The following is a 57,671-nucleotide window of genomic DNA, read 5'->3' as shown; positions in this document are numbered from 1 at the left end:
GAGCCTCATTTTAACTGGGGTTATGATCCGAAGAACTACAATGCTCCTGAAGGCTCCTATGCTACAGATCCTTATGTGCCCGGACTACGCATTCAAGAACTAAAAACAATGATTCAAGCGCTTCATGATCGTGGACTCCGCGTCATTATGGATGTTGTTTACAACCATGTGTACGACGGATATCGCGTGAATTTCACTAAACTGGTTCCTGGCTATTATTTGCGTTATAAACAAGACGGAAGCCTGTCGAATGGCTCAGGCTGTGGCAATGACGTGGCTACAGAACGCTTGATGATGTCCCGCTTCATTGTGGAGTCCGTGGTCTATTGGGCTAAAGAATACCATATCGACGGCTTCCGCTTTGATTTGATGGGCTTGATGGACGTCGATACGATGCGGGAAACCCGGCGGCGTCTGGATGGAATAGATCCGTCTATCATGACGATCGGTGAAGGCTGGATGATGGGGACTGAGCTACCGATGGAACGGCTCGCTCATCAGAAGAATGCCTCCCTTATGCCGGGAATCGGACATTTTAATGATGATTTCAGGGATGCTATTAAAGGAAATATCTTTTTGTACGATCAGCCGGGCTTCATCAGTGGAATGATGGGTCTGGAGCCTGCGATCAAGGCGGGGATTGCGGGAGGAATTGACTTCAGCCCAGGAATTAAGCAATTTGCCGAGGAGCCTCAGCAAAACGTTAATTATGTGGAGTGTCATGATAATCATACCTTATGGGATAAAATCGTATTGTCCACCGAGGGTGAGACGGTTACTCAGCGCCGTTCCATGCACAGACTAGCTTCTGCGATAGTGTTCATGAGTCAGGGGATTCCTTTTATCCATGCAGGGCAGGAGTTTATGCGAACGAAGGACGGGGTGGAGAACAGCTATAAATCTTCGGTCGAGATCAATCGTATGGACTGGGAATTGTGCGCCGCGCATCAGGAAGATGTGGCGTATATGAAACAGTTAATCGAACTGCGTAAAGCTCACCCGGCCTTCCGTATGCGAACAGCAACTGACATTCAGAACCATTTAGTTTTTGAAAAGGCACCGGCAAGTGCAGTAGCTTACACGCTACGTGGCCATGCTGGAGGAGATGCAGCGAAGCATATTTATGTTCTTTTTAATGCGAATGCTGAACAGACCACTGTGGTTCTGCCGCAGCTTGGAGCATGGAAGACCATCTTCGGGGCTGATCTTACGCAGGAGCTGACTGGAAATAAGCTAACTGTAAATGGGATTGGGACAGTAGTCCTGACGGCGAAATAATTAGTCTTTTACAAGATCATTATTGAAAAGCATGCGGAGTAACGTACTTTAATCAGGTACAGTACACTGTGTGCTTTTTTTTGTTTTTCCATTTTCTTAATTTGATTGTTTCATTTTACATAAAAAGGTGACATTACTCATTTTCGATGATGATATTGGATGTTAATATGAAGGCATTTACTTTGGCGCTTTAGAGTGCCATAGGCTTGGCAGCAGACAAACATAGCGCGTACTTTTCTTTTTTAACGGTTTAGGAAGTATATATCTGTGGGGATATTTAGAGAGGATGAGAGAGATGGGGAAAGCAACCGGATTTTTGGAATTTGAACGGCAGACGCCTTCGGAGTGTGAGGCGCTGGAGCGGATTAAGAATTGGGATGAATTCTCGATTCCTATGGATGAAGAGAATCTGCGCGAGCAAGGCGCACGTTGTATGGACTGTGGTACGCCATTTTGTCATGTAGGACGTCTGTTGTCTGGTATGGCTTCCGGCTGCCCTCTGCACAACTTGATTCCTGAATGGAATGATATGGTTTATCGTGGGAACTGGGAGGTTGCACTGAAACATCTGCATAAGACCAATAACTTCCCTGAATTTACTGGACGTGTGTGTCCGGCACCTTGTGAAGGTTCTTGTACAGTAGGGATGAACGGCAAGCCCGTAACGATAAAGTCGATTGAAAAGTCGATTGTAGATAGAGGTTTTGAAGAAGGTTGGATTGTTCCTGAGCCACCGCTTACTCGCACAGGTAAAAAGGTAGCTGTAGTGGGCTCGGGTCCAGCAGGTCTTGCCTGTGCAGCTCAGCTTAACAAGGCAGGGCATTCGGTGACCGTGTATGAACGGGCAGATCGGATTGGTGGTTTGTTGATGTATGGTATTCCGAACATGAAGCTGGATAAGAAGACGGTTCAGCGCCGAGTAGACCTGCTAGCGGATGAAGGCATTACATTCGTAACTCGTACAGAGATTGGGAGAGATATCTCGGCGTCACAACTCAAGGCGGAGCACGATGCTGTTATCTTGTGTGGCGGGTCTACGCAGGCACGAGAGCTTCCTATAGAGGGTCGTGAGCTGCGGGGCATTCATCAGGCGATGGAGTTTCTGACACTGAATACTAAGAGCTTACTGGATTCAGAGCTTGCTGATGGTGAATACTTGTCTGCGGCAGATAAGGATGTAGTTGTAATCGGTGGCGGGGATACTGGCACAGACTGTGTAGCTACGTCGATCCGCCACGGCTGTCGTAGTGTGATCCAGCTTGAGATTATGCCACAAGCTCCACTGACCCGTCAGCCTAGCAATCCGTGGCCAGAATGGCCAAAGGTTCTTAAGGTGGACTATGGCCAAAAAGAAGCGGTTTCACTGTATAAGGAAGATCCACGTCGTTATCTCGTTTCGACGAAACGTTTTGTTGGTGACGATGGTGGACATGTGCAGGAGCTGCATACCGTGCGCATTGAGTGGACTCGCAATGAACAGGGACGGATAGTTCCGGTTGAAGTACCAGGCAGTGAAGAAGTTCTAAAGGCACAGCTGGTACTACTCGCATTAGGATTCACAGGGCCCGAAGAGATTGTGCTAGGTGAGCTTGGGGTGGCACGTGATGAGCGCGGAAATGCCAAGGCGGAGTTCGGAGCACAAGCGACCAATGTAGAGGCGGTATTCACAGCAGGTGATATGCGCCGCGGACAAAGCCTTGTAGTTTGGGCCATTGATGAGGGGCGTCAGACAGCCCGCGAAGTGGACCGATTCTTGATGGGATCATCGAATTTGCCGTAAGAATAGAGGCATATAGGGCAGGGCGTTCCTTTTGGAGGAACGTCCGCTTTTGCGTTGTTTGCCTATTCAAGGTTAAAATTGAAACCTAAGCACAAGATCTATTTAAGTCGAAAAGGAGAATACATGATGAAGCTAATGTTTATTTCCGATATTCACGGTTCTTTATTCTGGTTAGAACGGGCTTTGGAAAAGGTAGAGGAAGAACAGCCAGACAGTCTTGTAATCGTAGGAGACTTTTTATATCACGGTCCCAGAAATCCACTGCCGAAGGGTTATGACCCGCAGGGAGTTGCTAATAAACTGAATGAATATAACAAAAAGAAGGCTATAACGGCAGTACGTGGTAACTGCGATGCTGAGGTAGACCAGATGCTGCTGCAGTTTCCGATGATGGGCGATTATGTGATGCTCCTGCATGAAGGCAGACGAATCTATGTTACACACGGTCATGGCTTTAGTATTGAGAATTTACCGGCACTATCTGAGAAGGATATCTTTATTCAGGGGCATACCCATCTTCCCGTTGCGGATGTAAAAGAGGGCGTATACGTGCTGAATCCCGGTTCGATATCGCTGCCTAAAGAGAATAATCCGAATTCCTATGGTATCCTTGAGGGTAGAGAATTCATCGTTAAGGATTTTGAGGGCGATGTGGTAAAAAGGATTACACTATAAGCTCAGTCAGATCACATGTGACCCGAATTTCTTCCAACATTATTAGTGTTCTAGGGAATTGAGCACTAGAACATATTATTGTATGATGAGGTAGGAGTTTTAGGGCAGGGCTGGCTCCAAATATAATAGTAAAGGTAGTTAACACATGAATCCTAAAGATTTGAACTATACAATGCCACCGGAATGGGGCAAGCATGAACGTACTTTTATCTCCTGGCCGGTGCAGGAATCTATGTGTTTCCCGGACAACCATGAGTCGGTATGCCAAGGTTATGCTGACATTATTACAGCTATTGCCGAGTTTGAACCGATTACGGTCATCGTTAACCCGGAGGACGTGGAAAAGGTAGAACGTCTGGTCAGCGGACCGAATGTAACGCTACTACCTATAAAGCATAGCGATGCTTGGCTGCGTGATAACGGGCCTACCTTTGTTGTTAATAAAGACGGCGTTCTAGCAGGCGTGAACTGGAAGTTTAATGCCTGGGGCGGTAAATATTCACCTTGGGATCTGGATGATGAGGTAGCTCCACAGATTCTCGAACACTCACAAGTGACACGCTTTGATGCGCCGCTTGTGATGGAAGGCGGCTCGATCCATACGGATGGAGAAGGCACCTTGATTACTACAGAAGAATGTCTGCTCAATACGAACCGCAACCCGGATCTGAAGCGCGAGAATATTGAAGAGTACGTGCGCAATTATACAGGTACAGAAACTATTATCTGGCTTAAGCGTGGTCTAAGTGGTGATGAAACCGATGGTCATGTGGATAATATTGCTTGCTTCGCTGCTCCAGGTAAAGTCATTATTCAGGTCTGTGAGGATCCGCAGGACGAGAATTTTGAGATTACACAGGAGAATCTTCGTATTTTGGAGAATGCCATAGATGCCAAAGGGCGTAAGCTGGAAATCATCAAGATTCAGCAACCACCACGGGTGGATCATGACGGCAGCCGTCTGACGCTCAGTTATTTGAACTTCTATTTCGTAAATGGTGGAATTATATTGCCTGTGTTTGGCGGTACGGCGGTGGAAACAGATAAACTTGCCGAGGAAGTACTGGCTGGTTTGTTCCCGGCACGTAAGATTCGTACAGTTAACGGTATGGCGGTCATCACCGAGGGCGGGAACGTTCACTGCACTACGCAACAAATGCCTGCTCAGCAATAATTGAAGGAAACTAAACGTCCAAAGGGACATTTATATATAAGGAGGACAGATTCTTGAGAAATGTAAAAGTAGCTGCGACGCAAATGAGCTGTTCCAGCAATATTGATGAGAATATCAGCAAAGCCGAAACATTGGTCAGAGAAGCGGCGGCACAGGGAGCACAAATTATTTTGCTGCAGGAGTTGTTCGAGACTCCGTATTTCTGCCAGAAAGAGAAGGCTGATTATTACGCATATGCAACAGAGCTTGAGCATAACAAAGCGATTAATCACTTCACAGCAATAGCCAAGGAACTGCAAGTGGTGCTGCCAATCAGTTTTTATGAGAAAAAGAACTACGCACGTTACAATTCACTAGCTGTAATCGACGCCGATGGAACGATACTGGGCAAATACCGCAAGAGCCATATTCCAGATGGCCCAGGGTATGAAGAGAAATTCTACTTCAATCCGGGGGATACTGGCTTTAAAGTATGGAACACTCGCTATGCCAAGATTGGTGTAGGGATTTGCTGGGATCAGTGGTACCCGGAAGCGGCTAGAGTGATGAGCCTGATGGGAGCAGAAATTCTGTTCTATCCAACCGCTATCGGATCAGAACCACAGGATGGATCGATCGACTCTAAGGATCATTGGCAGACTTGTATGCTTGGGCATGCAGCGGCTAACCTTATTCCAGTCGTTGCCTCCAACCGTATCGGTGAAGAAATTGATGAAGATTCTAGCATTAATTTCTACGGCTCTTCGTTCATTGCGGGACCGCAAGGCAATAAAATTGTTGAAGCAGGCCGAGACGAGCAAGCTGTAATAGTGAGCGAATTTGATCTGGATGCTTTGGAAGTCGGACGGATCGAGTGGGGCGTCTTCCGTGATCGCCGGCCGGAACTGTACAAAATGATTGGTTCTTATGATGGGGACATCATTCTTTAAAAGAATTCACAGTTAAATGTGCTAAAGGCATTGCTAGAGAGGATAGAATCTCTGGCAATGCTTTTTTTGGTGTTTCAACGAGAAGTGAGGGAATGACGATGATCGTTGTGACCCATGAAATGGGCTTTGAGCGTGAGGTTGGTGATCGTATGCTGTTCATGGAACAGGGCGAAATCGTGGAAGATGGCAGTCCGGAGCAATTGTTCGGAATTCCTGTGCAAGATCGGACACAATCTTTTCTATCAAAAGTACTGTAAAAGTCTGGAAAAGTAGAATATTGCTATTTTATCAGGTATATTAGAAGAGTAAACCGTGATTCAGGGATCTACTATGAAAATTCTGTCGGATACGTGGAGAGGAGGCTCTGGGATATCTTTTGTTATCATAATCTTGCAGTGATAGAAGGAGAAAACGATGAGCACATTTAAAAACTGGTTGAACACAACCAAAAACGGACTAACAGAACAAGTAAAGAAATTCAAAAATAAAGATTTCATGAATGCGGTAGTTGCGGGCTGCGCCTTGGTTGCTGCTGCCGACGGTAAAATAGAAGAAGCTGAAAAGAATAAAATGGCTGGTTACATGAATATGAGTAATGAGCTTAAGGTGTTTGACATGAGAGACGTCATTACCCAGTTCAACTTTTATGTAAGTAACTTTGAGTTCTCACCAGAAATCGGTAAGCAGGAAGCATTGAAAGCAATTGGTAAGTTTACCGGTAAACCAGATGTGGGACGTGTAATTGTGGGTGTATGCTCAGCTATTGGATCAGCTGATGGTGATTTTGATGACAATGAAAAAGCAGTTGTACGGCATATCTGCGGTGTCTTGGGATTAAACCCTAGTGAATTCAGTTTATAAATGATGTAATACCATATACATGAGTTCGGATGAAACGTATTTAGTTCTTTAGCGTATCACTCATATAACATCCAAAAGCTAGACTAATAGATGGTGATTCTTTTTAGAGAATGGAGGTACGTAAAGTTGGCTGGAATTAATCTGGTAAAAGGTCAGAAGATTGATCTCACAAAAGGTAATGCAGGCTTATCTAACGTAATTGTAGGTTTAGGTTGGGATCCGGCTGAGCCAGCTCGAGGATTCTTCGGTGTGAAGAAACAGGCCAACGTGGACTGTGACGCTTCAGCACTGATGCTGAACGAGAATGGTAAGCTAGTTAAGAAGGGTAACCTGGTGTGCTTCCATAACAAGCAAAGTCCTTGTAACTCTGTCATTCACTCCGGAGACAATCTCACGGGGGATGGTGACGGAGACGATGAGCAGATCATGGTTAACCTGAATGCCATTCCTTCCGATGTACACAAGGTTCTGGTAGTTGTGAATATTTATGATGCCACGAACCGTAAACAGGATTTCGGATTGATTAAATCAGCTTATATCCGTGTGATGAACGCTGTAGGCAACAATGAGCTAATCCGTTTCAACCTATCTGATAATTACAATGGCTATACGGCGCTTATTTGTGGGGAACTTTACCGTCAAGGTGGAGAGTGGAAGTTCGCCGCAATTGGTGAGGGTAGTCACGCGGCACATATCAATCAACTGGCAGAACGCTACGTATAATCCAAATAAAAGAAAAGAGGAATGTTATCATGGCAATTAATCTATCCAAAGGTCAAAAGATCGATTTAACAAAAACAAATCCAGGTCTATCCAAAATCACAGTAGGTCTTGGTTGGGACACTAATAAATATGACGGCGGTAAAGATTTCGACTTGGACGTTTCCGTATTCTTGACTAATGCGAACAGCAAAGTTGAAAAAGAAACCAACTTCATTTACTTCAATAATAAACAGAACGAGAACGCTTCTGTTGTTCATACAGGTGATAACCGTACGGGTGACGGCGATGGTGATGATGAGCAGATTCAAGTGGATCTTCTGAGTATCCCAGCGGATGTAGAAAAGGTAGCTTTTACTATTACAATTTATGAAGCTGAAACAAGAAGCCAAAACTTCGGTCAAGTTTCTCGTTCTTATGTACGTATCGTAAATGATTTGAACAATGAAGAACTAATCCGTTTTGATTTGGGTGAAGACTTCTCTATTGAAACTGGCGTTGTTGTCGGTGAATTGTACCGTCATGGTGCAGAGTGGAAGTTCAATGCAATCGGTAGCGGCTACAAAGACGGCTTGAGCGGTTTGACTCGCGATTACGGCTTGCAATAAATCTTGTAGTACACAGTGAACTGAATCTACTCATGAAAGAAGGTTATGTCAGTGACGATCAGTCTTTCCAAAGGACAGCGGATTGATCTTACCAAGACTAATCCAGGTCTGACAAAGGTAGTAGTTGGATTGGGCTGGGACACTAATAAGTATAGTGGAGGTCAAGATTTTGACCTCGATGCTTCAGCGTTTCTGCTTCATGAAGACGGCAAAGCTAAAGGTACAGATGATTTTGTATTCTATAACAACCCAAATGGTGGCGCAGGCTCTGTAGTCTACACGGGAGATAACCGTACAGGAGAAGGCGACGGAGATGACGAGCAAATTATCGTTGATTTTAGCAAAGTCCCTGCCCATATTCAGCGTATTGGTATTACCGTAACGATTTATGATTACGAAACTCGTGCACAGAACTTTGGACAAGTCTCCAATGCTTTCGTACGTGTTGTGGATGCTTCCACAGATCGTGAAGTACTCCGTTTCGACCTGGGTGAAGATTTCTCAACAGAGACGGCAGTTGTATTCTGCGAATTCTACCGCAATGGTGCGGATTGGAAATTCCAGGCAGTAGGTAGTGGTTTTGGCGGCGGCCTTAGCGCATTGTGTAAAAATTATGGGCTGGACGCGCAATAGCATCTTCCGGGCGGGGTCATCACCGATCCTGCCCTTTTTTTAATTCTTTATGGATTGCCTCACAAAGGAAATGGAATGGGTCTCGAAGTATAAACTCCACTTTGTGGGGTTATTTAAAAATATAAGAAAATATAAGTTTCACACGATACATTATGTCTTATATTTCTCGCTTAAACGCTTGCCGTCCTTATAAGGACGCCGAAGGTGTTTATGCTTGCTCCATTTATAAAGGTGGTGTAAGAATGGGTATTACAGTTGTCAAAGGACAAAAGGTTGATTTAACTAAAGGGAATCCTGGACTTGATTCTCTTATCGTAGAGATTGGCTGGCAATCGCCATCTTCACTTGAGATTGATACTTCTGCTTTTCTGCTTGGAGCGCAAGGTAAAGTAAGCAAAGATGAGGATTTGATATTTTATAATAATCCGTCTACACCTTATATCAGATATAAGGAGATGCCTACATCAAACAGCCTCAAGCAATTTGACGTGGAACTAAACAAAGTTCCTTCTGATGTGATGAAACTCGCGTTTACACTTACCATTTATGATGGCGAGAAGCGAGGTCAAAGCTTTAGGCAGGTAAATCAGGCCTATTTTCGGATTCTGAATCAAGTAACAGGTGCGGAGCTTCTCCGATGTGATCTTGAAAATCATTTCTCCGTGGAAACGGCTGTTGTGGTAGGAGAATTATATAGATATAACGGTGAATGGAAATTCAGCGCCATTGCCGCGGGTTTTGCTGGTGGTCTACAGGAACTGTGTAGGAACTTTGGGATAGAAGCGAACGATGAACCGGCACCGACACCAATACCAGTGCCTAAGCCTGCTGCTCCGCCGCAGCCAGAGCTTAAACGCCAATCAGCGCCGGTAGCGGAGCCTAAGATTCAGATTCCACCTCCTCCTGCAGCTGCGCCTTCACCTGTAACACCCCCTCCGGTCAATCTCAACCTGAAGAAGATCGAACTGAAGAAAAAAGGCGATTCGATCAACCTGAAGAAATCAGCTGGTGGTTTGGGCGAATTGCTAATTAACCTCAACTGGAATCAGAAGCAGGGTGGAGGGCTATTTAATCGTAAAAATGGTGTAGATTTAGATCTTGCTTGTCTATATGAGTTGAAGAATGGCAGTAAGGGAGTAGTTCAGGCGCTGGGCAATGCTTTTGGCTCATTGAACCAACCTCCTTATGTCATGCTTGATGGAGATGACCGGACAGGTTCTGTAACAACCGGTGAGAATCTGCGGATTAATGGCAGCAAAATTGCTGATATTGAACGGATTCTAATTTTTTCTTTTATTTATAAAGGTGTTACCAATTGGTCAGAAGCTGACGGTGTTGTCACGATTACCCAGAGTGGTGGCCCCGATATTATTGTCAATTTGGACGAGCATAACAACCGCAAAGGCATGTGTGCTATCGCGTTATTTCGGAATGTGAATAACGAGACATTCAGTGTTGAACGGCTGGTCCAATATTACAGTGGTCATCGGGAGATTGATGAGGCATATGGTTGGGGACTGCGCTGGGTTGCTGGCAGTAAATAGACGATTTTTTCGGAGGCGCAAGTGTAATGGATTGGTTCGCTGATTTTTTTAGGAATATTAGTGAGAACTACGGTCATTTTTTCTCATGGAGCGATGTGGTAGGTACGCTCTCAGACCCGGTTAGCTGGGGCATTATTGGTAGTTTAGTTCTGCTAGAGGGACTGCTCTCTGCAGATAATGCGCTTGTTCTCGCCGTCATGGTTAAGCATTTACCTAAAGAACAACAGAAGAAGGCGCTCTTTTACGGTATTATAGGAGCTTATGTATTCAGATTTTTGGCTATCGGTCTAGGGACATTTCTTATTAAATTCATGTTGGTTAAGGTTCTTGGTGCAGCCTATCTCTTTTATATCGCTTATGGCGGGTTATTTAAGGGCGGTGGCGATGAGAAGATCGAGAATAAGGGGTTCTCTTTTTGGAAGACGGTTCTCCTTGTTGAATTAATGGATATTGCTTTTAGTATTGATAGTGTTATTGCTGCATTTGGTGTTAGTAACCAGGTTTGGGTGCTCTTTATGGGCGGAATCATAGGCGTTCTGATGATGCGGGGAGTAGCGCAATTATTCTTGAAGCTTATTGATAAAATTCCGGAACTCGAGCGTGCCGCTTTTGCGCTTATTGCCATTATTGCTGGTAAAATGCTCGCGGGCGCTTTTGGGTACGAAATGCCACATGTATTATTCTTTTCAATCATTATTCTTGTATTCGGTGGTACGATCCTTTACAGCGTACTGCGTAAGAAAAAAGAAGCCCATAGAAATGCTTGATTTCAAAGCTAGTTGAACACTGCTGCTTTCAGGTAATCGTATATGTTTATAGCGTAGGCCTTCACTTATATATGAGAGAACCGGATAGGGTATAGCTGGTTCTGCCACTCTCTATAGGAGAGGCCTGCGCTTGTTTTGCTTGGCTTCGCAAAACTATAAGGGGGAACCATCTTGAGATACTTCGATTACCTGACGAAAGAACAAGAAATAGCCTTATTTTATAATCCGCCGATTTCATTTAACCATAATACTACGAGTAAAGATTTGCTGGCTCATGCTGTTGGAGCTGCCCTTTATATGCCAGCAACTCGTGCTAGTGTTCCCGAAGACATTTTGAAGCTTAAAAGTGCAGGACTTGTAACCGTTATTATTGATCTGGAGGATGCGATCGGAGATAACGAGGTTGACCATGCAGAGGAGTCTCTCATTCAGCATCTTATTTTTCTCGCCGCATATGAGGAGAACGAGCCAAGCGGGAGTGATAGTCTTCCGCTTCTCTTCATCCGAGTTCGTAACCCGGAGCAGCTACGGCAGCTGATTTTTCGGTTAGGGTCTTTGGTTACGATGTTAACAGGGTTTGTTTTCCCTAAGTTTTCGGTCGACAACGGAATCCAATATTTCGAGGCGATAGCCGATTACAATAGAACGCGCAGTTACTCAGACCCAGTGCTTTATGGCATGCCAATCCTGGAAAGTGCGCCTATTATTTACCGGGAGAGCCGGGTAGATAGTCTTTTATCTATTCGTAATTTGCTAGGCAACTACCGCGAATATGTGTTGAACGTTAGAATTGGAGCAACAGACTTCTCAAGTTTATTCGGACTGCGCCGTAGTCCTGATATTAGTATTTATGATCTTACCCCTATTCGAGACTGCATATCGGATATTATTAATATTTTTGGCAGAGTGGAAGAAGGGTATGTAATTTCCGGACCAGTCTGGGAATATTTTGCGAATAAAGGGCATCGGGTGCTCAGACCACAGCTACGGCAGACTCCGTTTGAGGACACCTATGGTAAAAACGGCCGCGACATGCGAAATAGTTACATTTCTAGCAGCATGGATGGGCTTATTCGTGAAGTGATTTTAGATAAAGAAAATGGGATCTTGGGCAAGACGATTATACATCCCTCACACCTCAGACCTGTTCAGGCCATGTACACGGTAATGCACGAGGAATATGTTGACGCCTGCAGTATCGTAGAGAGTAACGATGGCAGCCTAGGAGTCTTCAAGAGTCAATATTCTAATAAGATGAACGAGATTAAGCCACATTTGAACTGGGCAAAACGGATTTTACTACGATCACAAATATACGGGGTGTTACATGAACAACAGCATTTTGTCGGATTATTACCCGAAAACGAATTTACACACGTATAACATAGTCGAGAACCTGCAGGTTACGGTTACCGAAACATCTAATCCCTTTCATTTGCCTGTGGATACTTTATTCTCCATGGCAGCCCGGATTAATAAGAAACGCTCCTTTTTGTTCGTCAGCAAGGTACTTGGTAAACATATCCCTGTTAATCCGTACACCTCTCTGCTAAGTGGTGCTGCATTAGCGCTGCTGTTATATCAGGAGATGAACGGTAATTCTGCGGATAATGATAGGATGGAAGATTTATTAGATAAAGCTGTACACGGACTGATGCACCCTGAGTCTGCCAAGGAAGCCTATGAGCATTTATTAGCTGCAAGATTAGTTCTTCCTAGGCCTGTTGTCTTTATTGGTTTTGCTGAGACTGCAACTGCGCTGGGTCACAGTGTGTACAACATGTTTGCCGATGCAGCATCATATATTCATACTACCCGTGAACATATCATCGATTTGGAGTCCATTGTTAGCTTTGAAGAAGAGCATTCACATGCGGTTGACCATCTATGTTACGCCTTGAATACTAAGCTATTATCAGGGACTGAGCCGATTATTTTGGTGGATGATGAGATTACAACAGGGAATACAGCAATTAATACGATCCGTGATATTCAGTCCAAATTCCCTCGGGAGGAATACGTAGTCGTTTCTATTTTGGATTGGAGGAGCGGTAATAATCTTCATACCTATAGCGAATTAGAACAGGAACTGGGGATTCGGATTAAGTCCTTGTGTTTGCTTCAAGGAAGTATTGAAGTAAAAGGCACGCCTTTGCTAAATGCTAGGAATGACAAAGATTTGTTACCGTCTTCAGTGGAATCCGAAGTAGTGACCACTTATGTAGTGGACGGTTTAGAACGTCTGCAGGCAACATCCGTAGATTCATATGGTGACACCAACTCGTCTCCTTATGTGAAGTACAGCGGACGTTTCGGGCTGGAGTCGCTGAATAATGATGATCTTGATGTAGGAGTAACCCGGATAGCCGCTCAGCTAAGAGAACTACGAGGGGGAGATTCTAAGACTCTAGTGATGGGTGTAGGGGAATTTATGTACCTTCCTATGCGGATAGCTGCTGAGATGGGGGAAGGCATTTCATATCAGTCCTCTACTCGCAGTCCAATCCACCCTGAACGTCGACCAGATTACGGAGTGCATAGTGCTGCCGCATATCCTTCAGCTAGCGATCCGGAAATTACAAACTTTATTTATAATGTGGATTCTGATCAGTATGATGATATATTCGTGCTGATTGAGCGTGATGTACCGCATGAACGAATGAAACCCATGCTTGATATACTGAAGACACTTGCCCGCCATAAAGTGCATCTTATTGTACTGACTCCTGAAGGAAGAAGTGGAGGCCTCCAGTATGAAGGGAACAAGTAATCATAAAGTCATGGACAAAAAAATAGCAGAACCGGTTCTGCTAGGTAGCTATCCACCGTCAGATGTTACGTTTCTGCTCAAGGATCTTAGTGACGTTTCGCTGGAGCTTGCGACAGAGGAAAGGGAGGAAGCTATCCAATCGGGTGTCCATTATTCTGAGATGTTGCCCGTTGAATATCAGCCTACCGAGCAGTATATCGACTTGTTTCATGAGACGCTGCAGCAATCAGCTAAGAAGGTAGCTTTAGCTGTTGCCATTGTTTCTGAGATGATTGTCTCAAGAAGAGGACTAAGTACGGTGCTTGTCTCTTTAGCTAGAGCAGGAACACCCATTGGTATACTGATTAAGCGTTATATAGCTGAGAGATACAAGGTAGACTTGCCGCATTATAGTATTTCTATTATTCGAGGAAAAGGTATAGATGAGAATGCGATACTCTACATTCTGCAGAAGCATGGACTTGATGCTGATTTGCAGTTTGTGGATGGGTGGACAGGAAAAGGGGCTATCCGTGGGGTGCTGATTGATTCTTGCAACACCCTCTATGAGAAGTATGGTATTCGCTTAAATGATGATCTTGCCGTATTGGCTGACCCGGGAAACTGCGCAGGCATGTTTGGGACTAGAGAAGACTATCTCATTCCTAGCGCCTGCTTAAACTCTACCGTTTCAGGGCTGATGAGCCGAACGGTGTTACATGCTGATCTCATTGGTCCTGAGGAATTTCATGGTTCAAAGTTTTATAAGGAGTGGCTGGATGCGGACGAGTCCAATGTATTTATTGATACGATTTGCCCGTATTTTCCATCCGTAGTAGCAGAAGCGAAGAATATTGTTGGACAGATGCTGGTGCATCCGCCAGAAATCACTTGGCAGGGTCTTCGTGATATTCAGAGTATTCAGGAGACTTTCGGTATAGATAACATTAATCTGATAAAGCCGGGAGTCGGCGAAACAACCCGCGTATTACTGCGTAGAGTACCTTGGAAAATTCTTGTCGATACTATGGATAATCCGAATCTAAAGCATATTCTTCTCTTAGCGAAGGACCGGGGCGTTCCTGTTGAGATCTTTCCTGGGATGACGTACTCCTGCTGCGGAATAATTAAACCGCTGAAGGGGGAGACAGAATGATATATGCTAGTGATCTAGATCGTACCTTGATCTATTCTTTAGGTGCAATAGGTGTGCCGGAGAATACCCCAGGTCTAATTCCGGCGGAAATTATAGAGGGAAAGACGAGATCCTACATTTCGCAGCAAGCATTAAATCAGCTGATGGATCTGAACACGCGGATTATTTTCATCCCGGTTACTACGCGTACGATACAACAATATAAGCGCATTAATCTGTTTCAAGAAACGGTCATACCTGACTATGCGGTTACGAGCAATGGGGGGAATATCCTAATCGGTGGAGTTGTCGATAAGGAATGGAGAGAATCAATCGGTAGATTGGTAGCTCGTCACTCTGCTGGGGCTGAAGAGGTTAGATCATATATCAAGGCGGTCGTGTGTGAGGATTGGATCATTAGTGAGAATTATTGTGATGATCTATTCTATTCCTTCATGGTTTATCGGGATCAGTTGCCTTTAGATGAAATCACTAATCTATCAGATCGGCTCTATAATCTCGGCTGGAGAGTTTCTTTACAAGGCCGCAAGTTGTACGCTGTGCCGGCTGCCGTGAACAAAAGCGACGCTATACTCCATTTGCGGCGCACCGTTCGCTCTGAACCTATGGTGGCCTCCGGGGACTCACTGCTAGATAAGAGTCTGCTTGAGAGTGCCGACTATGCTATTGCCCCTTGCCATGGTGAAATATTTGCAGAGCAACAGAGTGGTCTTGTAAAATCAAGATATCCATTCACGAAAGAATCAGGTGTATTTGCTGGAGATGAGATTTTGCAGTATGTAAATATGATCTATAATAATCTAACTGCATTGGGAGTGGGGCCACTATGAAAAAGGTAAATATTTATTTCAATCGTTGGTTTTCCGTGGCTTACCATTATATGAATCTCCTCCGCAATAACGAGGATGGTATACCGGTTCAAATCTTTGCGACACACCCGGATATCCGCCATATGTCGCTACAAGGTGCTGACTTTGCTGAAACCGAGCCGGCGCTGAAGGGAATAGAATATGTTCAGTTTTGCGTTGATTTCTGTCGGCGTAATGAGATCGATGTTTTTATTCCACGGTTGCATATGCTTGATATTGCTCTCCATGCGGCAATGTTTGATGCGATTGGTACAAAGGTTCTGGTCTGTAGAGATCTTGATTTGCTGGAGTCCATTATGGACAAAGGTAAATTTTACGAGAATGTTAGTGAGCAGGGCATTATGAGTATCCCGGATTATCATGTAGTTAGTACAGCGGAGCAGTTTAAAGACGCTTACGAGGACCTTGTTGCCAAGGGACATCGTGTTTGCTTTAAGCCTACTGAAACAGAAGGCGGGTTAGGCTTCCGTATTATCGACAATACCCGCGATCCTCTTCAAGAGCTTTTTGGGTATGTAACTCCATTGATTACGTTTGATGATGCCTATCGTATTCTTGCAAGCAAAGAGACCTTCCCTGATTTGATGGTGATGGAATTACTGGAGGGTTACGAGTATAGTATAGATTGTCTGGCAGATGAGAACGGTAAGCTGTTAGTAGCTGTGCCACGTCGAAAAGTGGGCGGTCGTCTGCGATTGATGGAGCATATTCCTGAACTGGAGGAGATTGCAGCTAGAGTTGCAGAAGTTTACAAGATCCCCTTCAATTTCAATATTCAAATGAAATACAATGGAGATACTCCAAAGCTGTTGGAAATTAACCCACGAATGTCCGGTGGACTGCATATGTCATGTCTGTCAGGGATTAACTTTCCTTATTTAGCCGTCAAAAGCGCACTCGGTGGCGAGGTTCAGCCTATGAATTTTGAAGGTGATGTATTGGCTAGCCATCTGGAGCAACCGATGATTATGAAAATAAACGGCCAATCTGTCATTCCGGATGCCGTGAATTGAGCGTTCATAAAGTCGCTCACAAGAGGTGAGAACAATTCAGTTTAAATCGAAAGTATTGCTTTACGCCGGTATCGGCTACGTTGTTGCTGTATTAACGAGTTCTTTTCTTCCCGAATTCATCTCTCTGCTGTTGCCTTTAGCGGGTGCGGGGATAGGTGCTCTGGTAACGAGAAGTCCAAAAACCAATCTCCCAGCGGAGGTGTTGCCAGCAGGCCCTGTGACGACACCTATTGCTCCGACACCCGCTGCGAGTGCTCCTCAATTAAGCAACACGACAAATGATACTACATCAGGTAATCACAGCTATGACGGTAGAACTGAGAGCGCGGTGAAGATTGGACCGGAGTTCGCTCCGGTTGTGGAGTATCTTAGCATTCTGGAAGATATGATTATCTCAGAAGGGCAGAAGGATACGCTGGACAATGAAATTGTCGAGAAATCATTGGCACTCTTCGCGAGGCTTCAACGTGTAATTCCACTGCTGCAGGAGCTGAATAACGGCGAGATTAATCATACGGTCCGCAGATTGATTCTGAAGGATTTGAATGGTGTAATCAACCCGTTCTTACGCCTAGGCGGTGAAGCAAAGACGAAGAATCGGAGAATGCTGCTGAACGGTCTAAGAGATGTCGATTCCAAAATATCGGATATTGCGTCCACGATCGAACATAAAGACCTGATGGAACTTCAGACGAAGGCGGAACTGATTCATCAGCGGTACAGCAGTTCCGAATTATAGGAGGGAATCCCATGTCCACGCAGTTGATCCAATTAAAAAAAGAAGATGAACAAAAGGTAGTCGAGGAAGCGGCACAATTAATTGAGAAGGTATCCCAAACGGATACTGTTACACTGGATTCCTTGATGGATGATATCGGTAAGCTTGGGGTTAAGACGCAGGAAAAAGCAGGACAAACCTTGAAGCTGCTGGATCGCCCGGTGAATGACCTGATGTCTGGTAAACGCGTTGAAGTGCCTAACATGATTATGAAGCTGCGGAATGAGTGTGAGAATCTGCAGCAAAGTAAGAATGTGAGCTTCTTTGGCAAGATGCTACGCAAGAGTCCGATGAAGAACTATGTGTACAAATATCAGTCGGTCCGCACGAACATTGATGCCATTGTTACAGGGCTTCGCGATGGTAGAGATACCCTCGAAGAGAGCATTGTGAATATGCGTCAGCTGAAACGTACTTCTATGGAAGAGATCTATAACCTACAGACCAAAATTGCTTTCGGCACTAAGTTGAAAGAGTTGTTCGAGGTAGAGATCGCGAAGCCTGAGAATGAGTACCGTAAAGCTTATCTGGAGCGCGGTTTGCGTAAAGTGATGGTTCGAATTCAGTCGATGACAGAAATGATTCTGCTGTATAATCAAGCGATTGCTGCTACAGATATTATTAATGACAATAATGACAAGCTGATTGATTCCGTGAATAACGCCATTGATAAGACCTCTAATCTGATCACGGTGTCGGCAATGATTGCGATGTCTTTAGCGGATCAGGAGAACGTCATCAATGCTGTAGAAGCGACGAATAAGACGATTGAAGATCAATTTAAAGAAAATGCACGTCTGCTGCGTACCACTACAGAGAAAACCACCGAGTTGCTGTCTAAGCCTTCTATGTCTATGGAAGCTGTGAATCAAGCGATCGGTGATCTGCTTAGCGCATTAGACACTTCAGAACAGTCCAACCGTCGCATTATTGAGAGCTGCCAGGATTATACGTCTAAAATGACGGCAATCAATACTCAACTAGGCAATCGTTTAGGACTAAATGAGGCGGACAAGCCTCAGGCACTGAAGCAAGGAGAGGCTGAGAGTCAACTGAGCAGTTTCTTGAACTAAATTGTTTCTGACAATAATAAAAATACAGAGAATAGATTGAGAAGCCTGTTGAATTCATTCAACAGGCTTTTTTAAACGCCAATACTCAATCATAAAGCCCTATCTTCACACATAAGTTGTCACAAGACTACATGTGGAGGAAGTGAGGATAGGCATATGATCTTAGGGTGCTTGATACTCGTGCTTATCATCGTAGCCAGTAGTGAAAGAGCAGAAGCGATTGCGAAAATGAATGAGGACACTTAGGATTTTTACCATGATTTGGTTCAAGTAATTTCCAGCTGGTTATTGGGTATAATAACGCAAGATTGCACGATTAGCCCATAACTAGCTGGAAAACCCAAATTCCTAAGGAGGTCACATGGAGAACGAGGCGCTGCTACAGGTTGAACAATTAGCACTTAAGAAACAAAAGATCTATCGGCAAAGTATATTGCGCTATATTGCCAGAGCCATGCTGGCCAGTATGTTTATCGGGTTCGGCGTAATTGTAGCATTCAAGACAGGCAACTACTTCTATATGGAGCATTCACCATTTGCGTATCCAATGGCTGCGATTACTTTTGGAGCAGCGATCATCCTAATCTCATACGGTGGAGGGGATTTATTTACCGGAGATACTTTCTACTACACGTACACGGCTTTGAGACGCAAAATGAAATGGTCCGAGGTTGTACGCATGTGGATCATGAGTTATATAGGTAACATTCTTGGTGCTGCTGCATTTGCACTGTTGATTTTTTTAACAGGCCTGTTTTACAGTTCGGATGTAAATGGTTTTTTACTATATGTGGTTGAGCATAAAATGGAGGCTCCGGCAGGTCAGCTTTTTTTTCGTGCTATCCTCTGTAACTGGCTCGTTTGTATGGCTTTTTTCATCCCGATGAATATAAAGGGCGATGGGGCCAAAATGTTCGCAATGGTTTTATTCGTATTCTGTTTTTTCATCTCCGGTTATGAGCATAGTATTGCCAATATGTGTACCTTTGCAATTGCATTAGTCCTTGACCATCCCGGAACGGTTTCGTGGGGCGGTGTGGTACATAATCTTGTGCCCGTTACAATCGGAAATCTAATTGGCGGTGGAGTTCTGATGGGGGTTATGTATTATTATGTGAACAAACCTTTTCTTGACGACACGAAGGATTAAGAAGAAATAATGTGCATCCGCAACTTCGCTCTTTAAAAGAGCGGAGTTTTTTTTGTGCTGCAAGAAATTTATTTGCATTGGGATATTTTGATTTTTTAGGGTTCAAAAGGATTAGAGGGAAAGAAGTAGAATACATATTAGTATTACAAAATTGAAGATTCATACAGAATGGGGTAAGGCTTTGGAAAAGACAACAGGGGTACTGACGGATGAGACTATCATTAAGGCTTCCAATCAGCATTGCATGGATCAAGGAATAGACCCTGAGCAGCCTCCTATTTTTCCAAAATGTTATGCTGCAGATGAACTGGGGTCACAACTCCGTGTATATAGTGAAGTGATTGAGGTTATTGATTTTTTTGTGACTAAGTTTCTTTCTTCAGTAAAAGGTAATCCGATCCTTGTTACGATATCGGATGATGCAGGTTATCTATTGGCGTTCAAAGGGGATCCGACAATTATTGATCTCGTTGGGCAGGTTGGCATCAAAGAAGGTGTGCAACTAAATAAAGAAGTGGGTACAAATTCAATTGCGTTGTGTCTCGAACACCAGCGGCCTTTTCAGTTGAAGGGACAAGACCATTATCATCAAATTCTTCATCGTTTAGTATGCTGTACGGCTCCTTTTTATAAAGAGGATGGACGAGAAATATTGGGGACGATATCATTTATGGCGGATATAGATGTGGCGCATCCCCACTTATTGCCTTTACTCTGTACCATGGCTGACTCCATCGAACGCGAGATTTTGCTGCGTAGAGGGAATGCTGAGCTTCAGCTTTTAAATCGAATCCTATTGGATACCAATTATTTGGGTGTTATTATAACGGATGAACTCGGAACGATCGTCAATATAAATGAGAACTGCTTAAACATGCTTCATTTGGATGGTGAACATCAAGAATCTGTTATCGGTGCCAGTGTCTTCGAAATTCGAAATGTGGGCTCTTATTTTCAGCATGTCATTCTTCAGCAAGAGGCATGTGCTGGGCTGGAAGTGATTCAAGAGAGCAACGGTTTGTTTGAACATTATATGCTGGATGTGCTTCCGGTTTATGATTCGAATGCATGTTTAGCTCGTGTGATTGGGAGTCTTCGTAATATCACAGAGATGAAAAAAACGGAAGAAGTGCTGCGCAATACAGAGAAGCTAGTGGTTGCTGGACAACTAGCCATGAGTATCGCACATGAGATTCGCAATCCGCTAACTACAGTCAAAGGAATGCTTCAACTGGCCAATAAAGATTCGCAACTGCTACATTATGATCTTATTATGTCAGAAGTAGAAAGAATGAACCTCATTGTGAGTGAGTTCCTCATACTAGGTAAACCGCAGGCCGCGCTTTATAGGGTAGAACAATGTAGCACGATTCTGCAGGAAGTGCTCAGCATCTTTGCGATTCAAGTGGAGATGAATAATATATCATTGAACACGCAATTCCATTTTGATGCGAATATCTTGTGTGATCGCAATCATATCAAGCAGGTCTTCCTAAACATCCTAAGAAACTCAATGGAAGCCTTGCCCTTTGGCGGAAGCATTACAGTTGCCCTAGATGTGGAGAATGGCTTCCAGAAGATTACCTTCACAGACAACGGAGAGGGTATGAACCGGGAAGTACTCGATAAATTAGGCCAGCCTTTTCACACGACCAGAGGTGATGGTAATGGACTGGGAATCATGATTGTTAAAAAGATAGTATCTGCACATAGAGGACGAGTGACCATAGCGAGTGAAGTGGGCGTAGGTACGGCCGTTACGATTTATCTGCCAATAAAATAAAGGGCTTGTCATGACTATTTCTTCGTCATGCAAGCAGTAATTCATAATAAAAGACTCTTCCGCCCAAGCAGGCTGGAAGAGTCTTTTGTTTGGAGATAGTCTACCACTTGGATCCGCCTGATGAATTTCGGCCGGACTTCCCTCCGCCGCCCCAAGAAGATCCGCCGGAGGATTTGCCACCGCTGCTGCCGCCACCCCAGGAGGAGCCACCGGAGGAGCGTCCTCCACCGAATCCACCTGATGAAGGTGGGCCAGAGGACATTCGCTTGCGAGCCTGCGCGCGACGTTGCTGTTCTCTCATCATAGCTAATTGAGCTAATCGTTCTTCTTCTTCCTTCTGACGAACGAGTCGGTTCGCTTCATTCACAAAGGAAGTGATCTGTGAATCATAAGAACGGCCAAGGGACTCCAGTTCCTCAAGATTATAAGGCCGGGATGCCAGGCGATGATCCAGTACACTGTATTCCGGCAGTAAGGATAGCTCGAAGTGAATTCTAGAAGATAACCCTCTGCTATGCAGCATTCGTTGGGTCGTTTCCACCCGGCTTTGCCCTTCGGAAAAGAGGCGAGTGACCTTATCCAGTCTTTCATGAAGTGCATTTAGACTTTCTGAGACACCATCGAACTGCCTTGCAGCTTCATCTAGGAGGGACAGCAACTGTTCTAGCGCATTGTGGGCCTTATCATATTCGCCGCGCTCATCACTGGTCCAATTCTCAATCTGCGCCACTTCACTAGCACCTTCCCGAAGGCGTGTGCTCCACTCTGTAAGGATGTTCTCCACAGTTGACACATGCTGTTCTTCAAAATACATACGTGCTTCGGTAATCCGGCTTTGCAGTCCGTCTCGCCGCTGTTTTAATTGGCTCCATTCGGTGCGGAATGTCTCTAAATCTCTGCGGTTGTTCTGCCGAAGGAGTGCTTGTTGTTCTGTCATAGCAACAGCCTCATCCAGGAGAAGGTCAAGAGTGGCGCCAATCTTGCGCACCTCATCCATATCTCCAACACGCAGCGGCGCTTCAAGCGTCAGCGATTCTGCGCGGGCCTGCTCCAGACGGTCAAATGGTTTTACCTTCATGTTGTGGAGTGAATTCTGCTCGATGATGTTTGTGATTTTCGCACGGGCTGCAGCTAATACCGTAGGGAACTGGTTTAGCTTATCATCGTAGAGATCGACATCCTTCAGGTCTTGTTCAATCTTTTCTTGGCGATCTTGTGCATCCTCGGTAATTTCTTGTGCGGCGATAGGGTCAAAAAGCTCCAATTGATCTGCCTTAGAGGTCTCCTCGGCAAGCTCCTTGAGCTCTTCTACAATTTCTTGAAGTGCATAGCCAGTTTCTTTAACCGCACCTTGTAGCTGCTCTTCAAGCTCTGGTGCATCCTCTTTCAGCTCTGTAATTCGCTGTTTAACATTGCGATCAGCTTCACTGATGACAGCAATGTTCTTCTCTTCCTCCTCAAGCGCTGCGCGGAAGGAGTCCTCTGTCTGCTGTAATTGTTCCACGGCTGCCTTAAGGGCAGTCAAACGATAAAAGGGTGGCTGTACACCTTGCCCTTCATTTTGCAGTGAAGAGATTTCAACGAGCTTTGCAGAGAGTCGTTTTGAAATGCCTTCTACCAGTACCTCGGTTTTTCCCTGAACGATCCCTTGAAATGGCTTTAATGACTCCAGTGCTCGATTCGCCCGTACTAGCAAATCGGATAACTGCTCTTGTTGTACGTTTAGCTGTTTGCGTCGACGTAGACCTGTGATCACTATAAATAGCACAAGTAGTATTAGTACGATTCCGATTAGAATGGCGGCAATCGTAAACATGGAGCTACTGGAGCGGCTTCCTGTACTGACCGAGTTCCCTGGTTTACCGGAGGTTCCGTTCCCTGAACCGCTATTCGTACTGCCAACTGCGCTACCGCTTCCTGCACTTCCTCCAGCATTTCCGGTACTCTCCCCGATGGAATGAACCGCTTTAATTAAAGCCTTTGTCCCTCCAGCGAAGTCTCCTTCTCTGGCATAAGGGATGAAATAAGTATCAAGCAGCGCTGTAATGGCAGCACTTCCTGATTTCCCTCCCTGATTTTGGGACCAGGCATTTAACGAGGTTTGAAAGCCAGGATTGTTAAAATTAAGTTCAATGGACTGATCGCCAGCGGAGATCAGCAAGAGAATATCGCGAGTGGACAGTCCCCATGAGGTGTAAGTATCCTCGGCGTATTTATCGGCCGGAGTACCGTTTAAGGAATCTACGGTGAGTACATGCATAGTAACGAGATCTCCAGTGGCAGCAGCAGAAATGGACGTCGCTTCTGCGGAACTAAACATTCCAGCTTTATCGGTTACTAATCCCTGTTGAGCAGGGATTTCGGCGGCGTATGCAACGGGTATCCATAACACGCTGATCAATAAGAATAAAGCTAAATACTTTTTCAAGCTGACACGCTCCAATCTGAAGGACTTTGTATTCAATATATTATGCTGATAATTATACTATATCATTAACCCTCACGTGACGCGGGGATACTCCTATTCTTACATGGCTGCCAATCATACAAGCAAAAAAAGCCGCATTCCCTAAAGGAATGCGGCGAATATTCAGAAAGATTATCTTGTCGGCAGACAAAGAATGTATTGCAATCTGGATTTAATTTCTTTTTGCCATTTTAAATCTCCAACTTTAACGGCAAGATTGAGCAGATCCAGATAATCGTCAACCTGTAGTGTTGTTCGGGTAGAGGTAACGTTCATGGGTGATCAGTCTCCTTTTAACTTAAATATAGTAAAGTGAAATCAATAACTTATTTAATAATGATAATCATTATCAACTTGTATCATTATTGCTATTATCCACATTTTCCATCTAAAAAGCAATATAAAAATGTAGCATCCGTAATTTTATATAATTTACAAAGGGAAGGGTTCATTGATGGGATTTGCGTATATTATGTGACGAGGAAAGAAAAAGCAGGGGTATTGCCATATTTTGTCGAATAACATTTAGGATATTACTGTAAATTCAGTAAAAAGGGGGAATAAGCGATGAAGCAGTACAGACTGTTGCTTCTGATTAGCATTCTATTTATGCTCTTACCTCCTACTGCCATTCACGCCGAAAGAAAGGAGATCGAATATCAAGTAGAACTGGAATATCCACCTTATAAATATATAAAAGATGGGTACGTGACCGGTTTTGATATTGAATTGAGTAATATGATCTTTGAGAAGCAGGATTACGATGTCCACTATAGTACAGGGAAGTGGCCTGATGTATATAATCGGCTCGTTCAGGGAGATATCGAAACAGCGGGTCTAATGGCAGTAACGGAAGGACGACAACAAGAGTTGTTATTTTCGGAACCTGTTTTCAAAAGCTATATTTCAATCTACGCAAGGCGAGGGCTTAAGGGTGAGATCGATTTAAATAAGCTTGGAGGTTATAAGATAGGTCTAGGAAACGGGCAGTATTCTGAAACAGTACTGAACGGGAAACTGGGAATTAATGATTACGTAGAATATGCAACGATTCCTGAAGCCTTGGAGGCTTTAGAAAAAGGGGAGATTGACCTTCTATTTGAGAATCAGGAGGTGGTCGATTATCTGCTCGTTGAACAGGGGAAGACAGACAGTGTTATTAAGGAAATGAATGATCTTTATCCCAGGGATGTGGCTTTTGCAATCAATAAGTCTACACCGGAGTTAGTTTCTTATGTTAACGAGAGATTGGTGGAATTACAGCATTCGGGTGCTTTTGAAGAATTGTACCAGAACTATTTCTTCGTTCATTCTGATTATTATAAAGGCATGATCCACAAAAGATGGGTTTACGGAGCAATCCTTCTATTCTGTCTTCTTATGCTGGGTGGAGTCCTGCTTAAAATGAATATTAATCGTTTACGGCGTGCTGTTTATTCAGAGCATCAATTTTTTGAGGATGTTATAGAGCATAGTGGTATGGTAGTTTGGGCGGTGCAGGCAGATAAAAAGGTAGTGCGGTTTAACAAGTTTGCTGAGCGGATGACGGGTTTAAGCGAAAAAGAGGTGCTGGGAGTAAATATTGAGGATATCGATGGTCTAAAAGGTAGTACGGCTGAAATCCGTGATCTTTTGATGCGGGCAATACGGAATGAATATGTTAACAACGTAGAAATTAAGCTCCCAGACCAGTCATCTGAAGCGCGATATTTTTCATTCCGGACAGCCTTATTAAAAGGACTTGATAAGCAAGCAGCCGATATCTTTGTACTTGTAGGTGTGGATATCGATAATCGTAAACAAAATGAGCTGAGGCTACAGCTAAGTTATAAGGAATTGGAAGCTACATACGAAGAGCTCTCAGCGACAGAGGTCGATCTACAGGAACAATTTAATAGGCTTCAAATCAGTGAACGACGTTTCCGGCTCACCACAGAAGGTTCTGGTGCATATATGTGGGAGTTTGATTTGGAAGCGAGACGATTTCATTTATCAGACCGATGGTATGACCTCATAGGATACACGAAGGATGAAATCAACTCGTTTGAAGAGGGAGCTTTTAGTATTGTTCATCCCGATGACCTAGCTTCAACCCGTAAGCTTAAACATGATCACCTGGAGGGTGTTACACCTATTTTCGAAACGGAGTTCCGCATGATTACCAAAGACAATCAAATCGTGTGGTTTGAAGTTAGGGGTAAGGCTACCGTTAATCCAAAGGATGAAGTTCTGTTATTCATGGGCTCCTTGATTGATATCAGCGAGCGGAAGCAAGCGGAGCTTGAACTGAGCAACAGCTACCAAGAACTTGGGGCGACCTATGAGCAGCTCGCGACTACTCAACAGGAGCTTCTAGTACAATATAATATGCTTCTAGACAATCAGAAACATATGCATCGTCTGGCTTATGTGGATGCGCTTAGTAACTTACCTAACCGTTTATGTCTGCTGGAGACCATGGAGAAGTATCTAAAGCATCCGGGAGGGAAATTTGCACTACTGTTTTTAGATTCAGATAATTTCAAATACATCAACGATACCTTAGGTCATAAATCCGGGGATGTACTCATCCGGAAGGCAAGTGAGAGATTGCAGTCACTGATGCGGGAAGGAGATATGCTCTCACGGCTAGGTGGAGATGAATTTGTTATTTTTATTAAGGATACAGAGGACCGTGAGGCTGTATTGAATCTGGCAGAGCGTATAATGAGAGCGTTCAGGCAGTCCTTTTTAATAGGAGAGAGTAATCTGTACGTCTCGCTAAGCATCGGAATTTCCTTTTATCCAGAGGATGGGGAGACGGCCGAGCAAATTTTGAGTAATGCGGATGTGGCGATGTACCGCGCTAAAGAGGATGGCAAGGGAACTTATGTAGTCTATGACAAATCGATGCATACAGCGTTTAATGAACGAATGAATATAGAGAAACATTTGCGCAGTGCAATGAACAATAATGAATTTGAACTGAACTATCAGCCCCAGATGGATATCGAATCCGGATTCATCTCAGGCTTTGAAGCTTTAATTCGTTGGAACAGCCCATCGCTTGGTTCTGTATCTCCACTTTCGTTTATAAAAATTGCTGAGGATTCCAGACTGATCATCGATATTGGTGAATGGGTGCTTCGCGAATCTTGCATTTTTATGAAAGGTATTCAAGATCGTACAGGTGTTCCTTATAAAATATCGGTCAACATTTCGATTATTCAGCTATTCCAGAACGATTTTATCGAGATGGTACAGGATAGTCTGGCAGTAAGTGGCCTAAATCCAAGCTGTCTTGAGCTGGAAATCACGGAGTCTATTTTTATGAAATCATTTGAGAGTATTCTGGGTAAGCTGCAGTTTCTTAAATCTAAGGGCATTAGTATCGCCTTGGATGATTTCGGAACGGGTTACTCATCACTTAGCTATTTGCAGCAATTGCCGATTTCAACGCTCAAGATGGATAAAACCTTTATTGATTCACTCTCAGAAAAAGCTAACAGCCAGTCTTTTGTGCAGTCCATTATACAGTTGGGGCATAATATGGGACTGAAAGTTGTAGCAGAGGGTGTAGAAGAGGTTATTCAGATGGATTTGCTCAAGCAATTAGGCTGCGACAAGGTTCAAGGCTACCTGATTAGCAGACCTGTGCCGAAGCAGGCAGTCGTAGAGCTTTTGGAAACACAGAGGCGCTATGGGATTTAGCAGTCAGATTCAAACAGATGAACACAAACAAGCCCGTGAAAAGATCCGTGGGCTTATTTGTTCAAATATAAGAATTTATAAGTCTCACGCTATATATTATCCTTATATTTCTCGCATAAACGCTTACCGTCCATTAGGGACGTCGAAGGCGTTTTTGCTTGTGTTCGGTCTTTAGCTGATTACGATTTTGTTCTTCCCAGTATTCTTAGCCTCGTAAAGTGCATCGTCTGCTTTCTGAAATGTAGAGTTTTTGGAATCTGTTCCTATAAAATCGTGCATACCGATACTGACGGTTACGCTTTTACCGTTCATTTCCGCAAAAGGGGTATCGGAGATGGACGTTAGAATATGCTTCATAATCTCATGAGAATGATCAAGGGTTTTAGAAGTCAGAATGACGACAAATTCTTCCCCGCCAAAGCGAGCCGCGAAATCATCAGGACCGACATGCTCGAGGAGGATCGCTGCAACCTTTTGTAATACGATATCTCCAACGGAATGCCCATAGGAATCATTTACTTTTTTGAAGTTGTCGATGTCCATAACGGCTAGCTGCATGGGAAATGGATTACTCTGCTGATGATCGATCAGCCATCCTAAGTATTCATGAAACGTCTTATGATTATAAAGGTCCGTCAGAGGATCGATCTTGGATAGCCGATCCATGATTATATTCTGAATGCGTAATTCCTGTTCTGACTTTACGGAGTTCTCCAGCGATCTCATCAAATCACGCCCACGACCGATAACTGCAAAGCCTGCTAAAGCAGTAGCAGCAAAAATAAGAACAATAATGATAGTTTGGGTGATTGGGACGTATCCGTGATTAGATGCCTTGATGAATAAAATGATCGTGTACAGTAGACAAACAGCAGAAGAGGCTATCATATAGCTAGACTTCATATAGATCATGGATACAAGCAGCGGCAGCAGCATAATTAATGACATAACATACAGTTCATCATTGAGATTGATGATAATCAAAAGTGCAAATAAATGGCTCGCTACTGTAATAGCTAGCTCGGACCATAGGGGTTTCCATCTATAGATAAATTCCAGAATAATGATCAAAGTCAATATGATGGAATCAGGAATCAGCGACTGAGTAATAAACTCTCCCATGGTTAGGGTATCCGAATGTTGGCCCCATAGGCATTGAGAAACAAACATATGAATACTTAAATCCACAATCAGGATGATCCAGAATGCATTAAGCAGCACGCGATTCCAATGGGTCTGACGAGGAGTTTGAGATGTAGTATGCATAATGTGTTCCTCTTTTCCAGTGGCAATTTGCTTATATATTCGACAATAATTACGGATTCCCTCTCGACCAATTATCTCCAAATATATTCGTATATTACGGTTACGTTGGTGTAAGTCCTCCAGGGATATGGATTTGCGTGTGGAAAGACTGATCGAAAAGGAATAGTATAGAAAGTATTTCCTTTAATTAACTCTGCTGATATAATGTTAGAATACATAACATCAATCGAGTGGAGTGGGAATAATGATGCAGATTCGTCGAAGCCAGATTTTTGTAGTCGTCCTGTTGCTCCTTGTCAGTGTTTACAGTTTGTTGATAGACATGTTCTGGATTCATAAGCTGGTAATCATCCTGCTTATGGCTTCTCTAGGCTGGGTCTCACTGAATTTGTCCCGCTACGGTTACCGCAAAGAAGCGCTGCTGAAGGAGTCGCAGAATAAAGTTGAGCTGCTTGGCAATGAGATTGTAGTTACTTCGGACCGACTGCATGGTGCACTCGAAGAAATCAGTCGTCATACAGAAGAGCTGCAGCGGACAGCAGATTATTCACATGAATACGAGATGGATTTGCGGATTCGCAGTAACGAAGCTAAAGCTAATATTGAAGGTGCTTATCAGACAATGGGCGGAGTAGCATCCGTTACCGCACATATCGAAGAGTTGACGGAGAGACTGGGGTCAAATATGAAATATGCTCGTCAAGGAATGACAACCATGGTTGATTCCTTGAGCATCGCAGATGCTGTGATGAAGGATTTACAGATGCAGAGCGGGGACATGTTAGCTAAGTTTACTATCTTGAGTAATCATATTGCGATGGTAGAAGAGATCAATACGCTTATTAACGGAATTGTGGATGAGACCTCACTGCTAGCGCTTAATGCTTCCATAGAAGCGGCCCGGGCCGGGGAACAGGGCCGCGGATTTGCGGTGGTGGCCAGCAGGATTCGGCAGCTGGCTGATCAAAGTAAGAGCTCGGTAGACCGTTCCTCTGGCATCTTGCTCGACATTAATAACGGAGTACAGCAGGTGCTGGAATCCGTGACGAAAGAGCAAGCTTCAGTGGAACGCGGGGTGAACGAGGTCGGCACTGTGAAGCTTCGACTCGATGATATCGCGTCGAGAGTCGATGAGGTAGGCAGCGCTGTAACAGAAACCATTGATGCTGCCGCGAAGCAGAGCAAGCTGATTGTTGAAGTGACGACGGAGCTGAGTGGGGCAGTGGCTATCGTGAACGAGACGATTGCCAATGTCGATCTTACGCTGGAACAAGTGACACGGCAGCGGAGCCAGATCGGGCAGCTGAACGAAGTCAGCGCTAATCTGTTAGCGGAGTCGCAATCGTTGCAGCAATCGGTTACCGGCATAGCAGCCCGAGAAGAAATCGAGATGAGCCAATATGCTGCCCGGCTTCAAGAAATGCAGAGTCTCTTGGAGACAATTTCAGCTAAGGAAGAACTGTACGACCCGGATACTGAAGTTCATCAAGGTGTTTTGACCTCTTACATTAAAAAAATTCCGGATGTACAAGCCATTTGGTCCAATCGGACAGATGGGACCTTTATCTATTCCGAGCCAGCGGCTGGCCTCTTGAATGCCAAGCGACGTGATTGGTGGAATGGGGCCATAAATGAAGGTGAATATGTCTCTAAGCCTTATGTATCAGCGATTACGAAGCGTTCTTGTGTAACATTATCCAGAGCGATTAAGAATCGTCAGGGAGATGTCGTTGGTGTAGTAGGTATCGATTTGGCGGTGTAATAAAACCAGAAAAGCAAGCCCTGCTATATTGGGGGCTTGCTTTTTGTTATTTTAGGTAGTGCTGATCTGCAACTGTTTCCACGTCGCCTGCCAGTTCTTTTTAATAACGCGTTGTTCATAAATAGGGAGTAAGCTCGGGTTTTCAGTAAAATGTGGGGTAGGTCGTAATACTACATGAATAACATCGGAAATTCCGTGTGGAGCGACTAAGATGATTTTACCTGATGGATCTAGGGAGAGTCCAAGCGCTGTGGCGGTTTCCGGAAACTTGGATATCGCATCAACAGCTGATGTATAAGGTGGAAGTTGATTGACGGTATGCATTCTTGCTTCATTTTTAACAGACCAGGGAACATTGGGGTTTAAATCTCTTAGCTTCGCCTCCCAATCCTTCTCCACTTCCTCTTGAAGATTGCTGTCGTCATAATAAATAACATCAACATCTGGCAAAGGTGTCCGTTCTTCGAAGCCATGAAGGGTGTCCCAAATTTTTGCACGCACAAAGCCAGCGCAAACCCACCAGTCAGGTAACTGCAGCGATCTAGCGTTTTCTAATATATCCATCATCCAGGGATCATTTTGTACAAGCTGTATGATATCTGCCTCGTGTTCTAAGTTTTGCAATCCGCCCACCTCCGTATATGTATGCTTTTATTCTGTTCATATCATACAACAAGAGTTTCAATAGAGGTATTAAAGGATAGGCTGAATGGACAGAGGCATGAACTATCTTTATAATAAGTCGACATCTAGTCCTTTGGAGGCGGAGACCGTGCAATATACGTTTACGATATTACTGCAATTATTCGAAAGAGCTGCACTACTGCTGATGTGTCTGTTCGTGCTGACTCGTCTGCCGCGGTTTAAAGAGATTTTTCAAAAAGGAACCTACGCTCCGCAGGAGCTTGCCATAGCGACGACGATCTTCAGTTTATTTGCCATCTTCGGTACCTATAGTGGCATTAATGTGGAAGGCTCACTTGTGAATGTGCGAATTATCGCCATCGTGTCTGGTGGGATTTTGTTTGGGCCATGGGTAGGACTCATAACAGGCATCATCTCAGGGGTTCACCGTTTTCTAATTGATATCGGAGGGGTAACCTCTCTTCCTTGTCTGATTACGAGTATTACCGCAGGGATTGTGTCAGGGGTAATATACCGCCGCACTTCTGGTGAACGTCGCTGGATGGCCGGTATTTTGGCCGGGATGGCCTGTGAAGCCCTGACGATGCTTCTCATTCTAGTGATGGCCGAACCGTCGTCGCTGGGTGTGGATATCGTGTCTAAAATTGCTTTTCCGATGATTATGAGCCAGATTAGTGTCGGTCTGATTGTCATGCTAGTGCAGAGTGTGGAAGGTGAAAAGGAACGGATTGCGGCGAAGCAGTCCAAGCTGGCACTGGATATTGCCAATAAGACCTTGCCTTATTTTCGCAATATTAATCCCGAGTCGCTTCGTACCATCTGCCAAATTATCAAAGAAGATATCGGTGCAGACGCTGTAGCTATTTCGGATACAAGACTCATTCTCGCTTACGTTGGTGTTGGGGAAGAGGACTATACTACGACCAATGAAATTATAAGTGAAGAAACTAAGGTGACGTTGTCCAGTGGTGAAATTACGATCCGTAACGACGATAGTGATTATGTGAATCCGGAGATTAAATCGCTGATTATTATTCCTTTGAAGGAAAAGGGCGAAGTGACGGGAGCGCTCAAAATCTATTACACCAGAGCCCACAAGATCACTTATTCTCTACAAGCTATGGCTGTAGGTTTGTCGCAAATGATCTCTACACTAATGGAAGTATCGCGGGTTGAGGGCATTAAAGAAATGGCGAACAAAGCGGAGCTAAAGGCGCTGCAGACAAGCATTAACCCACACTTTCTGTTCAATGCGCTGAACGCGATTGCGTCCTCGATTCGGATTAACCCGGATAAGGCGCGCGAGCTGATCGTGAATCTGTCCGGTTATATGAGATACAATCTGGAGCTGACGGATGAATTCATTGATATTAAGCGCGAGCTGCAACAGGTTCAACAATACGTAGAGATTGAAAAAGCGCGCTTCGGAAGCCGGCTTAATGTCCTCTATGATATTGATGAGGTTCAGGTTCGAATTCCGAGTCTAATCATTCAGCCGCTTGTAGAGAATGCGATCATACATGGCATACTGAAGGTACGAGGGACGGGAACCGTAACGATTTCTGTAAAAGATCAAGGCGATAATGTGCGAGTTGGCATTCGGGATACCGGAGCTGGCATCAGCGAAGAAACCATAGAGAAGGTCTATGCTGGCGATATGCCGGAGAATAAGATCGGACTGTTTAATGTACATCAACGGGTCAAGCTCATCTATGGAACTGGTCTTACGATTCAGAGGCTCGATAAAGGGACGAACATTTATTTTGATGTCAAAAAGGAGGGCCTATGAGAGCAATTATCGTGGAGGATGAAGAGCTAGCGAGACAGGAACTGGCTTATTTAATAGAGACTCACAGCGGAATCGACATTGCCGCACAATTTGAAGATGGGCTGGATGCACTCAAATTTTTACAGGTTGAGACGGTAGATGTGATTTTTCTGGACATTAACATTCCCTCGATCGACGGAGTCCTGCTGGCTCAGAATATTAGCAGATTCTCGGTAAAACCTTATATAGTGTTTATTACTGCGTATAAGGAGCATGCCGCCGAGGCGTTTGAGATTGAAGCGTTTGACTATATTCTTAAACCCTACAGTGAGGTTCGCATTAAGGCTATGCTGCACAAGCTAGAGGGGGCGTTCGCTGCTCGCGGAAGACAGGGGGAAGAGGAACGTAATCCAGTTAGTGATAAGGTGAATCTGTGGAAAAATGAGAAGATTATCGTAGTGAATGCTGATGATATTTATTACGCCTCTGCACAAGAGAAAAGTACGAGTGTAATAACTAAAGGTGAGGAATATAGTATGGCGCTCAGCATCAGCGATTTTTATAATCGACTGCCGGAGGATCGTTTTTTCCGCTGCCATCGTTCCTATATCGTTAACCTGTCCAAAATCAAGGAAATCATCCCTTGGTTCAACAATACATACTTGCTGCGCCTGCATGATTTGGAGTTTGAGGTGCCGGTAAGTCGAAGCAAGGTAAAGGAATTCAGGCAGATCATGCGCCTATAAATGCAGTTCATTCTTCATTTTCGTCATCTCATGCCAGATTTCTCTCAACAACCGCTGGTTTAGCTACAATAAAGAGGCAATAGAAGCTCTTGTAGCAGATCACGAGAGGGAAAGAAGGAATAGACCATGACTTCGACGATGGACAACAAAAACGCCAAACGGTGGCTTATCGTATTAGGAACAGTAATTATGCAGATGGGTCTAGGTACCATTTATACATGGAGCTTGTTCAATGCACATCTGGTAACAAAATTCGGGTGGGAGCTTAATTCTGTTTCGATTACGTTTTCGATCACGAGCTTTGCACTCGCTTTTGCGACTTTGTTCGCAGGGAAATTGCAGGATCGTTTTGGTCTTCGTCGGTTAACTGCCGCCGCAGGGATTGTGCTTGGTCTAGGATTGATTCTTAGCTCTCAGGCGAATTCGCTTCTAATGTTCTATGTATTGGCTGGTGTAATCGTTGGTTTTGCAGACGGAACAGCTTATATCACTTCATTATCTAACTTAATTAAATGGTTTCCGAATAATAAAGGCTTAATCTCCGGTGTGTCCGTGGGTGCTTACGGAACGGGGAGCTTGATTTTTAAATATATCAATGGTAGTTTGATCGACTCGGTGGGTGTGTCTAATACGTTTATGTATTGGGGCATGATTGTTATGGTGATGATTGTAATCGGTTCCTTACTCGTCAGAGAAGCTCCAGTACAAGCGGCATCACTGGGTGCAACAGCAACATCGACTATCGCTAAACCAAAAGACTACACGGTAAAAGAGATGCTACGCACGAAAGAAGCTTATCTGTTATTCATTATTTTCTTTACCGCTTGTATGTGTGGTTTGTATTTGATCGGTATTGTAAAAGACATCGGTGTGCAGCTGGCTGGACTTGATGTACAGACGGCAGCTAATGCCGTAGCGATGATCGCAATTTTTAATACAGCAGGACGTTTGATCTTGGGTGCCTTGTCTGACAAAATGAGCCGTTTGAAGCTGGTTGGCGCTTCGCTTGCAGTAACGGCAGCCGCTATGTTGACCCTTAGCTATGCGACGCTGAATTTCGGACTGTTCTTCACTTGTGTAGCTGCCATTGCATTCTGCTTCGGGGGTAACATTACAGTGTTCCCGGCAATTGTCAGTGACTTCTTTGGTCTTAAGAATCACAGTAAGAACTATGGAATCGTATATCAAGGTTTCGGTATTGGAGCCCTTTCAGGTTCGTTCATCGCCGTCTTCCTGGGCGGGTTTAAACCTACCTTCGTGATCTTTGGTCTCTTGTGTCTTCTGGCCTGCATCATCGCGATTTCGCTAAAACCGCCGGTGGAGAAAGAAAAAGAGAAGAAAGCGCTCCGGCTCAAAGCTACAGAACGGACGGCTTAAAGGTAAAAAGACAATAAATTAAACAAAGACGTACAAACTGACAACAGTTGTACGTCTTTTTTCTATTGGCGGGCAGTAGTCCGTGGAGCATGTGAAACAAAAAAACTAAGGTGATCTGAATTCAGAATGAATTACTCATTGGAGAATATTACAGAAACACGGTCCGTATTGCAGCTATTATTGATTTTTGGCTCATTCTGCTAGAGTTACGGACTGTATAGCTCTTATTAGCCTCTACATGTGTATAATTGGAGTGAATTTGGGAGAATAGATCGGTTTACATAGGCACTTTTTTCGCTGCCCAAGTGTTATAGAAGATATAAAGGTTAAGGAGGTGCTTACATCGCCACAGGATTCGCTAGACCCAAAGGAGCTGGAAGAGTTAATCATTAGTATTCAAAAGGGCAATATCGAACGGTATGCTTTTATCGTTAGAGCTTTCCAAACGCCAATCTACCGCTATTGCTATCGTTTGTTAGAAAACAAGCAGGATGCGGAGGACGCAGTTCAGGATGTTTTGGTAAAAGGCTATCAATCTATCCATCAATACAAGCCGCAGATGCATTTCTCGGCATGGCTCTATCGAATCGCGTATCATCATTGCTTAAACCTGCTGCGCAGACGGCGTTTGCAAAAGCGAGTCATGAGTATCTTCAAGCCTGATTTTATGTCTGTAAGTCCTGAACAAGAGCTGGATGATCGGTTATTTAATCCCTCATTGTCAGCCGCTTTAGCGCAGTTGTCGCTTGAAGAGAGGAATATGCTTATTCTGCGGGTGTTCGAGGAAAAGACTTATGCGGAGATAAGCGAAATTCTTGGGGTCAGTCCCAATGCACTGACGAAGAGAATGAACCGGATCAAGCGGAAGGTGCAGGAAGCTATGAAATTGGAGGAGGAGATCAGATGGAACGAACCACAATCAGTGATGAATACCAAAATATAATTTATGCCTCAGCCGGGAATGAACTTCTGGGTGAGATCGATGTAGAAGAGAAGGTTATGGGACATATCCGTGGCATATCAGATCGAAAGCGATCGTTCTCGCTCTCGCTGAAGACGATGAATAAAACAACGGCAGTTGCCAGTATGTTAGCTTTGTTCCTGATGATCTCAGTGACAGCGTATGCTGCATCGGAATATATACAGATCCGCAATAGTGAAGGCGTAGTAAAGGTTCAGCATGTTGCGCCGAATGAATCTGCAGGAGTAGCCTCCTATGATAAGTATGCACAGAAAGTAGATGCTTTCGCTAAACCGGGAGAATTGATCGCCTATCTTGTGAACAATAATGCAGGTGCAACAGAATTGTCTTTTAAGTATAAAGAGCAGCGGATAGGCGCATATTCTGATTTTTTGAAGGAAATCAAACGGACAGGGGCGCCGACGCTTCCTGCATTGGCAGCAGGGTATGCTTTTGAATATGGGGTTATAAACCCTAATCATCCGACTACGGATGCGGAGAAGAACAGTTCTCTATATCAGGAGACGTTACAAGATCTTACTGTCCAAGCCAATAAAGAGAAGGGGAGCGGTAAGTTATTCATGATGGTTATACCGTGGTCGGAGCCCGGATGGATAAGCGCTACTTATTCCAAGGATAACGCTTATATAGGTATCTCTGCATCGATCATGCATGGTGGCAAAATGTTTGTGGAGCAAGAACCTGAGAATCAAGCGGATAAGATTATGGTGGCAGGCACAGAAGTGATCTATAACAAAGTAGTGAAGGAAGAGGTCAGCTACGATTATCTGAATTGGTATAACGAGAAGCAGGATGCGTATTATACACTCAGCAGCTACGGAGATAAGGTTTTGAGTAAGGAGCAATTTCTGCAGGTGGCTGGTGAGCTGCTGAAGTAGATTCTTGTAGTTTTGTAGTTGCATGCGCTAAGTTAGTTGTACTTTGTACAATTAAAGTTAACTAATACGTTTATATAAGCCCTGTAGTTGTATTTAATACAGCTATTGCTGGTTAGATTAGTGGAAATAAACGTTTTTACGGATTTTAGTTGTAGAGAATGCAATTAAGGAAGAGGATATGGGAGAGTTGATTCAGATACAAAAGAAGGTATCCCTAATGCGAAGCTTTAGGGATACCTTCTTTATATTCTTAAGTCGGAAGATCGATCAGGGTTAGCCTTCCAGCAGCAGTGCTTCTGGATCTTCCAGCAATTCCTTCACTTTGACGAGGAAGCTAACCGCTTCAGAGCCGTCAACGATCCGGTGATCGTAGGAAAGGGCGATATACATCATTGGACGGTTAACGGTTCTTTCTTCATCCAGTGCAATTGGACGCAATTGAATCTTATGCATCCCTAGAATACCTACTTGAGGGGTATTCAGAATCGGGGTGGATAATAGGGAACCGAATACACCGCCGTTGGTGATAGTGAACGTACCGCCTTGAAGCTCGGAGAGACTAAGTGTATTAGCGCGTGCCTTGGAAGCGAGTTCGCCAATCTGACGTTCGATTTCCGGGAAACTGAGGCGATCTGCGTCACGGACAACCGGAACCACCAGACCTTCCTTAGCTGCAACGGCAATACCGATATCGTAGAATTTCTTAACGACCAGATCTTCACCGTCAATTTCTGCGTTCAGCAGAGGGTAGGTCTTCAGTGCACCGATCACGGCTTTGGTGAAGAAGGACATGAAGCCTAGTCCTACTTCATGCTTCTCTTTAAAAGCATCCTTGCGGCGCTTGCGGATGTCGAGGATCGCTGTCATGTCCACCTCGTTGAAGGTGGTCAGCATGGCTGCGGTCTGCTGCGCTTCTACCAAGCGGCTGGCAATCGTGAGCCGTCTGCGCGACATGCGCTTGCGCTCCACGTTCTTGCCATCCTCCGGCACGGCTTTGCTCACTGTCGGCTTCGCTGGCTCCGGCTTGGCTTGTGCCGCCGGAGCAACCGGTGCAGCGGCCTGTAGCGCTGCTGCACCATGACCCGACACATCGGCCTGACCAATCCGGCCGATAGGATCACGGGCGCTAACATCGCCGAGGTCGATGCCGCGCTCCCGTGCCAGCTTGCGTGCGCCCGGAGATGCCAATGCAGCGGGGCTTTCGCCACCCGCTACAGCGACTTCGGGCGCTGCTACAGGTGCGGCTGCTGCGCTGCCGCTTGCCGGTGCCGCTACAGGCGCTTTGCTCTCAGCGGCCTGCGGCGTATTGCCGCTAGCGGCTCCGATGATGCCGATGGCTTCGCCAACGGCTACGTTCTCGCCCGCTTGACGTAGGATGGAGGAGATGACACCCTCCACCTCCGCACTAATTTCCAAATTGACTTTATCCGTCTCTAACTCAGCAAGCACATCACCTTGACCTACCGTGTCGCCTTCTTTAACCAGCCATTTGTAGATGGTTCCTTCGGATATAGATTCTCCCAGATCGGGTACTAAGATTTCTGACACAGGCCGTTACCTCCCCAAACATATAATGGTTTACGCTATTGTGATACCGTCCTCTTAAGAGGACGGTACAGCTGTTTGTACTTGTGAATTTGCTTTTAGGGCCTCTGAAACAATTCTACGCTGTTCAAAGCTATGAACATCTGCATAACCACTCGCAGGACTGGAACGTTCAGGACGTCCGATATATCTCACGCTAGTGTTTTGCGGTGCGATGGCCCGTAACCGAGGTTCGGTATAACTCCATCCGCCCATATTCTTCGGCTCTTCTTGCACCCAGACAATTTCTTGAAGGGATGTGAAGGAGCTTAAGTGAGCACTCAGTTCATGTTCTGGGAACGGATAGAGTTGCTCAAGGCGCAGTACATGTAGCCATGACCAATCTTTGTCTGAAGCAGCTTCTAGCTCTGTTTGGATGTCGATAGCTACTTTACCGCTGCAGACTACTAGACGTTTGACCTCACCTGGCTTCTGACCTAGTAGGGGCTCTGCTAACACAGGCTGGAATTGTCCGGAGGCGAGCTCAGTTCCGGCAGATGTGCTGCGCGGATTACGAATGAGACTCTTCGGCGTCATAATCACCAGTGGTTTAGCGTCTTCCTGTCCACATAAAGCAGCTTGGCGTCGCAAGACATGGAAATATTGAGAAGCAGTGGTCAAGTTAGCAACGGTCCAGTTCTCTTCCGCGGATAACTGTAGGAAGCGTTCCAATCTACCACTGGAATGCTCGGGTCCCTGTCCCTCGTAGCCATGCGGTAACATGACGACGAGATTGCTGCGCTGCGTCCATTTCGCACGTCCAGCGGCAATGAACTGATCAAATATAACCTGACCTGCATTGGCGAAGTCGCCATATTGTGCTTCCCAGATGACGAAGGTTTCTGGTGCGAACACATTATAACCATACTCAAAGCCTAGCACAGAAGCTTCAGATAGCGGACTGTTATATACGCCAAAGGAAGCGCGAGAATTACTTAGCTGATGAAGCGGAGAGAATAATTCTCCTGTCTTGCTGTCGTGCAGCACCAGATGGCGGTGTGCGAAGGTGCCGCGCTGTGCATCCTGACCGCTAAGTCGAATTGGCGTTCCATCCTTCAGGATGGTTGCGAAGGCGAGGGACTCAGCGAGTGCCCAGTCGACCTTTTCACCCTCATTCAGCGCGTCCTTGCGACGCTGCAGAATTCGCTCCAGTTTCGGATAGACTTGGAATCCATCAGGTACGCTCAGTAGCTCACGATTAATCTCTTGCAGACTGGAGATCGGTACGGCTGTAGTGCCTGCCGCTGAGCGATCTGTATGAAGAGGAATGAAGGCCTTTGGTTCTTTTTTCTTGTGATTGCCTTCCTTCATACTATCGTACGCACGTTGCAATACGCCTTCTGTTTCAACGTGCATCTTTTGTACATCTTCAGCTGTAAGAATTTTTTCACGCTGTAGCCGCTCCGCATACACCTTGTAAACGGTTGGATGATTGCGTACCTTACCGTACACGATAGGTTGTGTAGTTTCAGGATCATCCATTTCGTTATGTCCATGACGACGATAGCCGATGAGATCAATAACGAAATCCTTTTTGAATTGATTGCGATATGCACTAGCTAAACGAACTGCTGATATACAGGCCTCAGGATCATCAGCATTGACATGGATAATTGGAATTTCATATCCTTTGGCGATGTCACTCGCATAATGCGTTGAACGGGAGTCTTCGCTTTCTGTCGTAAAGCCGATCCGGTTATTAACAATGATATGGATCGTCCCGCCATTCTGATAACCTTGAAGTTTGCCAATATTTAGTGTTTCTGCAACAATCCCTTCACCTGGAAAAGCAGCATCGCCATGCATCAGTACCGCCATAGCTTTACTGGTATCAATCTTCGGCAATCCGGCTGTGCTCCGATCTTCTTGAGCAGCACGAGTAAAGCCTTCCACGACAGGATTGACGAATTCCAAGTGACTTGGGTTATTCGCTAGTGTTATTCTTGTGCGTACGGTTTCTCCTTCACGGACAGCGCGATCTGCACCCAGATGGTATTTCACATCACCCGTCCAGCCATAGTTAATGCCTGTAGAGCCTTCGGAAGGGAAAAGCTCCTTGTTCGGAGAATGATGAAACTCTGAAAATATAATGTCATAAGGTTTGCCCAAAATATGTGCAAGAACGTTGAGGCGACCACGATGCGCCATGCCCATCAGAATATGCTCTGCGCCGTCATGCGCAGCAGCGCGTACGATTTCATCCAGCATCGGTACGAGAGCGTCATTGCCTTCCAAGCTGAAACGCTTCTGACCCACAAAGGTTTTGTGAAGGAAGGTTTCGAATTGCTCTACTTGGATCAGGCGGTTTAGCAGCTCTTTACGTTCTGCATTATTTAAAGGCGCTGGTGAGCTTGTGGATTCTGCCTGTCTGTTCAACCATTTCAGTTCTTGTTCTTCATGCACATGCCCGAATTCATAGGCGATTGTCTTGGTGTAAGCCTGACGCATACGCTGAACTGCATCCCATCCGGTATGCACATCATTCGGCGCATTCTCCCAAATGAGCGTGGCAGGTAGTGCGAGCAGATCCTCACGAGTCAGCTCATAGGTTTCGAGTTCAAGATATTTAGCCATGGGATTGTGATCGCGCTCAAGCGGATCAATATCAGCGGCCATATGGCCATATATACGAATATTAGCGATTAGCTTGGAAGCTCTTACTGCCTTTCTAAGCCATTCGGTGTCTCCCGAAATGCGAGGCTGTGGAGCCGGTTCGCTATCCGGTGTTAGGGGTGGGGGACCCGAATTTGTAAAAAGCTCGCGATAATTATTCTCTACGGTGGAAGGATCTTTCACAAACTGTTCATATCTTTCTTGAATGTAGCCTAAATTGGGTCCGTAATACTTACTCCAAATGGATTCGTTATAGGGCTCTTTGGCTGCCATGAATACATCCTCCTTAACGGATGAACTCCATACGTGACATTTTGTGTCAACGCTTACTGGAGCTGTGATGATTGCGGTTTCATTTCTCATCTTATTGTGCTACTTTCCACACGTGTAATCAATTCATTCTTTCGTCCAATACGTTCGCAAAATGGTATGGGTTAGCTTGTTCTAATGAAAAGAACGCTGTTTCTTCTCATTACCCATTCCTAAGGCCCACTAAAATGATTCTAATATCCTTATTTTTAACTAATAGGGAAGGAAGTATCATTATATTGGCTTAATTAATTTTATGAATGGGACGAGTATCGTGTTAATAGGACAAGATATCGCACAAAATCGCTTCTATTTTTTGTTTTTTAATGGAAAAACTAATCAGAAATCGACACACTTTTCCACTTTAGTATAGTATAATGTTATTGCAGTTAGCGATTTTCATATATTTCAAAGTAGATCCTTTCGTGTAAAGGGTCCAGTAAAAGGTAAACCTGCCGAAAGGCAGGGGCACAAAGTCGCGGGTCTAAGGTAGAAATACTATGACAGCCGGATTGCCTGGGGACGTAAAATCTTAGGAGGAGATTTTTTGGACAAGTCCAACCAGGGAAGCAACAGAGAACAGCAGGTCATTGATCTAGACGTTGAGTGGGTACATTTATTATTAGCAGCTAAGAAGGCTGGCATAAAGGCAGATGAAATTCGTCGATTCTTTCATGAGAAGACTGTGCAAGCCGTGCAGTAATACATTTAGTGCGTTATATTTTGAAAAAGGGCACAGCGATAACTCGCTGTGCCCTTTTTCGGTGTAAAGCAAAATATAAGTTTCACAACGCATATGATAATTGATTCTCCTAAAATTCAAACGCCTTCGCGGTCCATGTTAGGAGGGCGAAGGCGCTTATGTTTAATAGTATGAGTAGAAGAGGATCTTATCAGGTCAGGTGGAATATTAATCCTTCTGATCAAGGCGCCATTTCTGGTAGTCCAGAAACTCTTTGAATTCGCGTTTGCTTATGCCTGAGGCCATAGCTTCCTGCACCAATCGGAACCATTCCGAATCTAAAGGTGACTCCTCAGCATCATTAGGTTCTCCATAGAGCAAAGCGTGGATGGATACCTGAAGCGCATCGGCGATCTTTTCGATAAACTGGATTGAAGGATTGGATTGGATGTTTCTCTCCACATTGCTAAGATACGACTTAGCAACATCCGCTCTGTCCGCAAGCTCAGATAGGGACAATCCCTTTTCTAGGCGGAGACGCTGGATACGTTGGCCCATATTTTGTGGCACTATGCTGACGCCCCTCCGTAATTTTTGTTATTAGTATAACAAATATCAATAAATTCGACAAAGTTTATTGTAAAGAGAAGAGCAGCATCTACTTATCCGCTTTCCGGAATCAGGATCTGCTGCTCTTCGAGTATTATATTAAATTATTCTATTAATCTTAGTAATCTTTTTTAGCACCTTGTTTAGCTACGAAATCCCATGTCAGGGTTATGCTATCGCCTTGGAAAATATTTTGATCTTGGTTATTTTCCACAAATTCGAATTGGACGGAGAAGCTGTCATTGGTGCCGGCTTTAATACCAGATGCTTCGGTGAAGAGTTGATCCCAACCAGTATTTTTTACGAGATCCGGATGTTGAGATTTTAAATCAGCCAGCGTAGTTTGATAGACTACATCTTCTGGAGAAACGACGGTTCCTTTATCGTTATTTCTAAGGAATTTGACCTTAATGAATTGGGCTAAATCCAGGTAGTTATCACCTTTAGCATCCGTAATTTGAGTGGAAGTGTTCAGAATAATAGATCCGATATCGAGCGAACCATCGTTTTTCAATTTGAAGGATTTGGTTACAGTATCACCTGGTTTTAGGTTTGGAATATTTACGATAACTGAAGGGTCGGAGTTCAAATCGAGTGTACCTGCAGCAAATGTAGCAGTGCTTTGTGCAGTGTCACTAAAGTAAGCGAAGGTTCCTCCACCAATCAATGATAAACCCAGTGCTGCTGATGCTACGCCAAGACCCAATGTTTTTTTGATACCCATAATTAAAATTCCTCCTCGGTTTTTGTGGTTTTTTATAAAAGTTATATATTGTAACTTCCGGTTCGTAAGCGGAAGCGGACAATCAACGAATTACTGTATTTCAGTTGGGGGTGGAGAGGCGGGCAGTATAGCCGCATTTTTCTTTTCGAGTGCAGCTACAGCCTTCCATGACGAATACAGAGCATAGAGCAGAAGCATCAAGCCTGGTACGATCATGAGCATGACACTTCCAGCTTTGGAAACTGCGAAATTCATAGCGTAACCTACGTAAGGTACGGTGACCCCGGTATACTCAGCTACAACATTCGTGGAACTGGTAGGGTTCATATCAGGCGCATCATTGTTATCGCCTTTCGTGCGATACATGGCTTCACCAGTAGCGTTGTTCATTGTTGCTTCTACAACACGGTGAGTAATGAGCAGGTTTTCTTCATTTCTAAAGGTGATAACATCGCCTTTTTTGAAGCGATTCATATCTCCTCCGGGTTTTAAAGCGACAATCGATCCGGTTTGAATCCCTGGTTCCATCGAACCTGAGAGTACCGATTTGATCTGGTATCCGAAGAAGGCAGGTTCACCGCCGGAGGCCTTTGATAAAACTACGGCTACCACCAGCAGAATGAATATCACAAGCATGATGCTCGATAATGTATTGTTGATCATTTTTTTAATCCGCATATTATTCTCCACCTTTGTCTTGTTGAGGGGCCGTAGGAGCTGGTGTTGCTGCCGGTGGGGAAGTGGTTGTATCTTCCGCTTTTGGCGCCTCCTGAGGAACCGCTTGCTGTGGTACATCTTTTGGAATCGTTAGCTCTTCACCAATTTCCGGAACGACCGGGTTAGTGGCTGGGGCTTCAGGCTGTTCTTTATTTATGTTCTCTGGAGTAGCTTCACCTTTCGGTGGAGTCACTTCCGTTTTTGCTTTCTCCTCAGCTTCTTGCTTTTCTTTTTTCTCCAGTGCCAAACGTTCTTCTTCTTTCTTCGTTTGTTCCAGCGCCTCTAGTCGGGCTTTCTCAAGTGCTTCCAACTGTTGTTCACGGGTTTGACTGATCAATTGGAGCTGACTCTGAAGATTGCTGATTCCTGAAGTAGCCGATTCTTTAAGACCATTCATTTCAGTATTGAGATTTTCATAAGTGGAGGTAAGTTCGCTAGAGATATTGCCGGCCGGCTGACTAAAAGGAATCAGGAAAGGTAACGGCTGCTGAAACGCCTCGTTGCGTAACTCGGGTTGTCCATATACATCACTGGTCACTACCGAAGCAAATGGAAGCCCGATGTCGTGTATGGAGTTTAGATATTGGATGACTCCCTTTAAGGAAGCATTCAGGGATTCAGAGATTACACCGCTTTGATTCAGGCTGCTTTGCAGCTCTCTGAAGAATTGTTCATCCTTGATTTCTAGACAGTTTGAATCTAGAGAGGTCATATATCCTCCAATCTGGAATAGGACGGCTGCTGCTGCGTTCAGCTCTCCATTGATTTCGTTCCAAATTTGGCTGTTGGTGGCCATTTGCTCATTCACGCCATCGATTTGAGATTGAAGCGCGGAGATTTGTGTGGAAATCTCTTGCGCTGCGACATCAAGCTCATCCAGCGTCATGCCTTCTATTCCCGAAACGTCTGAGAGACTGCCTGAAGGGGTATAGCTTTGCAGCGATCCTTTTAAAGCAGTAGCTCTTTCGATATGATCTTTGAGTTCTGTTAGAAGCCCCTTGATCGAGTTTGGAAATACTTCGCAAAAGCTAATTGTGCTAGTGGTTTGCGTAGTAGCTCCAAAACCACCATAGGTACTACCCACTTGCTGCGAGGTAGTCAGAAACAAGACGGAGACAGCCATTCCTGATTGCAGAACACGTAATCCGATTTGTTTCTTTCGTTTAGGTCTTCTTTTTGCTGATCTGGGTCTCAGAGGAATACCTCCCCTCAATGTCTTGAGTTTCTTTAGTTCGTTATTATTGTTCTTTATTAAGAACAACTTCTGTAATGAATAATACATGGAATAAATTGAAAAGAAAACTGTCAATAAGTCTCGTTTGTGCTCTATAAAGAACAAAAATGTTAATTTATCTCTATTTATCTCTGTTTATCGCTTGATATCTATTTTTATTCGCAATAAAGAACGATACATAGGAGGGGAATGTATTAAAAATAGCCTAATCATGCGAGAGGCACGATTAGGCTATTAAGAATTCTTGCGAGTTTAATTATGGGCTCAGTTAGGGAAGACGAGTACCACGTGAACTAACATATAGGTCATACCATTCTTTACGAGTAAGCTCCAGCTTGTCTGCATCGGCGCAGGCAGCGATGCGCTGCGGATTCACAGTCCCAATCACAGGCTGAATAGCTGCCGGATGTGTCATTAGCCAGGATAGCACTATGGCTTCGGGTGTTGTTCCTTTTTCATCTGCAAGTTGTTTAACCATGGCAGCTGTCTGGACGATATTCTCTGGTTGATCCTCTAATGAACGTCCGCTAAATAAGCCTTGTGCGAGTGGGCCCCAAGCTTGAAGCTGAATGTTCTCCATTCGACAATGTTCAAGGGTTCCTTCGGGAAAGGTAATATCCTTCCAAGGTTCACGGTTTACACTGATTCCAGCATCGACCCAGCTGAGCTTGGCTAGGCTCATGTGTAGCTGGTTTACGATAAAAGGTTCCTCGCAATAGGCTTGCAGCATTTTGATCTGCGCTGCGCTCATATTGGAGACGCCGAAATGACGAACTTTACCTGTTGCCTTTAATTGATGCAAAGCAGAAGCTACTTCCTCCGGATCCATTAAGGGGTCAGGCCGATGGAGAAGCAGAATATCAATATATTCCGTTCCTAGTCGCGACAATATTCCATCTACACTGCTTAGAATATGCTGGCTTGAGAAATCAAACACATTAGAGCTGTCTCCAGGCTCCATTAGCTTAATACCGCACTTCGATTGAATAATGATTTCTTCGCGGAGCCCTGGGCGTTCTTTAAAGATCTGACCGAATACCTTCTCGGCTTTGCCACGGGTATAAATATCTGCATGATCAAACATATTGATTCCAATTGATAGTGCAGCGTCCACGGCTGCATGTCCTTGCTTAACATTCTCGGCGGTAATCGGTTCATGATCCCAGCCCCCACCAAATCCCATACAACCTAGAGCAATACGGCTGGCAGGTATACCACGCTTGTTTAAAGGCAGCGTTCTCAACAATGTGATTCCTCCTAGGAAAAAATGATTGCGTACACGTACATATTGTACACGCTGTAGATTACAGTATGGTATTTATTGTCTCTGGAAAAGAAAAAAAGAGTAGAGGTCCTAAGGCCTCTACTCTGTATTGAGTGGTGTTCCAATGTCATTCAACTTGCGTGCTACAACATCATCATAGAGACGTTGCAGCCATTTTAGTTCAATAAGGGTGTGTTCATAGGTGCCGTACATGAGATGAAGGGCGGAGCGAGGAACAATAGGAATATGTTCTTCATATACCTGATAAGCCAGATTCACCTGATGTTCGGTTTCCCGAATACGTTCTTCGAGCAGCTTCTCCACCTTGTTTTGATCAACATGACGGGACATGGCTAGAGCCATATACATCGGATGATAGAAGGGCTCGTTCTTTTTAATTTGCTGTAGAATTAACTGCTCAAATAAATTTTTACCTTGCTCAGTAATACCGTAAATGGTTTTGTCTGGGCGATCACTGCTGCTAATCACCTCTAAAGCTTCGATATAGCCATCTTGTGCAAGTTTATCGACAGCGTAGTAGAGAGACCCAAGCTGGAGCTTTGTAATCCGGTCCATGGAGCGTTCTTTCATAACTAGTGTAATTTCATAGGGATGCATATTCCGTTCCAGCAGTAGACCGAGAATGGACAATTTCATCGACATAATCGTTACCTTTTACCCTCGGACGCCTGAGCAGTTTTGCTCGGAATAGTGAGGCGGTCTTTTGGCATAAGCAGTACAAAGACTAAACCAAGGACGGCAGGAATCAAGGCCCACATAAAGGTATGTGCGATAGAAGAGGAAAGTGCACTAGATATTTTCTCTAAAATTTCAGGTGGAATCTTGGCTCTTGCTTCAGGTGTCAGGGCTGCCCGTGGATCGCCGAAGGCTGCTGACTGCTCACTTCCGCCAAAAGCTTCGCTAATGCTGCTAGTGAAGTTGTTACGCTGAATAATACCGAAGATCGTAATCCCCAGCGTCATCCCAAGCGAGCGCATAAAGGTACTTGTTGAAGTTGCCGAACCGCGTTGGCGCATATCGAAATTATGGATAGCTGCCATGCTTAGCACGGAGAAGGAGAAGCCCACGCCGAATCCAGTTAAGGCCATGAATACATTAAGCATGAGACGGGAGGTATCTGGTGATAAAGTGCTTAGACTGTAGACACCTGCTACAAAACAGACTGCGGATAGGATCATAATGTTGCGGAAACTGGTTTTGGTTGTAAGTAGCCCACCGGTCTGACTGCCCACGACCGTACCGATCATCATCGGCATGAGGATCAGTCCAGAGTTCGTAGCGGAGCCGCCAAATACGCCCTGTACAAAGATAGGAATGTAGATGGTGGCTACGATAAAGGCAGAGCCATAGAACAAGGCTGTCACACTGCTTGTTGCAAACAACCGTTTACTGAACATCGCGAACGAGATAACAGGTTCAGCCGCCACTCTCTCAATGAGGATGAATGCCAGCAAGAGTACAGCGAAGCCGGCGAATAAGCCGAGAATGACACTGGAATCCCAAGCGTATTGATTGCCTCCCAGTTCTAGCGCAAACATTAGGCAGATAATGGCGCCGACGAGAGTGAAGGCTCCGCCCCAGTCGATGCGCTGTTTAGCGTGAGAGATCGATTCTTTGTAAGAAGTTGCGATCAGAAAAAGTGCAATAATTCCGAGCGGCAGGTTAATGTAGAATACCCATTGCCAGCCTACATAGTCGGTAATATATGCACCCAATAAGGGTCCGAGTACACTGGAGATTCCGAAGACCGCACCGAAAAGGCCGGTCAGCTTTCCTCTTTTTTCAGGAGGGTAAATGTCGAAAACGATGGTGAAGGCGATAGGCATTAGTGCACCGCCGCCGATTCCTTGAATTGCCCGGTAAATACTTAGTTGTGTAATACTGGTTGCAGTACCGCACAGTGCTGAGCCAATCAGGAATACAATCAGTCCGAACATGAAGAAACGTTTACGTCCATACATATCCGAGAGCTTGCCGAAGATAGGGGTCCCAGCCATTACCATGACCATATAGGCCGAAGTGACCCATACGATTTTGTCCAGACCGCCAAGGTCGGAAACAATGGTTCCCATAGCTGAAGCTACAATGGTATTGTCCATCGCGGACATCAGAATACCGAGCAGCAGGCCGATAACTACGAGTTTAAGATTACTTTCTTTAGTATGCATGCTTCGCAGGCTCCTTTTTCTAATAGTGATAAATCCGTTCAAAAAATGTTCATAGGTTAGAAGCAAAATTTATTATATTCAAATTTGAATAGGGTAGCAATAGTTTTTTTCAAATATAAGAAGTATAAGTTTCACACAATACTATATGTCTTATATTTCTCTCTTAAACGCTTACCGTCCTTATAAGGACACCGAAGGCGTTTATGCTTGAAAAAATGGGATTTGGGGGATAGGAAATAAAGAACGCCTCTTGACATACCCTACGGGGGTATATTATATTATTGGCAAGGAGGCTGATTCTTATGTCTACTAGTAAGCAAGAACAAACTGAGAAATCCTGCGAAGCTGACTGTCATTCTTCAGCATCTGGAGAACGAATGAGTCATCATTCGACAGATTTCAAAAATGGTTTGAATACTCGCCTCAACCGGATTGAAGGCCAGATCCGCGGGATAAAGGGTATGATAGAGCGGGATACTTATTGTGACGATGTGCTCAATCAGCTCGCAGCGGTTCAAGCGGCACTAAACGGTGTTGGTAAGATGCTGCTGGAAGGGCATATGAAGAGTTGTATTGTTGAACGGATCGAAGCCGGTGAACATGAGGTTATCGATGAGCTGTTAATTACGGTTAACAAATTAATGAAATAATAAGCTAATGCTCCTTGAGCATGGCTTCATAACATTTACTGGAGGTAATAATAATGTCGAACGCTACATTAAACGTTGAAGGAATGTCTTGTGGTCACTGTGTCAACTCTGTAGAGAAGGCTGTAGGTAATCTTGGAGCTACTGCTAAAGTTGATCTTGCTGCTAAAAAAGTTTCCGTTGAGTATGATGAGAACAAGGTGAGCCTTGGAGCTATTAAAGAAGCTATTGAAGAGCAAGGGTATGATGTAGTTTAATTTGAAGCAAAGTAATAAGGCTTGGAGCTGTATGGGAATGCCATAAGCTCCAATGCCTTTTCTTTTTATAGAAATTATCATACTCTATAGGGGTATGAGGAGGCTTTGGAATCATGGATAAGTTAAAAACAACAGCTTCACCCAATGAACAGCAAGCGACCGTACAGATTACAGGCATGACCTGTTCTGCTTGTGCAGCTCGAATTGAGAAAGGTTTGTCCCGGATGGAGGGTGTTTCTCGCGCAAATGTAAATTTAGCCTTGGAACAAGCCACTGTCGGATTCGATCCTTCTGTATCAGGGTTACCACAAATTGAAGATAAAATCCGCGCTCTTGGTTATGATACCGTCAAAGAGACCGCGGATTTTGATATATCAGGCATGACCTGCGCTGCATGCTCGGCGCGGATCGAAAAAGTGTTGAGTCGTACGCCGGGGATCGCAGCAGTGAATGTGAATTTAGCGCTGGAAACGGCACATGTAGAATATACTCCCGGTAATATTAGTCCAAGAGAGATCATGGAGAAGGTAAGCAATATCGGATATAAAGCTACTCTTAAAGAAGACCGCAAGGATCATGTGGATCGTCGTGTACAGGAAATTCAGCATAAAAAGTGGAAGTGGATCATTTCTGCTATTCTTTCTTTCCCATTGTTATGGGCGATGGCAGGTCATTTCTCATTCACAAGCTGGATTCCAACACAGGAGTTATTTATGAATCCTTGGTTTCAGCTTGTTCTGGCGACCCCCGTACAGTTTATCATCGGTTGGCAGTTCTACGTAGGCGCGTATAAAGCACTTCGTAACGGAAGTGCCAATATGGATGTGTTGGTCGTACTGGGGACATCAGCAGCGTATTTCTACAGTCTTTATCTGACGATTGATTCATTAAGTATGAAGGGAATGAATCATACCGCCCCAATGTATTATGAGACGAGTGCTGTACTCATCACACTCATCCTCGTCGGTAAATGGTTCGAGGCGCTAGCCAAAGGACGTTCCTCTGACGCCATTAAGAGCTTAATGGGGCTTCAGGCAAAGACGGCTCTCGTGATCCGCGATGGCAAAGAAATGAATATTTCGACAGATGAAGTGATTCCCGGCGATATTGTATTGGTGAAGCCCGGAACAAAGGTGCCGGTGGATGGCGAGGTAGTAGAGGGTTCCTCTTCTGTGGACGAGTCTATGTTGACCGGAGAAAGTATTCCTGTAGAGAAAAAACCTGGAGATACCGTTATCGGTGCTACATTAAATAAGAATGGGATCTTAAGAATCAAAGCCAACAAAGTAGGAAGAGACACTGCACTCGCTCAAATCATTAGAGTAGTGGAGGAGGCCCAAGGCTCCAAAGCGCCGATCCAGCGGATCGCGGATGTCATCTCAGGTATTTTTGTACCGATTGTTGTAGGCATTGCGATGATCACTTTCTTGGTCTGGTACTTCTGGGCAGCACCTGGTCAATTTGCCGATGCCCTTGAAAAAGCTATTGCGGTGCTCGTAATCGCTTGTCCATGTGCGTTAGGTCTTGCAACGCCGACCTCCATTATGGCGGGATCGGGCCGCGCTGCGGAGCTTGGTATTCTGTTCAAGGGTGGTGAGCATTTAGAAGGCGCACAAGGGATTAAGATCGTTGTTTTGGATAAGACAGGTACGGTTACAAATGGTAAGCCCGTGCTGACTGATATCGTGACTACCACTGGAATTGCCGCTTATGGTAAAGAAAGTGCAGAGAATCGTCTATTAGCTTTAACTGCGGCAGCCGAGAAATTATCAGAACATCCGCTTGCGGAAGCTATCGTAGCAGGAGCCGCTGACAGAGGTTTGCTCTTACCCACCGCTGAACAGTTTGATAATGTACCTGGACGGGGAATTATGGCTGTTGTCTCCGATCAACAAGTTAGGGTGGGTACACGGCGTATGATGGAAGATCATCAATTGGACATCACAGAGTGGACCCCAGTCATGAAGAGACTGGAAGAGGCAGGAAAGACAGCTATGCTTGTAGCGGTGGACGATGATATTGCCGGGATTGTCGCTGTGGCGGATACGATTAAGCCAACCTCAAAAGCAGCTGTAGCTGCGCTTCATGCGATGGGCATAGAGGTCATTATGATTACAGGTGACAATAAAATCACCGCAGAAGCTATTGCGAAGCAAGCAGGTATTCGAAAAGTGTTAGCAGAGGTTCTACCAGAAGGCAAAGCGGAGGAAGTTCGTAAGTTGCAGCGGAATGGGACAAAGGTAGCTATGGTTGGGGATGGCATCAATGATGCTCCTGCACTGGCTACTGCAGATACGGGCATGGCGATTGGTACAGGGACGGATGTAGCAATGGAGGCTGCAGATATTACACTGATGCGGGGAGATCTGAAGAGCATACCCGATGCCATTATGATGAGCCGTAAAACGATGAGTAATATTAAGCAGAATTTGTTCTGGGCACTTGCATACAATACAATAGGTATACCGATTGCTGCACTCGGATTTCTAGCTCCATGGCTAGCTGGAGCTGCGATGGCATTCAGTTCTGTGTCCGTCGTCTTGAATGCACTTCGTTTGCAGCGGGTAAAGCTTTAAGAGAAACCTAACTATGTAAGGAGTGGCCGCTGTGCAAGAAAACAACGAGACAATATCTCTATTAATGAACCATGCATCTGTCCGCAAGTATCAGGATAAGCCAGTAAGTGAAGAGCAGCTTGCAGCTATTATTGAAGCAGGCCAAATGGCTTCGACTTCCAGCAGTGTACAAGCCTATAGTGTTATTGCAGTGACTGACCCGGCTATAAAAGCAGAGCTTGCCGGATTAGCGGGTAATCAGGCTTATATAGAACAATGCCCAGTCTTCTTGGTCTGGTGCGCGGATCTATATCGGCTGCGTGAGGTGACAAAACCTCATTTGCAGGGAGAGACATCGTATGAAGATTCTGCTGAGAACCTTATTGTAGCTACCGTTGATGTTGCGCTTGCTGCTCAGAATGCTGCTGTAGCTGCGGAATCGCTTGGGCTCGGAATTGTTTATATCGGCGGAATCCGTAACCGGATTGCGGAGGTTTCTGAGCTGCTTGGACTGCCCGAGCTGGTTTACCCGATATTTGGAATGTGTGTGGGCTACCCTGATGGAGCCACAAGCCTGCGTCCGCGTCTGCCATTAGAGGCTGTTCTACATCGTAATCGCTACAATGCCGAAACGACAGTGGAGCAGGTCAAGACTTACGATAAAGTCTCTTCAGACTATATGCGTGAGCGGACTCATGGTGCCAAGGATACACCTTGGTCTGTGATTATGGCAGAACGGTTGGCACAGCCAGCGCGAATGCATATGAAGGAATTCCTTCTCGGAAAAGGATTCTTTAAGAGGTAATCTAGTATTTTCGATTAAAGAGGTTGCCCTATTCGTAGTTAAAACTACGGGTAGGGCAACCTCTTTTTCGTACCCTGAGGCATGAAGGTGACAGTTGTCATCTTAAAGAAATGACAGTCCATACTAATGTCAGGTCTCCTTTTTCCATATGATTGAAATAGATCAAACGCATTCGGAATCGGAGGGGTTACGAAATGGACAGTGTTATTGAGATGAATGGAGTTAGCAAATTATATAAGGATAAGAAAGCAGTAGATAATATCAGCTTCAACATTGCCAAGGGTTCGATTACAGCTATTCTTGGACCGAACGGAGCAGGCAAAACAACGGCATTGGGAATGTTATTGGGGTTATTAGAGCCCACTGAAGGTACAGTGAAAATATTTGGACAACATCCAAAAGATAAAATCGTACGTGAAAAGACCGGCGCGATGCTGCAAGAGGTAAGTGTGATGGATCGGCTGAAGGTTCGGGAGATCATTGCTCTGATCCGTAGCTATTATCCACAGTCGATGGATATGGAGTTTCTAATTAAAGCTACAGGGCTTGCGCCAGCGGATCTGAATAGATACGCCGAGAAGCTCTCGGGTGGTCAAAAGCGTAGTCTAGGCTTCGCGCTGGCCCTGGCTGGTGATCCAGAGCTGATCTTTTTCGATGAACCTACGGTTGGACTTGATATTACTTCCCGGCGGCGGTTCTGGGATACGGTTCGTGGACTTGCGGAGCAGGGAAAGACGATTGTGTTCACGACACATTACTTACAGGAAGCTGAAGATATTGCGGATCGTATTCTGTTGTTTAGCAAAGGCCATTTAGTTGCAGACGGAAGTCCAGATGAGATTAAATCGCGGATTGTGAAGCGTTCGCTGTCCTTTTTGCCAATAGGTGATCGATCTAAATTACGCAGGAGCCTGCTGGAACTAACCGCTATTGAGGGTTGTTATGAAAAAGAGGGCCGAATTCATGTGACGACAGACGATACGGATGAAGCGCTGCGAGCGATTTTTGTTACTGGACTTCCCGTGAAGGATGTTCGTATAGATCAGGGACGTTTGGATGACGCTTTTGAACAATTGACCATGAACCAAGAGGAGGCTATCTAAAGATGAGACTAATTACTGTACAGTGTAAAGCCGAGATGCTGAGGATCATCCGTAATCCTTATTACGTATTCTGGTCATTGCTCATGCCCATTATGTTCTACTTCATCTTCACCCGCGTGGTTAATACAGGTAACGATGACCCGACTTGGCGCGCTCACTACTTAATGTCGATGGCAACCTTTAGTGTAATGGGCTCTGCGATCATGACGCTTGGCATCCGTTTAGTGCAAGAACGAACACAAGGCTGGACTACCTTTATTCGGATTACTCCGCTACCGGGTTCCGTCTATTTCTTCGGAAAAATGTTCGGGCAAACGATGATGCATCTGTTTTCGGTCATTTGTATTTTTGCCGCAGGATATTTAATCAATGGTGTCTCCTTATCTGCGGGTCAATGGGTGCTTAGTGGGCTATGGATTCTGATCGGTTCCCTTCCATTTTTGGCGATTGGTACGCTTGTGGGTGCTATGAAACGGGTGGATACGGCTAGTGGAGTCAGTAACGTGATTTATATGGCGCTTGCTGTAGCAGGGGGCATGTGGATGCCAATTGAGATTTTACCACGTTTAATGCAGAAGATTGGTCATTGGTTACCTTCTTATAACTATGGAAATGGGGCGTGGGAGATTGTACGTGGTTCAGCCCCGCATTGGAGTAATGTCTTGATTTTGCTCGGATATTTGGTAGTTTTTATGTTACTATCGGTTTATATTCGAAAAAAACAGGAAGCGGTGTGAATGAATGGCTGAGCGTGCGCAGTTCCGGTTATTTCCACAAAAACAGGGTTTTTTCCCTTTTGTATGGGCTGTTTATCTGGTTTTGCCCATCCTGAATTTGCGCGGGGAGACTGGAATAAAGCTCATTCTGGGTGGGATGATGATAGCGGTGTTTGCCATCAGCTATCGCCAGCTGTATTGGGTTCGGGGTGGAGTCTTTAATGTCTGGCTGATTATTCAAATGGTGATCATCGTGGTGCTTAGTTTGTTTTATACGCCCTTTAATCTGTACATGGGCTTTTTCACTGCGAATTTCATAGCTTACTATACGGAGAATAAAGGGTTCAAAATTGCATTTACTTCTTTTGTGGTCATGGTACTTTCTGTGCTGGTCTTAGTGGGTCGTGATATGGATTGGGGAAGCATGATATTTTTAGCTCCATTTATCATTATTATGTTGATTAGTCCATTCGGAGTGAGATCCATGAATCGGAATCAGAAGCTGGAGAAAGAGCTGGATCAAGCCAATGAGGTGATTAAAGAGCTGGTGAAGCGTGAGGAACGGATGCGAATCGCTCGTGATTTACATGATACGCTCGGGCATACGTTGTCCTTGATTACATTAAAAAGCCAACTCGTAGAGAAGCTGGTGACCAAAAATACGGAGCGAGCCCAAGAGGAGGCGCGAGAAATTCAGCGTACTTCGCGGGCTGCGCTCCGTCAGGTGCGTGAGCTAGTGTCGGAAATGCGTGCGATCTCGGTAGCAGAGGAACTGGCAGAAGCCGGGGAAATGTTGCGAACAGCGGAGATTGCCTTAGAAGTGGAGGGCGATATTTCGTTAGAAGGAGTACCCGACTTGACGCAAAATATTCTCAGCCTCTGCATCAAAGAAGCTGTGACTAACATTGTGAAGCATAGTAGAGCAGATAAATGTTTCATCGGGGTGGCAAAGACCGCCGGAGAAGTTCGAATTACCGTTAAAGATAACGGAATTGGCCTCCAGAACGGTGAGAGATGTAATGGTGAGCTTAGTGATGGAAATGGTATGAAGGGGATGGCGGAACGTCTATCCCTGATTGATGGCTCTTTGTCGCTAAGCTCAGAAGAAGGTCAGGGAACTACGCTGATCGTTATGATCCCTCTAATCGTTAAGGAAGCAACAGGAGGTGAGAGTGCATGATAACCATCGTTATAGCGGAGGATCAACGTCTGCTTCGGGGAGCGATGGCATCGCTGCTGGATCTTGAGGATGATATCGAAGTCGTCGGAGAGGCTTGTGATGGAGCTGAGGCGTTAGCTTTAATCGACAGGCTTCAGCCGGATGTATGTCTCATGGACATTGAAATGCCGTTCAAGAGCGGGTTGGAGGTTGCAGAAATATTGCGGAGTAAAGGTTGTCCGACTCGAATTATCATCTTGACTACCTTTGCCCGTCCGGGCTATTTCGAGCGTGGAGTGAAGGCTGGTATACAAGGATATTTGTTGAAGGACGAGCCTGTAGATAAGCTGGCTGAATCTATTCGCCGTGTCATGGCTGGACATCGGGAGGTATCCCCCGAGTTAGTTTTTGGTAGCCTGCGGGAAGAAAATCCACTAACAGCACGGGAACGAGAGATTTTAAAGTTGGCTGGTGAAGGGCAAACGGCGGCGGAGATCGCTTTTTCGCTACATCTTTCTTATGGCACAGTTCGCAATTATATTTCTGAAATACTCAATAAGCTGGAAGTGAAAAGTCGAATTGAGGCGGTACGACTGGCAGAGGAAAAAGGCTGGATTTGAGGGGAGCAGGAAATTATTATGCAAATATTTCTGATTCGTCATGGGGATCCAGACTATTCCATAGATGGTCTAACAGAATTCGGGCATCAGGAAGCAGCAGCACTAGGAAAACGCATGGCAGCTATCGGTCTGGATGAACTATATGCTTCACCACTGGGTAGAGCACAGACAACAGCCAGTTATGTGGCCAAAGAGACGGGACTTGTAATTCAGACAGAACCTTGGACTTCTGAACTGGATTGGACAGAGATTATGTTAGATGGACAATTGTCGTCTATTTGGGATAGCCCCGGAGAACATATTAGCGAACTATCGAGTGGAAAGAGAGTATGGTCTGATGAAACAGATCATTGGTTGAAGCAAGAGGAATACAGATTGCGGTTCAGCGAATTACAAGCAGCTTCAGATCAATTCTTAATTCTACACCATTATAAAAGAGAAGATGGCCTGTATCGGATCCTTGAGCCTTCTACCAAGAAGATTGGAGTAGTATGCCATGGTGGCTTTGGTCTCACATGGCTAGCTCATTTATTACAGATTCCTTTAGCTTTGGCTTGGTCCGTATTTTGGTTAGCCCCAAGCTCGGTAACGACGATCTTGTTTGAAGAGCGCAGCGAGCACTTTGCGGTTCCTAGATGTATTGGACTAGGAGATGTTTCCCACCTTTATGCTGGCGGCATGAACTATCGCCCGAGGGGATTAATGGGCAATCATGTTTAAAGTGAATGCTTAAGGGTGAGTTAGAACATTGCCTATGAAGTGA

The 57,671-nt window shown here is 44.9% G+C and carries 50 protein-coding genes, 1 pseudogene and 1 riboswitch (1 of these 52 only partly in view); of the genes and pseudogenes, 38 read left to right on the top strand and 13 right to left on the bottom strand.

Going from position 1 to position 57,671, the window contains the following annotated elements; all coding sequences use genetic code 11:
* The 21 genes and pseudogenes from pulA to PAENI_RS18400 all read left to right on the top strand — a co-directional run.
* On the top strand, positions 1 to 1,278 hold the 3' portion of the coding sequence (pulA, locus tag PAENI_RS18500) for a type I pullulanase (RefSeq protein ID WP_149646270.1). The gene continues 678 nt to the left of window position 1, outside the view; only the last 1,278 of its 1,956 coding nucleotides appear in the window; its start codon lies beyond the left edge, outside the window; the stop codon is at positions 1,276 to 1,278.
* Positions 1,279 to 1,573: 295 nt separating this feature from the next.
* Positions 1,574 to 3,058, top strand: a complete 1,485-nt coding sequence (locus tag PAENI_RS18495; RefSeq protein WP_149646269.1) for a glutamate synthase subunit beta — start codon at positions 1,574 to 1,576, stop codon at positions 3,056 to 3,058.
* Between the two features lie 126 nt (positions 3,059 to 3,184).
* Positions 3,185 to 3,733 (top strand): phosphodiesterase, encoded by a 549-nt coding sequence (gene yfcE / locus PAENI_RS18490; RefSeq protein ID WP_149646370.1) that lies wholly within the window; start codon positions 3,185 to 3,187, stop codon positions 3,731 to 3,733.
* A 145-nt stretch (positions 3,734 to 3,878) separates the two neighbouring features.
* On the top strand, positions 3,879 to 4,907 hold the full coding sequence (locus PAENI_RS18485) for an agmatine deiminase family protein (protein ID WP_149646268.1): 1,029 nt from the start codon (positions 3,879 to 3,881) through the stop codon (positions 4,905 to 4,907).
* Positions 4,908 to 4,960: 53 nt separating this feature from the next.
* A complete protein-coding gene (aguB, locus tag PAENI_RS18480; protein ID WP_042184256.1) occupies positions 4,961 to 5,836 on the top strand; it encodes an N-carbamoylputrescine amidase in 876 nt (291 codons plus the stop codon).
* Positions 5,837 to 5,922: 86 nt separating this feature from the next.
* Positions 5,923 to 6,093: pseudogene (locus PAENI_RS18475) on the top strand (peptide ABC transporter ATP-binding protein); the annotation flags it as partial.
* Between the two features lie 157 nt (positions 6,094 to 6,250).
* Complete coding sequence (locus tag PAENI_RS18470; RefSeq protein ID WP_149646267.1) at positions 6,251 to 6,697, top strand: tellurite resistance TerB family protein; 447 nt, start codon at positions 6,251 to 6,253, stop codon at positions 6,695 to 6,697.
* Between the two features lie 126 nt (positions 6,698 to 6,823).
* Positions 6,824 to 7,420: a TerD family protein gene (locus tag PAENI_RS18465; RefSeq protein WP_076285126.1), complete on the top strand. Its 597-nt coding sequence runs from the start codon at positions 6,824 to 6,826 to the stop codon at positions 7,418 to 7,420.
* A 29-nt stretch (positions 7,421 to 7,449) separates the two neighbouring features.
* Positions 7,450 to 8,025, top strand: coding sequence for a TerD family protein (locus PAENI_RS18460; RefSeq protein WP_042184261.1), 576 nt, complete (start codon positions 7,450 to 7,452; stop codon positions 8,023 to 8,025).
* Positions 8,026 to 8,076: 51 nt separating this feature from the next.
* A complete protein-coding gene (locus PAENI_RS18455; protein WP_076299900.1) occupies positions 8,077 to 8,658 on the top strand; it encodes a TerD family protein in 582 nt (193 codons plus the stop codon).
* A gap of 242 nt (positions 8,659 to 8,900) precedes the next feature.
* Complete coding sequence (locus tag PAENI_RS18450; RefSeq protein ID WP_149646266.1) at positions 8,901 to 10,202, top strand: TerD family protein; 1,302 nt, start codon at positions 8,901 to 8,903, stop codon at positions 10,200 to 10,202.
* Positions 10,203 to 10,228: 26 nt separating this feature from the next.
* Positions 10,229 to 10,969 carry a TerC family protein gene (locus PAENI_RS18445; protein WP_042123539.1) on the top strand — a complete coding sequence of 247 codons (741 nt, stop codon included), beginning with the start codon at positions 10,229 to 10,231 and terminating at the stop codon, positions 10,967 to 10,969.
* Between the two features lie 171 nt (positions 10,970 to 11,140).
* The gene (locus PAENI_RS18440; protein WP_231573371.1) at positions 11,141 to 12,352 is read left to right on the top strand and encodes an HpcH/HpaI aldolase/citrate lyase family protein; all 1,212 of its coding nucleotides are present in this window, start codon (positions 11,141 to 11,143) and stop codon (positions 12,350 to 12,352) included.
* A complete protein-coding gene (locus PAENI_RS18435; RefSeq protein WP_149646265.1) occupies positions 12,297 to 13,739 on the top strand; it encodes a phosphoribosyltransferase family protein in 1,443 nt (480 codons plus the stop codon). Before PAENI_RS18440 ends, PAENI_RS18435 begins: the two co-directional genes overlap by 56 nt.
* Complete coding sequence (locus tag PAENI_RS18430) at positions 13,723 to 14,874, top strand: cysteine protease StiP family protein (RefSeq protein WP_149646264.1); 1,152 nt, start codon at positions 13,723 to 13,725, stop codon at positions 14,872 to 14,874. Before PAENI_RS18435 ends, PAENI_RS18430 begins: the two co-directional genes overlap by 17 nt.
* A complete protein-coding gene (locus PAENI_RS18425) occupies positions 14,871 to 15,704 on the top strand; it encodes an HAD family hydrolase (RefSeq protein ID WP_076299898.1) in 834 nt (277 codons plus the stop codon). Before PAENI_RS18430 ends, PAENI_RS18425 begins: the two co-directional genes overlap by 4 nt.
* On the top strand, positions 15,701 to 16,756 hold the full coding sequence (locus tag PAENI_RS18420; protein ID WP_076285131.1) for an ATP-grasp domain-containing protein: 1,056 nt from the start codon (positions 15,701 to 15,703) through the stop codon (positions 16,754 to 16,756). Before PAENI_RS18425 ends, PAENI_RS18420 begins: the two co-directional genes overlap by 4 nt.
* A gap of 34 nt (positions 16,757 to 16,790) precedes the next feature.
* Positions 16,791 to 17,495: a hypothetical protein gene (locus tag PAENI_RS18415; protein WP_076285216.1), complete on the top strand. Its 705-nt coding sequence runs from the start codon at positions 16,791 to 16,793 to the stop codon at positions 17,493 to 17,495.
* 11 nt (positions 17,496 to 17,506) lie between these two features.
* Positions 17,507 to 18,607, top strand: coding sequence for a toxic anion resistance protein (locus tag PAENI_RS18410; protein ID WP_042184271.1), 1,101 nt, complete (start codon positions 17,507 to 17,509; stop codon positions 18,605 to 18,607).
* Between the two features lie 361 nt (positions 18,608 to 18,968).
* Positions 18,969 to 19,757, top strand: coding sequence for a formate/nitrite transporter family protein (locus PAENI_RS18405; RefSeq protein WP_149646263.1), 789 nt, complete (start codon positions 18,969 to 18,971; stop codon positions 19,755 to 19,757).
* 151 nt (positions 19,758 to 19,908) lie between these two features.
* Entirely contained in the window at positions 19,909 to 21,540 is a 1,632-nt protein-coding gene (locus PAENI_RS18400; protein WP_262495644.1) for an ATP-binding protein, read from the top strand.
* Between the two features lie 100 nt (positions 21,541 to 21,640).
* On the opposite strand, the gene PAENI_RS18395 is transcribed toward PAENI_RS18400, so the two are convergent.
* A complete protein-coding gene (locus tag PAENI_RS18395) occupies positions 21,641 to 23,968 on the bottom strand; it encodes a TPM domain-containing protein (protein ID WP_149646262.1) in 2,328 nt (775 codons plus the stop codon).
* A 171-nt stretch (positions 23,969 to 24,139) separates the two neighbouring features.
* The gene (locus PAENI_RS31890; RefSeq protein ID WP_167348483.1) at positions 24,140 to 24,283 is read right to left on the bottom strand and encodes a hypothetical protein; all 144 of its coding nucleotides are present in this window, start codon (positions 24,281 to 24,283) and stop codon (positions 24,140 to 24,142) included.
* A 291-nt stretch (positions 24,284 to 24,574) separates the two neighbouring features.
* Here PAENI_RS31890 and PAENI_RS18390 point away from each other — a divergent pair, with 291 nt between their 5' ends.
* Complete coding sequence (locus PAENI_RS18390; protein ID WP_149646261.1) at positions 24,575 to 27,697, top strand: EAL domain-containing protein; 3,123 nt, start codon at positions 24,575 to 24,577, stop codon at positions 27,695 to 27,697.
* 171 nt (positions 27,698 to 27,868) lie between these two features.
* Here PAENI_RS18390 and PAENI_RS18385 read toward each other — a convergent pair whose 3' ends face one another.
* Positions 27,869 to 28,963 (bottom strand): GGDEF domain-containing protein, encoded by a 1,095-nt coding sequence (locus PAENI_RS18385; RefSeq protein WP_149646260.1) that lies wholly within the window; start codon positions 28,961 to 28,963, stop codon positions 27,869 to 27,871.
* A gap of 244 nt (positions 28,964 to 29,207) precedes the next feature.
* Between PAENI_RS18385 and PAENI_RS18380 the strand changes: the two genes are divergently transcribed.
* Positions 29,208 to 30,725 carry a methyl-accepting chemotaxis protein gene (locus tag PAENI_RS18380; RefSeq protein WP_149646259.1) on the top strand — a complete coding sequence of 506 codons (1,518 nt, stop codon included), beginning with the start codon at positions 29,208 to 29,210 and terminating at the stop codon, positions 30,723 to 30,725.
* A gap of 51 nt (positions 30,726 to 30,776) precedes the next feature.
* Here PAENI_RS18380 and PAENI_RS18375 read toward each other — a convergent pair whose 3' ends face one another.
* The gene (locus tag PAENI_RS18375; protein WP_149646368.1) at positions 30,777 to 31,292 is read right to left on the bottom strand and encodes a nucleotidyltransferase family protein; all 516 of its coding nucleotides are present in this window, start codon (positions 31,290 to 31,292) and stop codon (positions 30,777 to 30,779) included.
* A 262-nt stretch (positions 31,293 to 31,554) separates the two neighbouring features.
* Here PAENI_RS18375 and PAENI_RS18370 point away from each other — a divergent pair, with 262 nt between their 5' ends.
* From PAENI_RS18370 to PAENI_RS18350, 5 genes are all read left to right on the top strand, one after another.
* Positions 31,555 to 33,159 (top strand): sensor histidine kinase, encoded by a 1,605-nt coding sequence (locus PAENI_RS18370; RefSeq protein WP_269321837.1) that lies wholly within the window; start codon positions 31,555 to 31,557, stop codon positions 33,157 to 33,159.
* Positions 33,156 to 33,884 (top strand): LytR/AlgR family response regulator transcription factor, encoded by a 729-nt coding sequence (locus PAENI_RS18365; protein ID WP_042184277.1) that lies wholly within the window; start codon positions 33,156 to 33,158, stop codon positions 33,882 to 33,884. Before PAENI_RS18370 ends, PAENI_RS18365 begins: the two co-directional genes overlap by 4 nt.
* A 138-nt stretch (positions 33,885 to 34,022) precedes the next feature.
* Positions 34,023 to 35,261 (top strand): L-lactate MFS transporter, encoded by a 1,239-nt coding sequence (locus PAENI_RS18360; RefSeq protein WP_149646367.1) that lies wholly within the window; start codon positions 34,023 to 34,025, stop codon positions 35,259 to 35,261.
* 334 nt (positions 35,262 to 35,595) lie between these two features.
* On the top strand, positions 35,596 to 36,204 hold the full coding sequence (locus PAENI_RS18355; RefSeq protein ID WP_149646258.1) for an RNA polymerase sigma factor: 609 nt from the start codon (positions 35,596 to 35,598) through the stop codon (positions 36,202 to 36,204).
* Positions 36,165 to 37,121 (top strand): hypothetical protein, encoded by a 957-nt coding sequence (locus PAENI_RS18350; RefSeq protein ID WP_149646257.1) that lies wholly within the window; start codon positions 36,165 to 36,167, stop codon positions 37,119 to 37,121. Before PAENI_RS18355 ends, PAENI_RS18350 begins: the two co-directional genes overlap by 40 nt.
* A gap of 273 nt (positions 37,122 to 37,394) precedes the next feature.
* On the opposite strand, the gene odhB is transcribed toward PAENI_RS18350, so the two are convergent.
* Together odhB and PAENI_RS18340 are read right to left on the bottom strand one after the other, a co-directional pair.
* Positions 37,395 to 38,669, bottom strand: a complete 1,275-nt coding sequence (gene odhB, locus PAENI_RS18345) for a 2-oxoglutarate dehydrogenase complex dihydrolipoyllysine-residue succinyltransferase (protein WP_149646256.1) — start codon at positions 38,667 to 38,669, stop codon at positions 37,395 to 37,397.
* 54 nt (positions 38,670 to 38,723) lie between these two features.
* The gene (locus PAENI_RS18340; RefSeq protein ID WP_042184285.1) at positions 38,724 to 41,591 is read right to left on the bottom strand and encodes a 2-oxoglutarate dehydrogenase E1 component; all 2,868 of its coding nucleotides are present in this window, start codon (positions 41,589 to 41,591) and stop codon (positions 38,724 to 38,726) included.
* A 471-nt stretch (positions 41,592 to 42,062) separates the two neighbouring features.
* Positions 42,063 to 42,147: riboswitch (cyclic di-GMP riboswitch) on the top strand.
* A gap of 27 nt (positions 42,148 to 42,174) precedes the next feature.
* On the opposite strand from PAENI_RS18340, the gene PAENI_RS18335 reads away from it, so the two are divergent.
* Positions 42,175 to 42,330 carry an anti-repressor SinI family protein gene (locus tag PAENI_RS18335; protein WP_231573373.1) on the top strand — a complete coding sequence of 52 codons (156 nt, stop codon included), beginning with the start codon at positions 42,175 to 42,177 and terminating at the stop codon, positions 42,328 to 42,330.
* A gap of 207 nt (positions 42,331 to 42,537) precedes the next feature.
* On the opposite strand, the gene PAENI_RS18330 is transcribed toward PAENI_RS18335, so the two are convergent.
* From PAENI_RS18330 to PAENI_RS18300, 7 genes are all read right to left on the bottom strand, one after another.
* On the bottom strand, positions 42,538 to 42,867 hold the full coding sequence (locus PAENI_RS18330; RefSeq protein WP_188114622.1) for a helix-turn-helix domain-containing protein: 330 nt from the start codon (positions 42,865 to 42,867) through the stop codon (positions 42,538 to 42,540).
* Positions 42,868 to 43,036: 169 nt separating this feature from the next.
* The gene (locus PAENI_RS18325) at positions 43,037 to 43,642 is read right to left on the bottom strand and encodes a TasA family protein (RefSeq protein WP_042184288.1); all 606 of its coding nucleotides are present in this window, start codon (positions 43,640 to 43,642) and stop codon (positions 43,037 to 43,039) included.
* 90 nt (positions 43,643 to 43,732) lie between these two features.
* A complete protein-coding gene (sipW, locus tag PAENI_RS18320) occupies positions 43,733 to 44,320 on the bottom strand; it encodes a signal peptidase I SipW (protein WP_149646254.1) in 588 nt (195 codons plus the stop codon).
* A 1-nt stretch (position 44,321) separates the two neighbouring features.
* Positions 44,322 to 45,641, bottom strand: a complete 1,320-nt coding sequence (locus tag PAENI_RS18315) for a hypothetical protein (protein ID WP_223178969.1) — start codon at positions 45,639 to 45,641, stop codon at positions 44,322 to 44,324.
* 220 nt (positions 45,642 to 45,861) lie between these two features.
* On the bottom strand, positions 45,862 to 46,839 hold the full coding sequence (locus PAENI_RS18310; protein WP_262495643.1) for an aldo/keto reductase: 978 nt from the start codon (positions 46,837 to 46,839) through the stop codon (positions 45,862 to 45,864).
* A gap of 117 nt (positions 46,840 to 46,956) precedes the next feature.
* Positions 46,957 to 47,520, bottom strand: coding sequence for a PadR family transcriptional regulator (locus PAENI_RS18305; protein ID WP_149646252.1), 564 nt, complete (start codon positions 47,518 to 47,520; stop codon positions 46,957 to 46,959).
* Between the two features lie 5 nt (positions 47,521 to 47,525).
* A complete protein-coding gene (locus PAENI_RS18300) occupies positions 47,526 to 49,046 on the bottom strand; it encodes an MDR family MFS transporter (protein ID WP_149646251.1) in 1,521 nt (506 codons plus the stop codon).
* A 377-nt stretch (positions 49,047 to 49,423) separates the two neighbouring features.
* Here PAENI_RS18300 and PAENI_RS18295 point away from each other — a divergent pair, with 377 nt between their 5' ends.
* From PAENI_RS18295 to PAENI_RS18255, 9 genes are all read left to right on the top strand, one after another.
* Positions 49,424 to 49,696 carry a metal-sensitive transcriptional regulator gene (locus PAENI_RS18295; protein ID WP_256989783.1) on the top strand — a complete coding sequence of 91 codons (273 nt, stop codon included), beginning with the start codon at positions 49,424 to 49,426 and terminating at the stop codon, positions 49,694 to 49,696.
* A gap of 53 nt (positions 49,697 to 49,749) precedes the next feature.
* Complete coding sequence (copZ, locus tag PAENI_RS18290) at positions 49,750 to 49,950, top strand: copper chaperone CopZ (RefSeq protein WP_042184300.1); 201 nt, start codon at positions 49,750 to 49,752, stop codon at positions 49,948 to 49,950.
* Between the two features lie 113 nt (positions 49,951 to 50,063).
* Positions 50,064 to 52,526, top strand: coding sequence for a heavy metal translocating P-type ATPase (locus PAENI_RS18285; protein WP_149646249.1), 2,463 nt, complete (start codon positions 50,064 to 50,066; stop codon positions 52,524 to 52,526).
* A gap of 31 nt (positions 52,527 to 52,557) precedes the next feature.
* Positions 52,558 to 53,310 (top strand): oxygen-insensitive NADPH nitroreductase, encoded by a 753-nt coding sequence (nfsA, locus tag PAENI_RS18280; protein ID WP_076299885.1) that lies wholly within the window; start codon positions 52,558 to 52,560, stop codon positions 53,308 to 53,310.
* 194 nt (positions 53,311 to 53,504) lie between these two features.
* Entirely contained in the window at positions 53,505 to 54,413 is a 909-nt protein-coding gene (locus PAENI_RS18275; RefSeq protein ID WP_149646248.1) for an ABC transporter ATP-binding protein, read from the top strand.
* A 2-nt stretch (positions 54,414 to 54,415) separates the two neighbouring features.
* Complete coding sequence (locus PAENI_RS18270) at positions 54,416 to 55,150, top strand: ABC transporter permease (RefSeq protein WP_042184306.1); 735 nt, start codon at positions 54,416 to 54,418, stop codon at positions 55,148 to 55,150.
* Between the two features lie 4 nt (positions 55,151 to 55,154).
* The gene (locus PAENI_RS18265) at positions 55,155 to 56,309 is read left to right on the top strand and encodes a sensor histidine kinase (protein ID WP_149646247.1); all 1,155 of its coding nucleotides are present in this window, start codon (positions 55,155 to 55,157) and stop codon (positions 56,307 to 56,309) included.
* Complete coding sequence (locus tag PAENI_RS18260) at positions 56,306 to 56,908, top strand: response regulator transcription factor (protein WP_042184310.1); 603 nt, start codon at positions 56,306 to 56,308, stop codon at positions 56,906 to 56,908. Before PAENI_RS18265 ends, PAENI_RS18260 begins: the two co-directional genes overlap by 4 nt.
* An 18-nt stretch (positions 56,909 to 56,926) precedes the next feature.
* Positions 56,927 to 57,628: a histidine phosphatase family protein gene (locus PAENI_RS18255; RefSeq protein WP_149646246.1), complete on the top strand. Its 702-nt coding sequence runs from the start codon at positions 56,927 to 56,929 to the stop codon at positions 57,626 to 57,628.
* Positions 57,629 to 57,671: the final 43 nt, after the last annotated feature.

Source organism: Paenibacillus sp. B2(2019) (assembly GCF_008370385.1).
In the GTDB taxonomy this organism is placed as follows: domain Bacteria; phylum Bacillota; class Bacilli; order Paenibacillales; family Paenibacillaceae; genus Paenibacillus_AQ.
Note: the sequence above shows the minus strand (reverse complement) of the source record. Positions and strands in the feature narration are given on the sequence as shown.

Excerpts from the sequence above, each read along its gene's own strand:
- PAENI_RS18470 (WP_149646267.1), top strand. The coding sequence starts at position 6,251 with ATGAGCACATTTAAAAACTGGTTGAACACAACCAAAAACGGACTAACA.
- PAENI_RS18360 (WP_149646367.1), top strand. The coding sequence starts at position 34,023 with ATGGACAACAAAAACGCCAAACGGTGGCTTATCGTATTAGGAACAGTA.
- yfcE (WP_149646370.1), top strand. The coding sequence starts at position 3,185 with ATGAAGCTAATGTTTATTTCCGATATTCACGGTTCTTTATTCTGGTTA.
- PAENI_RS18270 (WP_042184306.1), top strand. The coding sequence starts at position 54,416 with ATGAGACTAATTACTGTACAGTGTAAAGCCGAGATGCTGAGGATCATC.
- PAENI_RS18295 (WP_256989783.1), top strand. The coding sequence starts at position 49,424 with ATGAGTCATCATTCGACAGATTTCAAAAATGGTTTGAATACTCGCCTC.
- PAENI_RS18445 (WP_042123539.1), top strand. The coding sequence starts at position 10,229 with ATGGATTGGTTCGCTGATTTTTTTAGGAATATTAGTGAGAACTACGGT.
- PAENI_RS18425 (WP_076299898.1), top strand. The coding sequence starts at position 14,871 with ATGATATATGCTAGTGATCTAGATCGTACCTTGATCTATTCTTTAGGT.
- PAENI_RS18410 (WP_042184271.1), top strand. The coding sequence starts at position 17,507 with ATGTCCACGCAGTTGATCCAATTAAAAAAAGAAGATGAACAAAAGGTA.
- PAENI_RS18340 (WP_042184285.1), bottom strand. The coding sequence starts at position 41,591 with ATGGCAGCCAAAGAGCCCTATAACGAATCCATTTGGAGTAAGTATTAC.
- PAENI_RS18375 (WP_149646368.1), bottom strand. The coding sequence starts at position 31,292 with ATGATGGATATATTAGAAAACGCTAGATCGCTGCAGTTACCTGACTGG.
- PAENI_RS18315 (WP_223178969.1), bottom strand. The coding sequence starts at position 45,641 with ATGTATTATTCATTACAGAAGTTGTTCTTAATAAAGAACAATAATAAC.
- PAENI_RS18435 (WP_149646265.1), top strand. The coding sequence starts at position 12,297 with ATGAACAACAGCATTTTGTCGGATTATTACCCGAAAACGAATTTACAC.
- PAENI_RS18485 (WP_149646268.1), top strand. The coding sequence starts at position 3,879 with ATGAATCCTAAAGATTTGAACTATACAATGCCACCGGAATGGGGCAAG.
- PAENI_RS18430 (WP_149646264.1), top strand. The coding sequence starts at position 13,723 with ATGAAGGGAACAAGTAATCATAAAGTCATGGACAAAAAAATAGCAGAA.
- PAENI_RS18405 (WP_149646263.1), top strand. The coding sequence starts at position 18,969 with ATGGAGAACGAGGCGCTGCTACAGGTTGAACAATTAGCACTTAAGAAA.
- PAENI_RS18305 (WP_149646252.1), bottom strand. The coding sequence starts at position 47,520 with ATGTCGATGAAATTGTCCATTCTCGGTCTACTGCTGGAACGGAATATG.
- PAENI_RS18420 (WP_076285131.1), top strand. The coding sequence starts at position 15,701 with ATGAAAAAGGTAAATATTTATTTCAATCGTTGGTTTTCCGTGGCTTAC.
- PAENI_RS18385 (WP_149646260.1), bottom strand. The coding sequence starts at position 28,963 with ATGCATACTACATCTCAAACTCCTCGTCAGACCCATTGGAATCGCGTG.
- PAENI_RS18460 (WP_042184261.1), top strand. The coding sequence starts at position 7,450 with ATGGCAATTAATCTATCCAAAGGTCAAAAGATCGATTTAACAAAAACA.
- PAENI_RS18260 (WP_042184310.1), top strand. The coding sequence starts at position 56,306 with ATGATAACCATCGTTATAGCGGAGGATCAACGTCTGCTTCGGGGAGCG.
- PAENI_RS18370 (WP_269321837.1), top strand. The coding sequence starts at position 31,555 with ATGTGTCTGTTCGTGCTGACTCGTCTGCCGCGGTTTAAAGAGATTTTT.
- PAENI_RS18330 (WP_188114622.1), bottom strand. The coding sequence starts at position 42,867 with ATGGGCCAACGTATCCAGCGTCTCCGCCTAGAAAAGGGATTGTCCCTA.
- PAENI_RS18265 (WP_149646247.1), top strand. The coding sequence starts at position 55,155 with ATGGCTGAGCGTGCGCAGTTCCGGTTATTTCCACAAAAACAGGGTTTT.
- PAENI_RS18390 (WP_149646261.1), top strand. The coding sequence starts at position 24,575 with ATGAAGCAGTACAGACTGTTGCTTCTGATTAGCATTCTATTTATGCTC.
- PAENI_RS18365 (WP_042184277.1), top strand. The coding sequence starts at position 33,156 with ATGAGAGCAATTATCGTGGAGGATGAAGAGCTAGCGAGACAGGAACTG.
- PAENI_RS18325 (WP_042184288.1), bottom strand. The coding sequence starts at position 43,642 with ATGGGTATCAAAAAAACATTGGGTCTTGGCGTAGCATCAGCAGCACTG.
- PAENI_RS18495 (WP_149646269.1), top strand. The coding sequence starts at position 1,574 with ATGGGGAAAGCAACCGGATTTTTGGAATTTGAACGGCAGACGCCTTCG.
- PAENI_RS18450 (WP_149646266.1), top strand. The coding sequence starts at position 8,901 with ATGGGTATTACAGTTGTCAAAGGACAAAAGGTTGATTTAACTAAAGGG.
- PAENI_RS18350 (WP_149646257.1), top strand. The coding sequence starts at position 36,165 with ATGGAACGAACCACAATCAGTGATGAATACCAAAATATAATTTATGCC.
- copZ (WP_042184300.1), top strand. The coding sequence starts at position 49,750 with ATGTCGAACGCTACATTAAACGTTGAAGGAATGTCTTGTGGTCACTGT.
- PAENI_RS18275 (WP_149646248.1), top strand. The coding sequence starts at position 53,505 with ATGGACAGTGTTATTGAGATGAATGGAGTTAGCAAATTATATAAGGAT.
- PAENI_RS18255 (WP_149646246.1), top strand. The coding sequence starts at position 56,927 with ATGCAAATATTTCTGATTCGTCATGGGGATCCAGACTATTCCATAGAT.
- PAENI_RS18300 (WP_149646251.1), bottom strand. The coding sequence starts at position 49,046 with ATGCATACTAAAGAAAGTAATCTTAAACTCGTAGTTATCGGCCTGCTG.
- PAENI_RS31890 (WP_167348483.1), bottom strand. The coding sequence starts at position 24,283 with ATGAACGTTACCTCTACCCGAACAACACTACAGGTTGACGATTATCTG.
- sipW (WP_149646254.1), bottom strand. The coding sequence starts at position 44,320 with ATGCGGATTAAAAAAATGATCAACAATACATTATCGAGCATCATGCTT.
- PAENI_RS18285 (WP_149646249.1), top strand. The coding sequence starts at position 50,064 with ATGGATAAGTTAAAAACAACAGCTTCACCCAATGAACAGCAAGCGACC.
- PAENI_RS18380 (WP_149646259.1), top strand. The coding sequence starts at position 29,208 with ATGATGCAGATTCGTCGAAGCCAGATTTTTGTAGTCGTCCTGTTGCTC.